Genomic DNA, 43,999 nt, shown 5'->3' with positions numbered 1-43,999 from the left:
CTCTATCCAACTGAGCTACAGCCGCAACCGAGAAATGAGATTATACAGAGATTTTCGATCTTGTGAACCCCCGTCTTCACTTTTTCTTCGGGGCGGGGACCTTTCTATAATGGAGTCCTGACTCCACGTTGCTCGCACCATGAACAAGGCTTTCGTCCGGGAAGACGCCGGCGATGACGAAGACGATCTGCCCAAGGGCGCCGCGCCCTTGCCGGCGGGCTCCAAGAACTACATCACGCCAGTCGGCTACGAGCGCTTGCGCACCGAGCTGATGCACCTGATCGATACCGAGCGGCCCGAAGTGGTCGGCATCGTGTCGTGGGCCGCATCGAACGGCGACCGCTCCGAGAATGGCGACTACCTCTACGGCAAGAAGCGCCTGCGCGAGATCGACCGCCGCATCCGCTTCCTCACGCGCCGCATCGAGAAGGCGGAAGTGGTCGACGCCAGCCTGCAGGGCGACAACGACCAGATCTTCTTCGGTGCCACCGTCACCTATGCCAACGAGAACGGTGACGAGACCACCATCACCATCGTCGGCATGGACGAGGTGGACCTGGACAAGGGCCACGTGAGCTGGATCTCGCCGATTGCGCGTGCGTTGATCAAAGCGCGCGAGGGCGATACGGTGGCGCTGCGCACGCCGACGGGCGTGGAGCAGATCGACATCCTGTCGGTCATCTATCCGCCGCGCGCCATGTAGCTGCGGCACTCAGGCCGGATGCCCGAGGCAGTAGGCGCCGAAGGCGATCACCGAGCAGGCCGACAGGCGCTTCAGCGTCAACGATTCCTTCAGGAACAGCCGGCCGAGCAGCGCGGCAAACACCACCGACGTCTCGCGCAGGGCCGACACCGGCCCCATCGGCGCGAGCGTCACGGCCCAGATGACGATGCCGTAGGCGACCAGCGAGACCACGCCGCCGCCGAAGGTCTTGAGCGTATCGGCATCGCGCACGTCGATGTTGAGCGGGCCTTTCCACGCGCGATAGAGCAGCACCATCGGCAGACCGTCGAGCATGAACAGCCACGCCGAATACGCATTCGCATTGCCGGCCAACCGCGCGCCGATGCCGTCGCACACCGTGTAGCACGCGATGAACACGCCGGTGGCCAGCGCTGAGAGCGTCGAGCCCAGGTCGGCGCGTCGGCCGCGTGCCAGGCTGAGGATGCCGGCGCTCACCAGCACCACGCCCGTGAGCGCGATTGCGCCGGGCGTCTCGCCCGCGAACAGCGCGGCGCCCACCGTCACCAGCAGTGGCGAGGAGCCACGCGCGATCGGGTACACCTGCCCGAACTCTCCGAACCGATAGGCTCGCGTCAGGAACACGTTGTAGCCGACGTGCAAGGCGGCAGACAGTGCCACGTACGGCCAGGCGGCGGGGGCGGGCAGCGGCAGGGCAATCGCCATCGGCACAGCGGCGATGCCCGAGGCCAGCGTCATTAGCGTGATGGCGCGTAATCGGTCGGAGCCGCTTTTCAGCAGCGCATTCCACGAGGCGTGCAGCACGGCGGCAAAGAGGACGAGGGCGATGACGGCGGGGGTCACGATGGGCGGGTCCGGAGATCGGGTCGATTTTTCTCACCCGATGCGTTGTGACGGCGAGCGAGAAGGCGACAGCGTATCGCCACAGATTGTGATCAACAATCGATATATACTGACCTGACCTGTGCAAAAAACTCACGCGATATGCGCAAGCTTCCGCCGCTCAATGCCCTGCGTGCCTTCGAATCGGCGGCACGCCACCTCAGCTTCACGCGCGCCGGTGAGGAGCTGAGCGTTACGCATGGCGCGGTCAGCCGGCAGGTCCAGGCATTGGAGGCGTGGCTGGGCGTGACCCTGTTCCGGCGGCTGAACCGGCGCGTGGAATTGACCGACGCCGGCCAACGCTACCTGTCGGAGATCGGCGTGGCGCTGGACCGCATCAGCACGGCCAGCCAATCGCTGCGCGATCGCGATGCGGCGCGCATCCTGCGCGTGAACAGCATCCCGACCTTCACGATGCGGTGGCTGATCCCGCGCCTGTCGACGTTCCAGATGCGGTTTCCACGCGTAGAGGTTCGGCTGACGACTTCGACGGAAGAGATCGAACGCCTGCCGGACAACTTCGACGTGATCATTCGCGGTGGCCCGGAGATCCATGCGGGCTTTCATTCCGGGCGCTTCCTGGATGAGAGCCGCTTTCCGGTGTGCAGTCCGGCGCTGCTCGAGCGCGTACCGTTGTCGGCACCGTCGGACTTGCATCATCACACGCTGCTGCACACGGACACGCTGCCCTCGGTCTGGCCAAGCTGGCTCGTGTTGGCAGGCGTGCCGAATTTGCGGCCGGCGCATGCGCTCACGTTCGAGCATTTCTACCTGTCGATCCAGGCGGCCATCGATGGGCTGGGCGTGGCGATGGGGCCGTCCGCGCTCATCGCCGAAGATTTGGGCGAGGGACGTCTCGTCGCGCCGTTTCCGGATCTGCCGCTGGTCGCGCGCAGCTACTACTGGTATTGCCCCGCGCGCAATCTCGGCGATGAGGTGGTGCAGGCGTTTTGTGCATGGCTCGAGGAGGCTCGCACGCTGCGTCACGCAAACGTGAACACATCTTCGCAGCCCGGTAACGAAGGTAACGCTGCGTAACACCCTAGAGTCATCGCCAGGGCGTGGTGCTACGATCCAATCAACCTAGTCGAACGGAGAACCTTATGAAGAAGCGTGCATGGGTGCTCGCGGCATGCCTGTTGACGACGGGCGTCGCGTCCGTTGCGTTGCCTGCGCAGGCCCAAGTGTCAATCGGCGTGCAGATCGGACCGACCATGGCGCCGCCGCCGCCGCAGTACGAGGCCGTGCCCGTGATGCCGTCGGGCTATGTGTGGACGCCGGGCTATTGGCAATGGCGCGAGGGAGGCTATGCGTGGCGTCCCGGCTATCGCGTCCACGAACGCCCGGGCTACCACTGGCGCGAACCGCGCTGGGAGCAAGGCCCGCGCGGCTGGGTGATGATTGACGGCGGCTGGGACCGCGGCGACGACCGCCACTGGCGCCATCGCGATCGTGATGACGACGATCGTGATTACGATCGCGGCCGCTACCACTGCCCGCCCGGCCACGCCAAGAAGGGCGAATGCTGATACGGTGACAATAGGCCGGCCATGCGCCGGCCTTTGTTTTTTTCGAGCGCGTTTGCAATGCCGCCACGATCCGTGTGAGGGAAAGCGCCGGCGAAGGAGGCTACATGGGAGTGGAAGCGAACTGGCGCACCGAGCTGTACCAGGACTTCGACGTGTATGTGCTGGCGATCCCGCGCGCGGAACGCGCGGCAGGCAAGGGCAAGGCCAAGCCGGCCCCGGCGCAGTGGGATTTCGTCGTGCGCGTGTGCGAGTCGGGTGCGGACCCGACGGCGGTCGAGACGCTGGTTGCCCACTCGCACGACGAGCATCCCTTGCCCTCGCGTGAGGACGCTGAAGACGCCGGCTTTGCGCGCGGCTATGGCCTCGTCGATGGACTGCTCGGCCGTGGCTCGGGCCAGAAGGCGATCGATCTGTAGTGCGCAGGCTTAGGCGGCGAGCGCGGTAGCACGTGCGTGCCGCCGCGCGAACTGCCACCACAGCCAGGTGGCATCGGGGCCCGGTGCGTGGAATGCATAGCGCGGATCACCGCCGCTCCAGGCGTGGCCCGTGGCGGTGAATTGGCAGGTGGCGAGCAGGCAATCGCCGTCGCGCGAGTCGCTGCGCAGCACATAGCCATCGCCGCGCTGGGTTTCGCGCTGCACGTCGGCAGCGTCGCGCAGATGGTTGAGCGCGCGGAACTGCGTCGCCAGTTGCGCCTGGTTGGCCGGGTTGACGGCGTCATCGCGCAGGCCATGCAGCAGCAACGTCGGCATGCCGGGGTAAGCGTCGATATCCACGACGGTGGCGAGCGCTTCGAGCGGATCGACGCGCGCGCCGCGCCGCATCAGGTTCAGCGCCGAGGCCGGCGTGCGCGCCACGCCCAGCACCGGCCCGGAGTGCAGGGCCAGCGCGGCAAACAACTGCGGGTGGCGCAACGCCATCAACCCTGCCAGTCCGGCGCCGGCGGAAATGCCGGCGAGATAGACCCGCGTCGGGTCAGCGCCGGTGTCGCTCAACGTTTGCTCCACCAGGCGCGCAATGCCGTCGGCCTCGTGCTCGCCAGCGTGTTCGGGGTCGTACCAGTGCCAGCAGCATTGCGGATGCGCGCGGCGCGGCTGCTCCGGATACAGCACGAGAAAGCCTTCCCGATCGGCCAGCGCGTTCGTGCGCGTGCCGTGCGCCAGCACCTCCGCGGACTGCTTGCAGCCGTGCAGCATCACCATCAACGCAGGCGGCTTGCTGCCTCTGGTGGGCGGGGTGTAGAGCCAGTATTCCGGGCGCCGTGCAACGACCGCAGGTGACTCGGGCTCGTAGATGAACTGTTCTCGCACGAAGGTGCCGGCGGTGGGCGTCGGCACGGCGGGCACGCGTGCGCGGTGGGTACTGTCACGGCGCGCGATGGGTTTGGGCGGCTTGACCGGCTTGGGTGGCCAGGACTGGCGGCCGAACCCCGGTGCGGTCAAGGCATCGACCCACCGGGAGATGGACTTCATCCACGTACGGTTCATGGCGGTGGCGGATGGCGCGGGCGGGTGCGGCGGTGTTCGCGCCCCCAGGCACATCGCGGGTTTCAACTGTGGACCATTGTGCCAGCGATCCCGCCGCGCCACAGCATGCCGGGCAATCGCAGCGTCGCATGTGAGACGGGCGGGGCGCAAAGTTTGCATTTGCCCCGTGCCTGTCATGGAGAGACCGTGGTCGAGCGACTACACTGCGGCGACGGGCGCGCCCCGGCTGTCCCGCGCCCGATGCAGTCCCGTTCCCCGTTGTGTACTTATGGAGGTCGTTATGGGTTTTTTTGACTTCATCAAAGAGGCTGGCGAGAAGCTGTTCCACGGCAGCGCCGCCGCCGCTCCGGCCGATACATCCGCTGACGCAGGTGCTGCAGATGCCGAGGCAGCCAACCAGGCCAAGGGCCAGGCCATCGAGCAATACATCGCCCAGCAAGGCCTTTCCGCCACCGCGCTGTCGGTGCAGGTGGATGGCGATGCAGCCAAGGTGTTCGGCGTGGCGCCGGACCAGCCCACGCGCGAGAAGATCATCCTGTGCTGCGGCAACGTCGAGGGCATCCAGTCGGTCGACGACCAGATGTCGGTCAACACCGAGTCGGAAGAGTCGCAGTGGCACACGGTGGAACGCGGCGACACGCTGTCGGCCATCGCCAAGAAGTTCTACGACGATGCCAACAAGTACCCGGTGATCTTCGAGGCCAACAAGCCGATGCTGTCGGACCCGAACAAGATCTATCCGGGGCAGAAGCTACGGATTCCGGCGGCCTGATCGGCTCAGGAAGTTCAAGGCGCCCAAAGCAAAAAGCCCAGTCGATGAAGACTGGGCTTTTTGGTGTTCTGGTGCCGCTGACCGGAATCGAACTGATGACCTTCGCATTACGAATCGGAAGGCCTCTGGCTAAATCAAAAGGATATTTGACGGATAAACACCTTTTTGGGACAATTTTGGGACAGTGCCTCCCAGGCAACAATCTGATGGCAACGTTTACCAAGCGCGGGGACCTTCAGTGGCAGGCCAAGATTCGGAGGAAGGGCTACCCCGATCAGTCCAAGACATTTTCAACTCGAGCCGACGCAGAAAAATGGGCGAGATCAGTTGAACTTGAAATGGACCGGGGGAGGTTCGTCAGTAGCTCGGAAGCGGAGAGAACGACGTTCCGTGACCCTCGGCGTGACTTCTATCCTTTGCTGGATGCTGATCCGCTCGATTACTCGGCCGCTTGAGAAAGCGCTCAAGGTTGCGGAGACAGTGGCTGCTGGGGATCTGACCTCCCTCATTGACGTGACGGGCAGCGATGAAACTAGCCAACTGCTGGCTGCGCTCAAACGTATGAACGATAGCTTGCAGCGCGCTGTGCAGGAAAAGTCGATCATCCGCATGCTGCGCGCCTCTTGGCTTTCAGGTCGATCCCTCGCGGCTGTACGAAGGGCTGAGCAGGGCCGAGGTTTCGCGGTAGTCGCGAGTGAGGTACGCGCGCTTGCGCAGCGGTCTTCAAGCGCCGCCAAGGAGATCAAGGAGTTGATTGGCACTTCGGTTGCCCGCGTCACCACAGGAACCGAACTCGTTGATCAGGCTGGGCACACGATGAAAGAGATTGGTGATGCCGTGGCGCGTGTCACCGACATCATGGGCGAGATCGCAGCGGCGTCCGAGGAGCAGAGCAAAGGGATCGAGCAAGTGGGGCATGCCATCTCGCAGATGGATAGCGTGACTCAACAGAATGCCGCGCTGGTTGAGCAGGCTGCGGCAGCTGCCCAGTCGCTGCGAGATCAAGCGGTCCACCTCGATGTGGCCGTCGCAGTATTCAAGCTGGCGTCGGGCTTCTCGGTGATGGCAGCGATACCGTCGTCCGACAGGCTGTCACTTGAAACGGCTTCTCCACCGATAACGCAGAACGTGTTGACACGCTCTCGCCTGCCATCGGACGGAACAACATTCGAACGTCAGTCAACGGCGAAGTCGGGGGCCGTTGAAGTGGTTCCGATGCCATCGGAAAAGGTCACCTTAGAGCAGGATTGGGCAACCTTCTGAGCCCGCTACTTGGCATGCTGGTTGTGGCGGAGGGGGAATCGGTTGAGGTCGCTACCCCGCTGGCTACAAAGGTGTGCCACGTCGCGCAGGGCCACCTTCTTCGGTCATCCGGCGCCCCCTGAGGGTAGTGCGGAGCGATGGCAGGTCAAATCACGGGCTGCGCGTTGAGCTCCGCTCGCTGCAACATTGCGAGGCAATGCGCGACCGGACGCGTATCGTGCTTCACGCTGCCGGCGCTGAATGCCCTTGCTGCTGACGAAACGTACTTGGCGACAAGCCAGTCCAGCGTCTGAAGGCTCGCGTGAAGTTGCTGCTGTCGGAGAATCCGAGCAGGAACGCGATCTCCGTAATGGACCCAGAGGCTCGCAACACGTAACTGCACGCAAGCTCCCTGCGGGTTTCGTCGAGAACCTCTTGAAAGCTGGTATCCCGCTTCAGCAATTTGATCTGTAGGGTGGTCGGGCTCATGCAGATGGCTTGCGCCACCCGCTCGCGCGTACATGTGCCAGTCGGCAGGAACTCGATAATCTTCTGCCTCACGAGTGCCAACACGTCATTCTTATCCAGCTTGGCCAGGTACTCGTTCGCAATGTTGTCGTGGTACTGAGCCAGCTCTGGGCAAGCGCCCAGAAGCGGTTGGGTGAGGTCGTCCCGCGCAAACACCAGGGCAAGATCTTGATTGCCGAAGCTGACTGACGAACGGAACAGCTTTTCGTATGGCGCTGATCCGTCAGTGGGCATTGCGTGGTGGAACTCCGCCCTGATCGGATTGAAGCTGGCTTTATGCAGCTGGCGCATCGACAGAATGAGAAAGCCAAGAAAGGCGTCCTCCGTTTCACCGGATACGGCCGCATGCAACTTGAGGCGCATGATCACCGTGCGATCGCCCTCCTCCAACACGATCTCTGCCGTCTGAGACACCAGGCGGAAGTACCGCACCACACGCTTGCAGAAGTCCAGCAAGGTGCTGCTGGCGGCCATCGCATAGCCAAGGGCATGCAGGTTCGAAATATGAATGAAGCGCGCAACGGAAAGACCAAAGTAGGGGTCATGGGTCACATCCACGCACACCCTATAGAGCTGGGTCATGGTGTCGACCGGCAGCCGAAACATGGGATCGTTAGTGATCGCCACTGGCACGCCAACCACCTTGAACACGCGCTCAGCATCCACCCCGTAATGATCTAGCGCCTTCGCAATCGCGAGCGCATAGCCGCCGATCGTCGAGGGTTGGCTCAGGCGCTTGTTGGGTTCGAGGGGCGCAGACGTTGTGCTAGTCGCGCCGGGTATCGGGGCCGACATCAGGTTCCAAGATCGAGGGGGCATCAAAAATTCTACGAGGGCGGAGAACGCGGCGTCAACGAACGTCAATGCTGCGCGGCAGCACGCTGTAGGGACCTGTGCTTTGGCGCAAAAGACCAGCGCCTGCCGACACGGCGCCCTAGCATCGCTCCCAAATACATCACCAAGATCGCACGCCGCGCTTGGTCCGCCGCGTTCAGGAGACAGTCATGGCACAAAGCCGTCATACCGCATTTCCCTCCACTTCACTGCGTTGGGTGTCGCTTGGCGCATCCCTGACCACCGCTTTTGTCGGCGCCCACGCCCAAGACAACCTGCCTTTTCCACCCGCGCCCACGGCGAGCAAGGCCGGCGTCACGCTGAATGAGTCGGAACATCATTGGCGACCGGCAGCCGCCCATTTGCCGGCCAACGCGCCAAACGTCCTGATCATCATGCTCGATGACGTAGGCTTCGCGCATGCCGACACTGTGGGAGGCATGGTGCATACGCCGACGTTCAGCCGCATCGCCGACAGCGGTATCCGGTACAACACGTTTCATGCCACGGCAATCAGCTCGGCAACGCGAGCATCCTTGCTGACTGGACGCAATCCGCACCACGTGGGCTTCGGCACCATCACTGAGTTCGCCAGCGATTTCGATGGTTATACAGGGACGATGCCCAAGACGGCGGCTACGGTTGCCGAGGTGCTTAAGCAGTACGGCTACAGTACGGCCGCTTTCGGCAAATGGCACAACACGCCAGCCAACGAAACCTCGCCGGCCGGCCCGTATGACCACTGGCCGACGAGCTACGGATTCGAGCACTTCTATGGCTTCCTGGCCGCAGAGACATCGCAGTACTCACCGCGGCTGTTCAACGACAACACGCCGATTGAGCCGCCACACGATCCGAAGTATCACCTCAGCGAAGATCTCACCAACCAAGCGGTGAACTGGCTGAAGCAGCATCACACCTTTGCCGGCAACAAGCCGTTCCTGATGTACTGGGCCCCTGGTGCGACGCATGCGCCGCACCAGGTCGCCAAGGAATGGGCTGACAAGTACAAGGGCAAATTCGACGCTGGCTGGGATGTATACCGCCAACAGGCATTTGAGCACCAACGTGCCATGGGCTGGATTCCCGCTGACGCAAAGCTGACGCCGCGTCCGGACAGCCTGCCGGCGTGGGACAGTCTCACGCCCGAAGAGAAACGCTTTAACGCGCGCGAAATGGAGGTCTTTGCCGGCTTCCTGGAGCATGTCGATACACAGGCGGGTAAGGTCATCGACGAACTTGAGCGTGAAGGCGTTCGCGACAATACGCTTGTGATCTACCAACTCTCGGACAATGGTGCGTCAGCCGAGGGCGTTCGGGGCACCATCAATGAGATGCTGACAATCAACGGCGTGGACATTCCTGTCAGCCAGCAGATCAAGGTGCTCAACGAGCAGTATGGCGGTTTGGCGGCGTTGGGCGGCCCCAAGTTGGAGGAGCATTACAACGCGGGCTGGGCATGGGCGGCAGAAAGCCCGTTCCAGGGTACCAAGCTGGTGGCCGGCTACTTTGGTGGCACGCGTACGCCGCTTGCCATCTCCTGGCCAAAAGGCATCAAGGCTGATCGCACGATCCGCACCCAGTTCGAAGATGTCACCGACCTCGTGCCGACGATCTATGACGTGATCGGCATCAAACCGCCTACATCCGTCAACGGTGTTGAGCAAATGCCATTCGATGGCGTCAGCATGCGCAACACGTTTGCTGATCCGTCGGCCCCGTCTAACCGCCATGCCCAATATTTCGAGAACTTCGGCAGCCGCGCCATGTACCAGGACGGCTGGATTGCGTCCGTTTTCGGGCCACGCACCCCTTGGGTTGCCAGCCTGGCAGGTTTGATCAACTGGGACCCTCGAAAAGACAAATGGTCACTCTATGATGTCTCGCACGACTATTCGCAGGCGGTCGACGTAGCGGACCAATATCCACAGAAGCTGGCGGAGCTGCAGCGCAAGTTCGATGAGGAAGCACGCGCCAACAATGTCTATCCAATTGGCGCGGGTATGTTGCCGATGCTGAAGCCGTCTGAGCGCGTCAGCAGCCACCAGGTCGAATGGCACTTTGGCGAAGATGCCCGGCGGCTTCCTGATTTTGTTGCGCCGCGGCTTGGCGCGGTCAGCAACCGCGTGACGGTGGAAGTCGATGTGCCTGCAAAGGCCAGCGGCGTACTCTACAAAGTGGGTGGCACGGCCGGCGGCGTGGTGCTCTATTTTGACCAGGGGCACCTGCATTACGAATACAACGCCATGGCGGTGGCGCGCACCAAGCTGCAATCGCCGCAAGTGATCCCGCCGGGCCATCACCGCATCGAGGTGGACACGCAGATCACGGCGGCGAAGCGCGCGGCGCCCGCAGACTTGATCCTCCGCGTCGACAGCGTTGAGGTTGCGAAGGCCACGACGCAGATGACGGCAAGCCTGGCATTCAGTGCAAGCGAAACGTTCGATGTTGGCGCAAATTCCGGCTCGCCGGTTTCGCTCGATTACTTCGATCGGGTGCCATTCCAGTTCAACGGCCACATCGCTGATGTTCATGTGGTCTACCTGCCGGCGCGTCCTTGAGTCGCGTGACCGGGCAACGCTGGAATCATTGGGTAGGCTCATGCGGCCGGAGCGCAGTGCTAGGCAGGCGTAAAGGTCCTGCCATGTGGTCTCCTACGCCCTCGCGCAGACTCTGCCAGAACGGGGGCGATGGAGTGTGAGCTGACCATGCGCCAGATACCAGCCGTCGCAGCGAGCGGCCGGTGCGTACCAGAAGGTTCAGCCATTTGCAGTGAGAAGTAGCGATGATTTCATGTTCCCGCGTGAGCGCAGCCGTCTGGGGGCGCCAGCCTGACTCCGGTGAACTGCTCCACTTGATCCGGGCATCAGTGGCCAGGATTCGAATGGACGCCGCAGACGGCACCGCCATCGAACGCCGCCTTTCCAGCCTTCTGCGGCACGCGCTTGCGGCGGGCTCGCCGTTCGATATCGCGCTGGTTCTGGGTAGCGCGGCGGAGTTCATGCTGTTTCCCGAGGAGGAAGTCCTGGAGCGGTGTACAGCCGTCGTGCAACAGGCCGATCAGCAGGCACTGCGCGGGCTCGTCTGGGCTGTCAGGCACAGAAACCTAAGAAGCGGGAAGAGCGCGCGCAGGTTCACGCTCGAGCCGCAATGAGGCACAAGAAACAGCGAAGCACCGTAGTCAATGGAATCGCCAGATGACGCATCTGCGCATGGGCGACACTGCGCCGGCTGTAGAAGAAGCGCGCCATTGCTCGCCGCAGCGCTGCCCGTACGCGACGGCGCAGGCCAACGTCCGCGTGACCGAGGAAGCGGTGAAGATGACGCACGAAGATTTCGGCTTGCGTTTGTAGCGAACAACCCGTGCCTAGCATGCCGCCTTCAGCGGTGCTGTCCAGGGCAGTCCGGTTATCGAAGTCTTCGCCACTCGTACGCATCCGGAAGTCGTTGTCACGATGGGCGGGCTCTTGAGGAGTGGCATGAGCGGATGAAAACGAATTCGCTCGGTCGGTCATTGAGGAGCTGCTGTTTGAGCGCGGCGTTATGTTGAGAGGCACCACTTCCGAATGGGAGGCATGGTGCTCGATGCTTGCGTAGGGCGCCAATATCGAGTCGCAGCTAACGCCGGCGTGGAATTGAATTGGCAGGGCGGTGAACAACGCCAATGGCTCTCAAATTCTTCGAGAAGGCTCTCGCTCTGCAATGCCAATGCCGGCCGGCCCGCCTGTCGCCTTGATCGTCGAATGTGGCGCAATCGACGCCAAAAAATTCCCGCCACGGCACCACCCACTCCATCTCCTCCGGAAATAACCGCTTGCGCGTGCCTCGCGCTGCTCAGGTCCAGGCCATGAGCTTTGTTTCATGGGCATCCAGCGTTCCACTAGTCAGTGTTTGCAGGAGCTAGTCCCTAAAAATTCGTTCTGCGGCATAGATTTTTGGCTGTAATGAACGGCGCTGCAGCTTCGGCCTATCTACGATGCACTCCATCCAAAGAATCAATTGTCATCAGGAGATGCCATGTCCGAAGACGTATTGCTGTATGAAGCCGCCGGCTCCGTCGCCCGCCTGACCATCAATCGCCCCAAGGCGATGAACGCGTTGAATCTTGCGCTATTGAACGAGCTGGATCGACGTCTGTTGGAAATCGCCACCGACGAATCCATTCGCGTGCTGGTGCTGACCGGGGCTGGCCCCGCATTTTGCGCTGGCGCCGATTTGAAGGAGGTGCTGGAGAGTCAGCAAGGTGCCCCCGGCGAAGCCGATTTCCTCGACCGCGCCGATGTCACCTTCACACGCCTGCGCAATTTCCCCAAGCCTGTGATCGCCGCACTAAACGGCGTCACGATGGCCGGCGGGCTGGAACTGGCCATGTGCGCCGACATCGTCATTGCTGCGGAAAGCGCCAACATTGGTGATGCGCACGCGAACTTCGGCGTCTACCCCGGCGCCGGCGGCGCAGCCGTCTTGCCTCGCTTGATTCCCCAAAACATCGCCGTGTATTTGCTGCTCACGGGCAAGACACTGTCGGCTGCCGAAATGAAGGCTTATGGCTTTGTCGCAGAAGTGCATGCCGACGGCGAACTGGCTGAAGCGGCCATGAAGCTGGCTGGACATATCGTCAAGAAGAGCCCGATTGCGCTGCGCCGCATGAGGGAAGTCGCGCGCACTTCCGCCGACAAGAGTCGCGACGATGCCTTGCTGCACGAACAAGTCATGCTGCGCCGCCATTTGCGCAGCTTCGACATGCAGGAAGGCCTGCAGGCGTTCGCCGAAAAGCGCGCACCGCAATTCCAGGGCCGCTGAGTCCAGACATCCGTCCTTCCAATTCAATCTAAAGCGGGGATCGCATGAGCGATATTTTTGTAGCCGGCATCGGCATGACGAAGTTCGGCCGTTTGCTCGACAAGAGCGTGTATGACATGGTGGACGAGGCCGTCGGCCTCGCCTTGAAGGATGCCGGCGCCGAGACCTCAGACATTGGTTCGGCCTATTACAGCACCGCGACCAATGGTTCGCTCCAGGGGCAGACCTGCATTCCGGGTCCGATCGCCATGCGCCGCATTGGCATCGAGGGCATTCCGGTATTCACCGTCGAAAACGCCTGCGCGTCTGGTTCGTCGGCATTCAACCTGGCCGTGCAAGCACTGCGTGCGGGCGCCAGCGACGTGGCCCTGGCTGTTGGCGCGGAAAAAATGAACATCGCCGACAAGGCCAAGATGTTCTCCGTCTTCGACGCCGGCTGGGATGTTTCGACCGTTGAAGAGAACAAGAAAACACTGCTGGCCATGGGCGAAGGCATCGTGCCGCCGCCGGGAACAACGTCCGAGCGGCCCTACAGCGTGTTTATGGATGTCTATGCAGCAATGTGCCGCAGCCACATGAAACGCTACGGCACCACCCAGCGCCAGATTGCAGCGGTCGCCGCCAAGAATCACCAGCATTCTGTCCACAATCCGTTGGCCCAGTTCCAGCAGCCGTTCACGATCGAACAAGTATTGGCATCGCCGCCGATCACTTACCCGCTGACGACGGCCATGTGCTCAGCGATCAGTGACGGTGCCGCCGCAGTGGTGCTGTGCAATGCCGCCGGCCTGAAGCGTCTTAAGGGAAGTACGTCCCGCGCGGTACGCGTGCTGGCCAGCGTGATCCTGACAGGGTCCACGCGCGGCGTCGACGAGTCCGACAAGATCGTTGCCCATCTGGCTGCGAAAAAAGCCTACGAGCAAGCCGGCGTGTCGCCGAAGGACGTGAGCGTCGCTGAAGTGCATGACGCCGCCGCCATGGGTGAAATCCTCAATGCCGAATCACTGATGCTGGTGCCGTTCGGCGAAGGCGGCCCTGCTGCCGAGCGTGGCGATTTCACGGTTGGCGGACGTATCCCGATCAACCCATCCGGCGGTCTGGAATCGAAAGGCCATCCGATCGGCGCGACTGGCCTCGGCCAGATCCATGAATTGGTAATGCAACTGCGCGGCGAAGCCGGCCAGCGCCAAGTCCAAGGCGCACGCGTCGCAATCCAGGAAAACGGCGGCGGTCTGCATGGCATCGAAGAGGCGGTCGTGGCTATCAACATTCTGGCGAACCAATAAGGGGGCAGCCATGGGATACGTATTCAGAACCGAAGAACAGCAGATGGCCATTGACGGTTTGCGCCGTTACCTCGATACCGAAGTAGAGCCAGCACTCAAGAAGCATGGCGAGAAGTTCATCCCGCGCGAGATGATGGCTGGTTTCATGCGCGAGCTGGTGAAGTACGGGCTTATCACGGCCCCGATCAGCGAAGAAAACGGCGGCATGGGACTGGACTGGCTCACGCACCTGATGCTGTTCGAGGAGCTGGTCTATACCTCGCTCGACGTCTGCTCTCCGATTCTCATTAATACCGTCTTCTCCTCGGTGATGGAGCGTCTTGCGCCCGAACACCTCAAGCAGCGCTACCTACCAGGACTGCTGAAGGGAGAACTGTTCGCAAGTTTCGGCATCTCCGAACCGGACGTAGGCTCGAACGTGATGGAGGTGAAGACGCGCGCCCGCCGCGACGGCGACCACTACGTCATCAATGGCGAAAAGACCTGGATCACCAGCGGCGAATATTCCGACGTCTTCATCTGTACCTGCCGCACCAGCGACGACCCCAAGAACGGCCTCACCCACATCCTGCTGGACCGTAAGGAACATCCGTACGAAGTGCGTGGCATCGACAAGATCGCCTTGAACGGCCAATCGACCACCCAGATCTTCCTCGACAACGTGCGAGTGCCCGTCACCAACGTGATCGGCAAAGAAGGAGAAGCATTGCGCAACACGTTGGCCTTGTTCGAACGCGCCCGGATGCACGTAGGTACACAGTCGCTAGGCATCGCTCGCCGCGCGCTCGACGAGGCGATTCGTTATAGCCAGGAACGTCGCCAGCATGGCAAGGTCATCGCCGGCCACCAATTGATCGCAGCAAAAATCGCCGACATGGCCACGCAAGTCGACGCGGCCCGTCTGCTCATTCACCGCGCAGCGAGCATGGTCGACTCAGGTGTGCGCTCCGACATGGAATGCTCGATGGCCAAGCTCTACGCCACCGAGATGGCCGTGGGTGTTTGCCGACAAGCCGTGCAGATTCACGGCGGCAATGGCGTGACCAAAGAGTTTCCCGTCGAGCGCCTGGCCCGCGAGGCCATCCTCATGCCTATCCCCGACGGCACGAGTGAAATCCAGCAACTCATTATTGCCCGCGCCTTGACCGGTGTGTCGGCCTTCTAAATTGAACCGCTGACGGACACATAAAGGACACCACATCATGCGTATCGAACAGAAAGTCATCGTCATCACTGGTGGCGCCTCGGGCCTCGGTCTGGCCACTACCCGTTACATGGTGCAGGAAAAGGGCGCGCGCGTCGCCATTTTCGACATGAACGCCGAAGCCGGCGTCAAGGCCGTCGAAGAGATCGGCGCCGAGCATGTCATGTTCGTGCAGACCGACGTCAGCAGCGAAGAATCGGTGCAAGCTGCCGTCGCAGCCGTCGTCGCGCGCTTCGGCACGGTGCACGTGTGCATCAACGCCGCCGCGATTCCGGCGCCGTGCAAGGTGCTCGGCAAGGAAGGCAAGGCCACGCCGCTTGGCAAGTTTGCGATGGTGACTAACGTCAACATCAACGGCGTGTTCAACGTCATGTCGAAGTGCGCTGAGCAGATGGTCAAGAACGCGCCAGAGGCCGGAGAAGAGCGCGGTGTGGTCATCAACATCTCGTCTGGCGCGGCTTATGAGGCCCAAATCGGCCAGATGGCCTATGCCGCCTCCAAGGCGGCGCTGCTCGGGATGAACAGCCCGGCCGCGCGCGAACTCGGCGACGTTGGTATCCGCGTCAACGCCATCGCGCCTGGCCTGTTCCTGACGCCGATGGTGAAGTCGCTCGACGAAAAGATTGTCGCGTCGCTCAAGGCACAGATCGAAGCGCCGAAGCGCCTCGGCGACATGCGTGAGTTCGCGCACTGCTGCGCCTTCATTATCGAGAACGCCTACCTGAACTCGCACACGATCCGCCTCGACGCGGCGGCCCGCTTGCGTGCACGTTGACCCCGAGGTAACCACTCGGAATAACAATAATCCCGCTCTCCGACGGAGTGGGTGGGCAAGAAAAGCCTAGGAGACTGCAATGAAAATGAACTTTAGCCGTGTCATGCGCCTCATGGCGCAGCGCTGCCGCGACCGGCAGGCGATCATCAACGTGGAGCGCAAGCGCAGTTACAGCTATCACGACTATCACCTGCTGACCAACCGCATCGCCGATGCGTTGCGTAACCCGCTCGGGGTCGGTAATGGCGACAAGTTCCTACTCATCCTGGACAACGACAACCTGAGCCTGCTGATGCTGCCGACCGTGCTCAAGCAGGAAGGGACGGTTGTCCTGACCAATCTGCGCGATGCGCCGGAAGAACATGCGCGCCAGATTGACATGGTCAAGCCCAAGGTGGTGTTTATCGAGACGCGCCTGCTGGACGTTTACTACGCCATGCTGCGCGCGGCCGGTTGCGAGATCGTCGTCATGGATGAGCCGACGCATGAGCAAGCCGCCCGCCCGGGCGTGCACGTGTTCTGGAAGCTGGTCGAAGCGGCATCCGAGCTTGACGTCGACGTTGAACTCGACGACCAGGAGCACATCTTCATGCTGCGCTTCACCGGTGGCACGACCGGCAAGGGCAAGTGCGCGCAGTACTCGATCGACAATCTGATGGCTTGCCGGGACGGCTGCTTCATCAACCCGGATTTCAATTTCAACGGCAATGCGCGCATGCTGCACGTGGCGCCGCTTTCCCACGGCACGTTGATCGCCTTCATCCCCACGTTCTATGCGGGCGGCGCCAACGTGACCCTCAATCAGCTTGATCTCGAGCAATGGCGACAAACCGTGGAGGAGCAGCGCATCACGCATTCCTTCCTGGTGCCGACGGTGCTGTATCGGCTGCTTGAACTGCAGCGTGCCAACCCGCGCGATTTCTCGTCACTGACCACCCTGATCTACGGCGCAGCACCGATGAGCCCGTCCAAACTGGAAGAGCTGATCGCCTGTTTCGGGTCGATTTTCACGCAAGGTTATGCCGCGACCGAGGTGCCGATGTTCGTATCGGTGCTCGATAAGGCGGAACACTGCACCGGAGACGGAATGGAGCATCTGTCTTCGGCGGGGAGGGCGACACCGGGCGTCGAGGTATTCATCACCGACGAACACGGCAAACCGTTGCCGGCAGGCCAGTGTGGAGAGATTCGCATCCGCAGTCGGGCGGTTATCAAAGGGTATTACAACAACCCTGAATCCACCACGGCCGAATTCGTGGACGGCGCCTGGAAATCCGGCGATCTCGGCTACATCGACTCAGACGGCTTCCTGTACATCGTCGACCGCCTGAAGGACATGATCATCAGCGGTGGCTTCAACGTGTATGCGGTCGAGGTCGAGGCGGCGCTGGCCTCGCATCCGGCCGTCCTGATGTCCGCTGTGGTCGGTGTGCCGCACGCGGATTGGGGCGAGGCCGTGCATGCCGAAGTCATGCTGCGGCTAGGCATGTCCGTCGAAGCGGCGGAACTGATCGCCCATGTCAAGGCCAAGCTCGGCGGACACAAGGCACCGAAGTCGCTGGTGTTCGTCGATCAGTTGCCGACCTCGGTGGTTGGCAAGGTGCTGCGGCGCACGGTCAGGGAAAAGTATTGGCAGAACGCGCAGCGCAAGGTCAGTTAAGAAGCAAAGCAGGCAATGACGACGAGATAGGCGCTGGCATTCGAGATCGTGGCGCCGAATCTACCTTTGCCGTAATCGGCGCCGGTGCTCTCTTCGGCCACAGATGCAGGAAGTGATCGCAATGACTATCAAACCTCTCGACGGCTTTCGTGTCGTCGAATTCGAAGGAATCGGCCCCGGTCCGCTGTGCGGGCGCATCCTGGCCGGCTTTGGCGCTGAAGTCACCTTGATCGCCCGCTCCGGCGGAGGGGGGCTGGTGGAGACGCTCGCAGGAAACACGGCCAACCCCTTGACCGATGGCAAACGCATCGTGCCGCTCGACTTGAAGACTCCCGGAGGCGTACAGCGCGCCCTGGAGCTGGTGGCGCAGGCCGACGCGCTGATCGAAGGCAACCGTCCGGGCGTGATGGAACGTCTGGGGCTGGGGCCCGCCGAGTGCGCCAAAGCCAACCCGCGCCTCGTCTATGGCCGCATGACCGGCTGGGGCCAGGACGGCCCGCTGGCGCAGGCCGCCGGCCATGACCTGAACTACGTGGCCCTGAGCGGCTTGCTGTCGCTGCCCGTCATCGCCGGGCGGGTGCCGGCCATTCCGCCGGGCACGGGCGACGCTGCCGGCGCTCTGGGCCTGGCCATCGGCATCACCCTCGGCGTGCTGCGCGCCGTCAAGACCGGGCAGGGCAGTGTGGTCGATGCGGCCATTGTCGACGTCATGGCCATGCTGGGCGGCTTGCCCTTCTTCCTCGCGGCAACTGGCGCTCTGGGCGGGGACAAGCCGAGCATGGTGCACGAATCGCCCTTTTACGACACCTACCGCTGCCAGGACGGCGGCTATATCACGATCTGCGCGATGGAGCCGCAGTTCTATGCCCTGCTGCTGCAGAAGCTGAAGTTGCACGATGTGGACCGCGGCCGGCAGTACCGCTCCACTGATTGGCCGGCACTGAAAGCCCGCATGGAAGCGCTGTTCCTGTCGCAGCCGCGGCAACACTGGTGCGAACTGCTGGAAGGCACCGATGTCTGTTTCGCCCCCGTTCTGAGTGTCGAGGAAGCGCGCAGCCATCCGCATAACGTCGCCCGCGGGACTTTTGCCGACGCGACGCATCCGGCGCCCGCGCCGCGCTTCTCTCCAATTCCTGCGGCATAGCTTGTCGATACTTCTCAATGGAGCACTGTTAATGAGCGATACATTCGATTATCTGGTCATCGGAGGCGGTTCGGCAGGCTGTGTCGTGGCGGGCCGCTTGAGCGAAGACCCTGAAGTGTCGGTGTGCCTGCTCGAAGCGGGCGCGCCCGACTATAGCGCGCTGATCCATTGCCCGGCCGGGCTGGCGGCAATGATCCCCCTCCCGATCTACAACTGGGCCTTCAAGACCAAGCCCAACCCCGGCCTCAACGGCCGGCTCGGTTACCAGGCACGCGGCAAGACGCTGGGCGGCTCCAGTTCGATCAACGGCATGATGTACGTCCGCGGCGACAGCAGCGACTACGATCGCTGGGCGGCCGAAGGTAACACGGGCTGGAGCTATGCTGAGGTACTGCCTTATTTCAAAAAATCCGAGAACAACGAAACCTACGGCGACAGCGAATTCCACGGAGCGGGCGGCTCGCTCAATGTCGCCGAATTGATCGATCCCAGTCAGTACAGCCGCGCCTTTGTTGAAGCCGCCGTGCAGGCGGGGTATCCGCGCAACCCCGACTGCAACGGCGCTAGTCTGGATGGCTTCGGATTGACGCAAGTCACGCAGAAAAACGGCGAACGCTGTAGTTCGGCCAAGGCCTTCATCACGCCGAACCGCGGCCGCGCGAATTTGCGGGTCATCACCCGGGCGCATACGACGCGCATCCTGATGAAAGGTAAGCGCGCGGTTGGCGTCGAATACCGCGACGGCGACGGAAAGCTGCAGCAAGTGCGAGCGGCGCGCGAAGTGATCCTCTCGGCCGGCGCGCTGCAATCGCCGCAGGTGCTGATGCTGTCCGGCATCGGGCCGAAAGAGGAGCTGCAGAAGCACGGCATTCCGGTGGTCCACGAATTGCCCGGCGTCGGCAAGAATTTGCAGGACCACATCGACATCGTGCACAGCTACGAAGCCAAAGACCCAAAGGGCTTGTTCGGCGTGTCGTGGTCCAGCATCGCACTGATATTGCGCGGCATGGTCGCGTGGCGCAGGCATCGGCGTGGACCGCTGACCACCAATTTTGCCGAGGGCAACGGTTTCATCCGAACCCTTCCTAATGAAGCCGTTCCCGACGTTCAGGTGGTGCAATTGATCGTCAAGCTGATCAATCACGGACGCACGATCTTGCTCGGCAATGGCTATTCGGTGCATTGCTGCGTGTTGCGGCCGAAGTCGCGCGGCAGCGTGTCGCTGTCCAGCAACGACCCGCTGGCGCCGCCGCTCATCGACACCAACTTCCTGTCCGAGCAGGACGACGTGGACCGCCTGGTGCGCGGCTTCAAGCTGATCCGCAACGTCATGAAGCAGCCGGCGCTCGCGAGTCTCGGCGGCCGGGAATCAAAGAATTCCGCGCGTGCGCAGACCGATGCGGAAATCGAGCGATACATCCGCGACCATGCCGATTGCGCCTATCACCCGGTGGGAACCTGTCGCATGGGACAAGGGCCGCTCGACGTGGTGGACGAGCAGTTGCGCGTCAAAGGTGTGGAAGGGCTGCGTGTGGCCGATGCTTCCATCATGCCCAACATCGTATCGGGCAACACCAATGCGCCGTCCATCATGATCGGCGAGAAAGCCGCCGACATGATCAGGGCCGAGCGCAAACAGGGTTGATATGCCGGAGCAATTGCGAGAAGGGTTCATTTGCATGGCCATCGCGAAACTCCCGCGGTTCTTCATGCCGGCACGCTCATTCGCTACGTTGGGCAACTTCCCAGATTCAATCGGCGTGGCGAGTCGCGACGCGCTGGCCGTTGCCAAATCGACGCGAAGAGGGTTCGCAGCGTCGAACGCCAACTTCAGCCGCTCCTTCAAGCGTGTCAACTGGGGTGCCTCCCTCGCAATATCGCAGCAAGGAAGCTTTACTAATACTCGAAAGAAATGAACGACACTATCGACGGCCTGAACACGCTATTAACCAAACAGCGTGCCGCCTGCCTCGCCGCGCCATTCCCCGACATTGACCAGCGCCGCCGCGATCTGAAGGCCTTGCGCGCCGCTCTGCAGCGCTACCAGGAGCCGTTGGCGGTGGCGATGAGCGACGATTTTGGTCGCCGGTCTATGTTTGAATGCAAGATGTGCGACGTGCTCGAACCGGTGCTGCAAATCGACCATGCGCTTGCCAACGTCAAGCGCTGGATGAAGCCGCAGCGCCGCAAAACCGATCTGCTATTTCTCACCAATAGCGCCAAGGTCGTGTACCAGCCCAAGGGCATCGTCGGCGTGATCGCCGCATGGAATTTCCCGATCATCGAGGCGGTTGGTCCGCTGATCATGGCGCTGGCTGCCGGCAACCGCGCGATGATCAAGATGTCGGAATTTTCGCCGCGCAGCACAGAAGTCTTACGCCGCATGCTGGCAGAAATCTTCCCCGAGGATCAGGTGGCTGTGTTTGGCGGCGGCGTGGAAATCGGCCGCGCCTTTGCGGAATTGCCGCTCGACCATATCGTGTTCACGGGCTCGCCGGCCATCGGACGGGAAATCATGCGTGCGGCGTCCGCGAACCTGACGCCGGTCACGCTGGAACTGGGCGGCAAGTCGCCGGCCATCGTTTCGCGCTCCGCGTCGATCGCTGCCGCAGCCAAGTCGATCGCACATGGCAAGGCATTCAATAGCGGCCAGGCCTGCGTGGCGCCCGACTACGTGCTGATGCCGAGCGACCAAATCGACGAATTCGTCAACGCGCTCAATCAGGCCTTTCGCGCAATGTATCCGGACTGTGTGCCGGACCGCGAATACACCAGCATGGCCTCCGACCGGCATGCGCACAGGGTCCGCGACTTGCTGGCCGATGCCGAACAGAAGGGCGCCAAGGTGATTTCCTGCGGAGAGGGTGACGGCAAACGCATTATTCCGCTGCAGATCGTGCTGGGCGCAACGCCCGACATGCGCGTTCTGCAGGAAGAGCTGTTCAACCCCATCCTGCCGGTGCTGGCTTGCGATTCGCTCGAGCAGGCTGTTCATCACGTCACCGCTCGTCCGCGCCCGCTGGCGTTGTACTACTACGGCAACGATGCCCGCGAATTGCAGATCCTGACACGCGAAGTGCATGCCGGTGGCATGACCGTCAACGATTGGGCCTGGCACGTATTTCAAAACGACCTGCCGTTCGGCGGCACCGGCAATTCCGGTATCGGTAGCTGGCGTGGACCGGAAGGCTTTCGCGCCTTGTCGCACGCCAAATCGGTATTCACGGTTCGTCGCTGGTTCCCGATTGGGTTGTTCAGGCCGCCGTACGGAAATCTTGTCCAGCGTCTTTCACTCCGGATATTCCTGGGACGGGCCAAATCCATCGAAACGAGTAATTTGCAAAACAATCGTAAGTCAGATCAAGGAGCATCAGTGTGAGTCATAAAGTATGCGTAGCAGGCGTGGGCATGATCCCGTTCACCAAGCCGGGCGCCAACGAACCCTATCCCGTGATGGCGGCCAAGGCCGTCAAGCTGGCCCTGGCTGATGCCCGTGTCGACTACGACAAAGTCCAACAAGCCTACGTCGGCTATGTCTATGGCGACTCGACCTGCGGCCAGCGCGCCCTGTATGAAGTCGGCATGACAGGCATCCCGGTCGTCAACGTCAACAACAACTGTTCGACTGGCTCGACGGCGCTGTACCTGGCGCGCCAGGCCGTGCAGTCTGGCGCCGCCGACTGCGTGCTGGCCCTCGGCTTCGAGCAGATGAAGCGGGGCGCGCTTGGCTCAGTGTTCGACGACCGCCCCGACCCATTCGAACGTTTCAATAGGGTGACGAACGAACTGGTCGGCAACGGCGAGATTCCCTTTGCCTTGCGCTACTTCGGCGGCGCCGGCAAAGCACACATGGAAGAATTCGGCACGCCACTCAACACCTTCGCGAAAATCCGCGCCAAGGCCAGCCGCCACGCCGCCAACAATCCGCTGGCGCTGTTTAAGACCGTGGTGACCGATGAAGAAGTCATGAATGCCCCCATGATGTGGCCGGGCGTGATGACGCGCGTGATGGCTTGCCCACCTACTTGCGGTGCCGCTGCCGCCATCATCTGCTCGGAAGCGTTTGCCAAGAAGCATGGTCTCAGGAGTGACGTCGTGATCCTGGCGCAAGCCATGACCACCGACACCGCTGTCACATTCGACGCGCGCGACATGCGCGAAGTGGTCGGCTTCAGCATGGCCCAGGACGCAGCCAAGCAAGTCTACGAAGCGGCCGGCATCGGCCCGCAAGACGTCGACGTGATCGAGCTGCACGACTGCTTCGCCCACAACGAATTGCTTACCTACGAATCGCTCGGCCTGTGCCCGCGCGGCGGCGCGCAGAAGTTCGTCGAAGATGGCGACAACACCTATGGCGGCAAGTTCGTCACCAACCCATCGGGCGGCTTGCTGTCCAAGGGCCACCCGCTGGGCGCGACCGGCTTGGCGCAATGCACGGAACTGGTTCAACAGCTGCGCGGCCAGGCAGACAAGCGCCAGGTGGAAGGCGCGCGCCTCGCGCTGCAACACAACCTCGGCCTGGGGGGCGCCTGCGTGGTTACGCTGTACGGAAAAGTCTGAGCGCAGAATCCCATGATCGACAAGAAATGGATCGGGTACAAGCTACCCGATTCGACGCTGGAACTGGACCGCTCCCGCCTGCGCTTCTTCGCCAAGGTCATCGGCGAAACTGACCCGGTCTACACCGACAGCGCCGCTGCGCGCGAAGCCGGCCATCCGGACATGCTGGTCCCACCGACCTTCCTGTTTGCCGCCGAACTCGACAGCGGGGCGATGTTGATGATGCTCAAGGACTTGGGCATTCCCATGATGCGCATCTTGCACGGGGAGCAATCGTTCCGTTACCACAAGCCCGTCTATGCCGGCGACAAGGTCACCGTGGAGGCGACTGTAACCGACATCTACAACAAGAAGGGTGGGGCACTGGAATTCGTCGTCAAGGATTCGCGCGTCACCAACCAACATGGTGAGCTGGTGGCTGAACTGCGTGCCGTGCTCGTCGTGCGGAACTGAGGAGAACGACATGTCTGCGCCTATCCAGGTCGGCCAATCGCTGCCCGCATTGCGCCTGCCCCCCGTTGATCGCACCGTGCTCGCTTTGTTCGCCGGTGCCTCGGGCGATCACATTCCGTTGCACATCGACACTGACTTTGCGCGCAAGGCCGGCATGCCAGACGTGTTCGCTCACGGCATGCTCGGCATGGCGTGGCTGGGCCGGCTGCTTACGCAATGGGTGCCGCAGGCACGCCTGCGTCGCTTTGATGCGCGCTTTGGCGGCATTACTCATCTGGGCAACGCGCTCACGTGCAGGGGCCAAGTGATTGAGCTGCTCGATGTCGACGGCGAGACCTGTGCAAGAGTGAACATCGTCGCCGCAAACCAATTCGGCGACCAAAAAATCGTTGGCGAAGCCGTTGTGGCGCTTGCCGCTTAATTTTCAGGAGATAGCAGTGAGCAAATTGGACGGCAAAGTAGCACTGGTTACCGGTTCCGGCCGGGGTATCGGCCGCAGCGTGGCGCTGCAACTGGCGGCGCAAGGCGCGCGCATCGTCGTGAACGATCTCGACGCCGATCCGGCCAATGAAGTCGTGGCCGAGATCAAGGCGGCCGGCGGCGAAGCCGTGGCCTGCGCCGGTAGCGTGACGGCGACTGATTTCGCAGAGCGTTTCATCAAGACCGCGGTGGACAACTACAAGGGCATCGACATCATCGTCAACAATGCCGGCTACACCTGGGACAACGTGATCCAGAAGATGAGTGACGAGCAATGGTACGCAATCATCGATTGCCACCTGACTGCGCCGTTCCGCATCCTGCGCGCCGCATACCCTGTGTTCTCCGCTGCGGCCAAGGCCGAAGCGGCCGAAGGCAAGGAAGTGTTCCGCAAGGTGGTCAACGTGTCGTCGGTCGCGGCCGGCGGCAATGCAGGCCAGTCGAACTACTCGGCCGCCAAGGCCGGCATCGTCGGCTTGACCAAGACGCTGTCGAAGGAATGGGGCCGCTTGAAGGTGAACGTCAACTGCGTCGCCTTCGGCCATATCCAAACGCGTCTGACCGTGCCGTTGGCCGGCGACGAGAGCAAGACCGTGCAGATCGAAGGCCGCGAGATCAAGGTCGGCATCGGCGAACAACTGGCTGAAATGTCGAAGCGGATGATCCCGGTCGGCCGCCCCGGCACGCCGGACGAAGCCGCCGGTTCCATCGTCATGCTGTGCAGCCCTGAGTCTGACTACGTCTCCGGTCAGGTCGTCGTCTGCGGCGGCGGCTTCGGTGCACTGTGACAGGAGCCTGACTATGCTGCCTCAACTTCACCAGCACCCCTGGATGGACGCCGACATCGCGGCCTTCCGCGAACAGGTTCGCCGCTTTATCCACGCCGAACTCGTGCCCCACCTTGAAAGCTGGCGCAATCAAGGCTATGTCCCACGCGAAGCATGGCGTCCGTTCAGCGAAATGGGTTTCATGTTGCCCGAGTTGCCCGAAGAGTATGGCGGGCCGGGAGCGAGCCTGGCTTACCAACTGGTGGTGCAAGACGAATTGGCCAAGGCTGAAGTGCCGCTCAACACTGCGGTGCACACGATCGCTGCGCACTACATCCTCGACTATGGCACCGAAGAGCAGAAACAGAAGTGGTTGCCCAAGCTCGCCAGTGGCGAGATGCTGGCCGGCATCGCCATGACCGAACCGGGCTGCGGCTCCGATCTCAAAGCCATTCGCGCGCGCGCCAAGCTTGTGGACGATCACTATGTCGTCGATGGCTCCAAGACCTTCATCACCAATGGCTTTTCCGCCAACCTGCTGGTGGTGGTGGTGCGTACCAGTGACGCCGGCTCCAAGGGCATTTCGCTGCTGGTGGTCGAAACTGAAAACCTGCCCGGCTTCTCGGTCGGCCGTCGCCTGAAAAAGCTGGGTCAGCATTCATCGGATACGGCCGAGCTGACGTTCGACAACATGCACGTGCCGGTCGCCAACCTGCTCGGCGGCGTCGAAGGCAAGGGCTTCGGGCAATTGATGAGCCAGCTCGCTTACGAGCGCATGCTGTTGGCCGTTCCCGCCGCAGCCGTGATCGAGCGCGCCGTCGAATTGACGGTGGAATATACCAAGACGCGCAAAGCCTTTGGCCAGACGATTGCCGATTTTCAGAACACTCGCTTCAAGGTGGCAGAGTGCGCCACCATGGCCCACGTGGTGCGCAGCTTCGTCAACGACTGCACGCAGCGCCTGCTCGACGGCAAACTCGACGCCGAAGCCGCTTACATGGCCAAGTGGTGGTGCACCGAACAGCAATGCCGCGTGACAGACGAATGCCTGCAACTGTTCGGCGGCTACGGTTACATGGAGGAATACCCGATTGCTCGCCTGTACGCGGACTCCCGCATCCAGAAGATCTATGGCGGCACCAACGAGATCATGAAAGATCTGATTGCGCGCCAGGTGTTCAGCTGAGGAGGCAAGGATGATCCCGCGCAACCGCGAAGAAGACATTCTGCGGCGGCATGAGGTGCCAATCGGTAGAGCGCACGCTTGCGATCTCAAGCCGGCCGGCATGTCCCGTTTGCGGAGTACCTTGATGCCGCATTGCAATCGTTCGACTCGTCCGGGCCTTGAGCCGGACGAGTGTGAAGGCATGGTTGTTCTCGGCTATGACTGAAAGCCGCCGCATAAACAGGATCGTTCATGACCAACACCATCAAGCCGCTGAAGGGCATCCGCATCGTCGAATTCGAGGGCATCGGTCCTGGACCGCTGTGCGGCAGCATCTTGGCCGGCTTCGGCGCTGAGATCACGATGATCACCCGTCCGGGCGGCGTCGGGCTGGCCGACATGCTCGGCAACGGCGGGCCCAATCCGCTGCGCGCTGGCAAGCGCGAAGTGCAGCTCAATCTGAAAGACCCGGTCGACGTGCAGCACGCGCTCCATTTGATCGCCAAGGCTGACGCGCTGATCGAAGGCAACCGCCCCGGCGTAATGGAGCGGCTCGGGCTTGGCCCTGCCGAATGCGCCAAGGCGAACCCGCGCCTGGTCTACGGCCGCATGACCGGCTGGGGCCAGGACGGCCCGCTGGCACAGGTAGCCGGTCACGACCTCAACTACGTCGCCTTGAGCGGCATGCTGTCGCTGGCTGCAGTCGACGGACAGAAGCCTATCGTGCCCCCGACCGTGTTGGGCGATGCCGGCGGTGCCCTCGGCCTGGCATTCGGCATCGTCTCCGGCGTGCTGAATGCGCGCGCGAGCGGGCAGGGCAGCGTGGTCGATGCTGCCATCACGGATGTGGTGGCGATGCTGGGCGGAATTGCGCAATTCATCTCCGCCGGCGCTGGCCTCGGCGGAGTCAATGACAAGCGCCCGAGTGCCTTCCACGATTCGCCGTTCTACGATACTTATCGTTGCTCAGATGGCGGCTATATCACCGTCGGCGCACTCGAGCCGCAGTTCTATACGCTGCTGCTGCAAACACTGGAAATCGACGATGTCGATCCGAAACGGCAATACGATGCCGCGGCCTGGCCGGCGCTGAAGGCGCGGCTGGAGGCGCTGTTCCTGTCGCAGCCGCGCCGGCACTGGTGCGATCTGCTCGAAGGCACAGATGTCTGCTTCGCGCCAGTGTTGACGTTAGAAGAAGCGCGCTGTCACCCGCACAATGCCGCGCGCAAGATATTCGACGCGGCCGGCGCGCAGTCGGCTCCGCGTCTCTCTGCATTGCCCAATTAGATGTGCACGTGGTCTGCCGACCCAGGATGCCGTAAAAACGATAGGTCAAGAGACAGATAGGTCATGAGCGAAAAAAGCAGCGCAGACACCAGCGATACGCGCCGCCGTATCCACACACGCGCCGTCGAATGCGTCAGCTACCTGCGCCCGGACGGCTTGTGGGATATCGAGGGGCGGCTGAGCGATTCCAAAACCCATGCGGTGCCGCTTGCGGAGGGTAGCGTGGTGGCAGCCGGAGAACCTTATCACGGCATGTGGGTCAGGTTGACGATTGACGACGACTTCGTCATCCGCGACGTCGCCGTGCAGATGCCGAACGTGCCGACCAGCGAATGCCGTGGCGCAGCTCCGGCCTACGCTAAGCTGATTGGGGAGCGAGTTGCGCCCGGCTTTTCGCACAAGATCAAAACGCTGTTTGGGGGCGCCGGCGGCTGCACCCACCTCTCTGAACTGTTGCTGCCGATCGCGACCACGGCCTTCCAAACGATTCCGATAGGGCGGGCAATGATTGCCCCGCGCGATGCGCACGACGTGGAGCGCTTCGCGCGCTCGAGGCGTGGCCTGATCGGCACCTGCCACGCGCTACGCGTAGAAGGGCCGATTGCGCAGCGCTATCTCAAGGAAGAAAAGCTCAGCGGGTAGGTTGACAGAAGGGCAGACAGAGGGCCGACTGAGGCAGAGGGTGCCGGTTGGTCCGATCGGCGTTGTCAAGTTGGCCGCCTTGACCCGAGGGGCGAAGTCCGCGCCGAATTCGTCGCACCAGCAGCGGATTGTCTCGTCGCTGACAGTCACGCCGCGTTCGAACGGCAATTCCTCGATGTCGCGCAGGCTCAGATTGAATCGGCGATGCCAGCGGATGGCGCCGCTGATGACGGCTGCGGGGAAGCGGTGGCCGTGATCGAGCGATTTCGCCTTCTTCATCGCGCCATGCTACCCATGGCTGCATCGCCACAGCCACGAAGTCGCACGGGTGTACGCGTCGTCCTACTTGGCGATCGGCCACACTCAACCTGACACTGCCCAAGCAGTGATCCAGCAAGCGCGTCTGAACTGGGCTTGGAGCACAGTGCGGTCGCCTGATGCGCAGCTCAAGCTGCAAGCACTCCACCACGGTCGGGCGATAGCGCGGTTGGCGCAACGGGCGGCCTTGCATTTCGTGTCGACATGCACCGGGTGAGACAAGAGATTTCGCTCGGATGACAAGTTCGATGCGGGTCGACCTCCTAATCTGAAGGCATCGAAATCAATACGTAAGAAGGTATAACCCCTCACGCGTTGAAGGCCGTCTTGCGCTGCGTTGCCACGCGCTTTGCAACAACCGTGGATGGAGCGTCGCTGCGCGTGAGGACGCTGCACTTCGCCGTAGTGGTTGAATCAGTTTGGGTTTTACACCGGCTCACAGTAAGCCACTCCCGGGCATGCGATCGCCTCCCGGGATCACAACGCAAGAAGAGGAGACACTGCAGCATGAAGTTGAAACATATCGCGTTTGCGTCACTGCTCGCCTGCGCGAGCACAGCTTGGGGACAGTCAGGCGTGACCCTGTATGGCGTCACCGACGTGAATCTGGAATTTGCCAACAATGTCGGCGCGGTACCGCAGGCTGCGAACAAGTACAGCCCAGGTCCGGCGAACCATGTGGTTCGCATGGACTCCGGCGGTCTGGCCGGTTCGCGCTGGGGGCTACGCGGGGTGGAGGATCTTGGCGGCGGGCTCAGCGCGCTGTTTGTGCTGGAAAGCGGCTTTGGTCTGAACAACGGCTCCTTGCAACAGAGCGGTCGACTTTTTGGCCGCCAGGCGTTCGTGGGTCTGAAAAGCGCGCAGTTTGGCCAGATTACGTTTGGGCGCCAGTACGCGTCGATGTTTGAGGGGCTTGCCAACTTCTCACCGACGGCTTACGCGACGCAATATGAACCCGCCGTCTTGCAGGTTGGGCCGAATTACCGCCTCGACAACACAGCCAAGTACACGGGCACGTTCGGTCCGGTCACGGCGGTTGCGCACTGGTCGTTTGGCGCTGGCTTGGCGCTGCCACCGGCCAGCCCGGCTGCCCCGCAAACGGTGGTTGGCGGCAATGGTGAGGTGCCGGGGCAACTTCACCGCGATTCCGCATATGGCACGGGCTTGACCTACGACAGCGGTTCGTTTGCAGCGACTGTCGGCTACGACCAATACAACCCGACGATCGGCACGGGAACAGGGTCCTTCCGCAAAGCGGCAATTGCGGCGAGCTACACCTTGGACAAAGTGAAGGTGATGGGCGGTTATCGGTGGGGTAAGAATATCGACCAGACCGGTGCCACGTTGCTGCGCGATGACATGTACTGGGTCGGTGCAAGCTATCAGGTCGCGCCGGCATTGACCCTGACAGGCGAGTTTTACTACGACAAGCTCCGGAATCTGTTCGGGAGCACACAGAATGCGAATCCTTGGCAGGTGGCGCTCGTTGCTGACTATGCGCTGTCTAAGCGTACCGATGTCTACCTAACCACCGCGTACGCAAAGAATGCCGGTCTGACGCTGGATTCTGCAGCGACTGCCTACGCCACCAGCCTCTCGCTTGGCAACAGCTATGCCCTTGGCGCTGGTCAGACCTCGATGATGGGTATTGCGCTGGGGATTCGTCACAAGTTCTGAACGGCCGGCCCACTCAAATCCATTGGGCGTGCTGTGCAGTGCGTTTCATTCTGGTCGGTATTGGGGGGAGCTTGCTCCCTCTCTTTTTTCTTATAAGACGTGAGGCCCGCCGGCTGCCTGAATGCAAGGGGGCTTGCCCATCACGGTGAGGTTTTGCCATGTCCAACTGCCATACAAATGATGCGACGAACTCGGTGCCTGGCTCTGGCTTCCATCTGATGGCCAAGCCGGTTGGGCCGCTGTGCAATCTGGATTGCAGCTATTGCTTCTATCTGGAGAAGGAGTCGCTCTATGAAGAGCGGCACCGCTTCCGCATGTCGGACACTGCGCTCGATGTCTACGTTCGGCGCTATATCGAGTCGCAACCAACACCGGAGGTCGAATTTACTTGGCAGGGTGGAGAGCCGACGCTGATGGGCTTGGACTTCTTTGAGAAGGCCGTCGCGTTGCAACGCCGGTATAGGAATGGCAAAACCATCCGAAACACGCTGCAAACAAACGGAACCCTGCTGGACGAACGCTGGGGCGCGTTTCTGGCAGCCGAGGGCTTTCTGGTGGGCATCAGCCTGGACGGCCCGCGCGAGCTGCACGACCTGACGCGTCGCGACAAGCAGGGCCGCTCCAGCTTCGACGATACGGTGCGCGGGCTGGGCATTCTGCAACGCTTCAACGTGCCGTTCAACGTGTTGGTGACTGTGTCGGATGCGGTCTCGTGCCAACCCCTGACCATCTATCGCTTCCTGAAGGGCTTGGGCGTGCGGCACATGCAGTTCAACCCGGTTGTTGAGCGTGTACCGCGCGCACAGGAACAGGCTATCGGGCTGCACTTCGCGGCACCACCAGAATTCTCCCGTTCACCAATCGTGCGCAAAGCGATCGATCAACCTGTTGAGATGAGCACGCAGAGCGTTGTTCCCGAAGCCTGGGGTGATTTCCTGATCGCCATCTACGACGAATGGGTGCGCAACGATATTGGCGATATCCACGTGATGAACTTCGAGTGGGCATTGGCGGCGTGGTGCGAGCTACCCGCCACGGTCTGCCTGTTCTCCGAGCGCTGCGGCCGTGCCGCTATCGTTGAGCACGACGGTAGCGTCTACAGTTGCGACCACTTCATGTATCCGGAATATCGTTTGGGCAATCTGCAGGAACGAGGTGCGGCGGAATTGCTCAACTCAGCGCAGCAACAAGCCTTCGGTAACGCCAAGGCTGATGCCTTGCCAGGCGTCTGCCGTCGTTGCGAATATCGTTTCGCATGCCACGGTGAATGTCCAAAGAACCGCTTTGCGGTCTCTGTTGACGGCGAGCCCGGACTGAATTTCCTCTGCGCCGGCTACCTCAAATACTTCCGGCACATCACGCAGACCATGAATGCGATGGGCAAACTGCTTGCGCACGGGCAACCAGCCGCACTGATCAAGGAAGCGTTCAAGGGGCCACTGCTTGTGAAGCTGTGATCGGCGTGCGCGCGACCTAGCAAGTGTCGAGATTCACTGTCAAGAGAGCCCACTTAGCGGAATCGTGGGATCTAATGCCAATCAACAGAATTCGCCAGCGCAAAGCCGGTACCTATTGATTTGCACGGAATCCTGACCTACCTCGGGTGGGTCAGGACTCTCTGCAAATCAACAGGCAGGCAAGCCAGTGCTCTCCTTGGCACGGAAACGAATCGACCTAGGGGCGGCGCGCTTCAATAGAAAAGACGCAGCGAGGGCTGCGTCTGAAGGACGATGGTGAGAAGAGAGAAGCGGCGCATCGTCGCAGCCAAGAGTAAGCGGCTGCGAAGCGCCGTGCCAAGGGTGAATGCAAAAACACTAAATTCTATTGTTGATGTCGTGAAATTCACGTACTGACATCGGATTGTCGTGATTTTCCGCCTGGCCCAACTTAACTCGAAGCGAATGGAATCCGTAGCGTACAAGCCTGCTTGTCGCATCCAAGCTTCGACGCTCTCGCGAGTCTGTTCGGTTAGACGCTGCTGCATCAGCATTGTCTGCCACTCAGCTCCGGCAATGCGTCGAAATCGACGCAACTGAACGAGGGGCTATTGAGGCGAGGGCGCAAAACGACGCAACTTTGACGTACCCGGGGCGGCCAAGCTCTTGTCTTTGCGCTATACGCGCCGAAATCAACGCAGAATCGACGCAGCCTTGACGCATCTTTGGCTCCCATGGGCAGGGCACTCCTAGCCTTGCTTCAGTTTGTTCCGCCGGTTTGCGCTGGCGATCTTGAAGCGAGCAAGTTTGTCCACCTTGGGTGAATGCTTGACTGAGCGCGACGTTTTGACCATGACTGGCTTGGCGCGCTCGCTTCCTCTCTTGCCATGGACGGCGCGACCGTATCGCCCGATGCTGTAATCCGATAGGTGTCCCATGAACTGTGCGGCCTCTTCCAGCGACAAGGTTGGATCGGCCTTGAGATCCGATGCGGCTTGGTGGCGGAAGCAATACGGGCTGATCCGAGTCCGAATCTTTGGGAACGTGGCTTTGCCCAAGGCGACGATTGAGTTGTAAAGGTAGTCTGCATCGTGGCTGACCGCAGCATGGCCGATTCCGTTGGACGCTACATCTGTGGCCGCCATCGACAGTAGGACCGCGAGAGCTGGGTGCGGTTTCCCCGTGACTGGCGTCTTGAATACATAACGCCTCTTCGGTTGGCCGCGTTCTGGTTGCTTGGCGTTGCTGCACTTCGCACCCGTAATCTCGATCACGAGTCCATCTCTTAGGCATGCCACAGGCTTCTCCACAGCCGGCCTTTGGCCGCGCGTGCTCATGAAATCCCGTTCTTGAGCCGGCTTTTTCATGAGGCGCGCTTCGGTGGAACAGGGGGAGATGCGTGCCTGAGACGAAGTCCGCCTCTGACGGGCTCAATCGCTTGGCGAGCCTCGGGGTAGACGGCAAGGGCGACCTTCAGAGCCCTGTTCATCTCTCTACGAAAATTGCTGCTGTCCTTGTATTCGTCGCCAAACTGATCTTGGAGCGCCCTCCACGAAATGGTCTGTGGCTGATCGATTTGGGTCAGTCTGTGCGCAAGCCACGTGTAAACGTCGATATCCAATGCGGCACCGCCAATCGCTCGCAAAGCTCGGCGATCAATCGGTACGCCCGCGCCTTTGAGTGACTCGTAGTAGCTCTTCGAGAGGAGGAGTACCCCCGGCCAGCGGCGGTTTCGAGTACTGCCATCACTCGACCATGCATCGAACTGTTCGATGGGTTGATCATTGAAGGTGCGGCCCCGGTAGCCGAGTTGCACCCTGCTCGCTGCGAGCGCGTGTAAATGGAGCCTGGCGGTTTTATACCGGTTCCCACCTTGGTTTTCTTGCCCAATGAGCCGCAGAAGGTCGGTGATGTCCTCGCCGATCGGTATTTCCCGAGTTCTATGCCTGATAGCGTAGGTATTCATGTACGCCATCAAGTGTCGCGGTGCAGGCCCATATGGCACGGGCTGCAGGACTGGGCCCTGTCCTTCATCAAGATAGCCGGCGCTTACGCAAATCCACGCGTTACCAAACTGGCGCTTGAAGGAGGCTCCCTCGGTTTGGCGGCGAGGTAGGCCGACCTGGCAGAAAATTGAGTGGGTGAAAGCGATGTCATCGCCCTTTGGTGGGGCCCTGTCGATTGCAGCACCGGCATCGATGAGAGCTTCCGAGCGGCTCTGGCGAGGGGAGCGCTCTGCGCGGGGCAAAGCGACCGCAGTTTCTTTGGGATGGTTCACTTGCCAGCCCCCTCTGCACCTGCCAAGCGACGCTCAAGCTGCTGTCGCTTTGTTGGCCGGCCAACTTGCCTGGCTTGCGAAGTTGCTACCGCTAGGCCCTGAGGGCGCTTCGTGCTGCCCGTTTGAGCGTCGGCGATAGCCCTAGCTGGCTGGACATGTCGTTCGATCCAATCAAGAACATCCTGCTTCCGCCACAACAGCTTGCGTTGACCCGGCAAACGGAGGATTGGAGGCAGACGATCGAATCGGCCTGATGCGATGTCTGAGTAGACGGTGGCAGGTTTGCGGTGGAGTAGCGGACATAGCTGACTAAGCGTCAGCAGTTCGACTTGATGCTGGGAAGACATGGGCGAACTCCGGCGGCCCACACGTCAATACGTGCAAGCTACCGAACGTGCGCACCAGCCGAAGACCTAGACGCTGGAGTAGCGTTGTGTCCGTGGCGGGCCGGGTGGCCCTCAGTGGGTTCCTCGCCATGCATGCGGGCTCTGTTTCGCTTCGCTCCGACTCCGTTCGTACTAGTCGGCTTGCATGTCGTTAATCCGAGCGGACGGTGCTTGTCCGAACGAACCCCAAATCTCCCGATCTGGGTAAAGGCTCATGGGTACTGGATGTTTGGATTCTGTATGGTCTAGCCATGCCAGTCAAGCTGGCGCGACTTTCGTCGTCCCAGTGCACGGGACAAATTTGGGACAGTCCGGAACCAAAAACGTCCCAAATTGACCCCAATAGACCAAAGAAAAAACCGGCCTAAGTGGCCGGTTTTTAAGGAATTCCTGGTGCCGCTGACCGGAATCGAACTGGTGACCTTCGCATTACGAATGCGCTGCTCTACCGACTGAGCTACAGCGGCGTCGGAAACAGCGATTCTAACAGAACTTTTTGGCGCACTGCAAGAACCGCCGAAACAACAACGTTACGCGCCCCAGTTACGCCGTTTTTTCTGCCTCGTGGTGGTACTGCGTGACACGGTCCACCTCGTTCTTCGAGCCCAGGACCACCGCCACGCGCTGGTGCAGCTTCTCGGGCTGGATGTCGAGGATGCGCTGCTGGCCGTTGGTGGCCGCGCCGCCGGCCTGTTCCACCAGGAAGGCCATCGGGTTGGCTTCATACATCAGGCGCAGCTTGCCGGCCTTGCCCGGCTCGCGCTTGTCCCACGGATACATGAAGACGCCGCCGCGCGTGAGGATGCGATGCACGTCGGCCACCATCGAGGCGATCCAGCGCATGTTGAAATCCTTGCCGCGCGGGCCTTCAGTGCCGGCCAAGCACTCGTCGATGTAGCGGCGCACGGGCGGGGCCCAGTGGCGCATGTTCGACATGTTGATGGCGAATTCCTTGGTATCGGCCGGGATCTTCACGTTGGGGCTGGTCAGGATGAAGCTGCCCACCTCGCGGTCGAGCGTGAACATGTGCACGCCATTGCCGACGGTGAGCACCAGCGTGGTCTGCGGGCCGTACACGGCGTAGCCGGCGGCAACCTGCTTGGCGCCGGGCTGCATGAAGTCGGCCTCGGTCACGGTCTGGCCGGCCTTGGGCATGTGCAGCACCGAGAAGATCGTGCCGATCGACACGTTCACGTCGATGTTGGACGAGCCGTCGAGCGGATCGAACAGCAGCAGGTATTCGCCCTTCGGATAGCGATGGGGGATCTCGTAGAACGATTCCATCTCTTCCGAGGCCATGGCAGCCAGGTTGCCGCCGTATTCGTTGGCTTCGAGCAGGACTTCGTTGGCGATCACGTCCAGCTTCTGCTGGGTTTCGCCTTGCACGTTGCCGGTGCCGGCCGAGCCGAGCACGCCGGCCAGCGCGCCCTTGTTGACGCTGTGCGAGATCGCCTTGCAGGCGCGCGCCACGACTTCGAGCAGCAGGCGCAGCTCGGCCGGGATGGTGTTGTGCTCGCGCTGCTCTTCGATCAGGTAGCGGGTGAGGTTGATGCGCTTCATGGGTTCTCCTGAGACGGGCGCGATTTTACCTGACGCAATGTTCACGCCAGCGCCTTCCCGACGATCTCGCGCACATCGCGCGACAGGCTCGGGTGTGCCGCCACGCGCTTGAGTGCGTCCTGCATGGCGTCGCGCAGGGTGGGCACGTACTTGCGCCAGCGGTCGAGCGAACGCGCCAGGCGTGCCGATACTTGCGGGTTGATCGCATCGAGCGCCAGCACCTGCTCGGCCCAGTAGGCGTAGCCGGAACCATCGGCGGCGTGGAACTGCGCGGGGTTGCCCGAGCAGAAGCTGAAGATCAGCGAGCGCGCGCGGTTCGGGTTGCGCAGCGTGAAGGCCGGGTGCGCCATCAGCGCGCGCACGGTCGCCAGCGTCGGCTTGCCGGCGCCGCCCGGCTGCATGGCCTGCAGCGAGAACCACTTGTCGATGACGAGCGGGTCGTCGGCAAAGCGCGTGTAGAAATCGGCCAGCGCGGCCTCGCGGCCCGGGGCGTAGCTGGTGACCATGGCCGACAGCGCGCCCATGCGATCGGTCATGTTGGTGGCGCGGGCGTATTGCTGCTCGGCCAGGGCCAGCGCTTCGGGGGTTTCCGTTTCCACCAGATAGCCGAGCGCGATGTTCTTGAGTGCGCGCTTGCCGGCGGACACCGCGTCCGGCGTGTAGGCGCCTTCGGTCTGGTTGTCCTGGTAGGCGTGCAGCAGTTCGGTGTTGAGCGCTTCGGCCAGCGTGCGGCGCAGCGTGCGGCGTGCGGTGTGGATGGCGGCCGGGTCGGCCACGGCCATGCGCTCGGCCAGGTAGCTCTCGGCCGGCAGGATCAGCATCTGCTTGCGGAAGGCCGGGTCGAGTGCTGCATCGGCCAGCACGGCACGCAGCGCTTCCACCAGGGCCGGGTCGACCACCGGCGCGCGACCTTGTTGGATGTCGGCCACCATGCGCAGCAGCGTGTCGGTGGCCAGGCGCTGGCCGGCTTCCCAGCGGTTGAACGGGTCGGAATCGTGCGCGAGCTGGAAGGTGAGCTGCTCAGTGGTGTAGCCGTATTCGACGATGACCGGCGCAGAGAAATTGCGCAGCAGCGAGGGCAGCGGCGCATCGGCCACGTCCTCGAACACGAAGGTCTGTTCTGCCTCGGTGAAGTCCAGCACGCGCGTGGTGACCGGCGAGGGCGATGCGGTTTCGCCGCGCAAACACAGCGGTAGGTCGCGACCTTGCTTGTCGATCAGGCCAACGGCAAACGGAATATGGAACGGCTGCTTCTGGATGCCGCTGGTGGTCTCGATGCCGACCGGCTCGCAGCGCTGGCGCAGCGTAAGCGTGTAGGTGCGCGCGGCAGTGTCGTGGCGGCCCTCGACGGTAACGACCGGCGTGCCTGCCTGGCTGTACCAGCGGCCGAACTGCGTGAGGTCGCGGCCGTTGGCATCGGCCATGGCGGCGCGGAAGTCGTCGCAGGTGACGGCGTGGCCGTCGTGGCGCTGGAAGTACAGGTCCATCCCTTTGCGGAAACCGTCGCGGCCGAGCAGGGTCTGGTACATGCGCACGACTTCAGCGCCTTTCTCATACACCGTGACGGTGTAGAAGTTGTTGATCTCTTCGTAGCTGTCGGGGCGCACCGGGTGGGCCATGGGGCCCGCGTCTTCCGGGAACTGCACCTGGCGCAGCATGCGCACGTCCTCGATGCGCTTGACGGCGCGGGCGCTCGCGGCCGCCGCTTCGTTGCCGCTCTGCGCTGCCATGTCCGCCGAGAACTCCTGGTCGCGGAACACCGTCAGGCCTTCCTTCAGGCTCAGCTGGAACCAGTCGCGGCAGGTGACGCGGTTGCCCGTCCAGTTGTGGAAATACTCGTGGCCGACCACCGATTCGATGTTGGCGAAGTCCACGTCCGTGGCGGTCTCGGCATTGGCCAGCACGTACTTCGTGTTGAAGATGTTCAGGCCCTTGTTCTCCATCGCGCCCATGTTGAAGTCGCCCACGGCGACGATCATGAAACGATCGAGATCGAGTTCCAGGCCGAAGCGGCGCTCGTCCCAGCGGACCGAGTGGATGAGGGAATCCATCGCGTGGCGGGTCTTGCCCAGGTCCTGCGGCTCGACCCACACCTGCAGCAGCTTCTCCTTGCCCGAGGCGGACTGGATGCGCTCTTCGATGCATTCGAGCTTGCCCGCCACCAGCGCAAACAGGTACGACGGCTTCTTGAACGGGTCGTGCCACACGGCTTCGTGGCGGCCATCCGGCAGATCGCGCTCAGAGACGAGGTTGCCGTTGGACAGCAGCACCGGGTAGTCCGCCTTCGACGCGCGCAGGGTGACGGTGTAGACCGTCATCACGTCCGGGCGATCGAGGAAGTAGGTGATCTTGCGGAAGCCCTCGGCCTCGCACTGCGTGAAGAAGTTGCCGTTGGAGACGTACAGCCCCATCAGCGACGAGTTGGCTGCCGGGTTGCAGAAGGTGGTGAGTTCCAGCGTGAAGCTGGCGCCGACCTCAGCCGGCACGGCATCGATAGTGAGCGTGTCGCCGTTGGCTTGCAGGCCTTGCAGCGCCTGGCCGTCGAGCGTCGCGCCCGCCAGCTCCAGCCCTTCGCCCACCAGCACCAGCGGCTTGGCCGCGGCGGTGCGCGTCATGCGCAGGCGGTTGACCACGCGGGTGCGCTCGGGCACCAGATCGATCTCGAGCGCCACTTCATCGATGCGGAACGCGGGGGCGGCGTAGTCCTTGCGGTAAATCGTCACGGCGGTATCGGTGCGCAACATCGGTAACATCCTCGCATTCGTTCGCAAAAGACCATTGTACTCAGCCACCTCGCGGGAATCTTCCGCGCGCCGCGTGACTCTGAGTAAACAGACGCGGCGCATGGCTTTGCGGCATGCGCGCGAATTATCTGACTGAGCCTTTGGGGGATCATCTATGTGGAACTGGATCAAAGCGCACGGCCGCTGGACCTTGGCTGGCGCCTTGGCGGCTGCCAGCCTGCTGGCCGGCTGCGCCAGCACCGTCACCAGCCAGGTGACGGCGTTCAAGCAGCCCGGCTGGGATGACACGCCGCCGCGCACCTACGCGTTCGAGAACACTGCAGCGCAGCAAAACGACCTGGAACGGCAGACCTACGAGGCCTGGACCAGCGACCAACTGGCCGCCCATGGCTTCACCACGGCACCGCAAGCCAGTGCCCGCTACCGCGTCCGCCTGACCTATTCGACCGCCACGCGCCTCGTGCAGGTCCGCCAGCCGGTCTACCCTGACCCGTACTGGGGGCCGGGCCCGTGGGGCCCCTGGCGCGGTCCGTGGGGGCCCTGGGGCCCGTGGGGTCCGCAGTACGTCGACACCAACGTCCAAGTGCCGTTCTATGCCTATCACGTCGAGATTGACGAGGCGGCCTCTGGCAAGCGCGTCTACCAGGTGAGCGCCCAGACCCAAGGCGGCGATGGCTCGCTGACCACCGTGATGCCCTACCTGATCCGCAGCGCGTTCGCCAATTTCCCGGCGCCGAATGCGCAGCCGATCCTGGTCGAGCTGCCGGTTGATCCAAAGGTGAAACCGGCTAAGTAGTTAGGTAGTTCATCCCGTAGGCTGGGCGGCCCGTCTAGGCTAGAATGCCTCACCTAATTTGCGGGCCGCCCAGCCGTACTCTCGCTTGAGCGTTGTTATCCCTCCCCATCTCGCGCCGGCCGCCACCCCTGGCCAGCGTCGACTGCGCACCGTCGCTACCGCGATGACGGTGTTCCGCGACTCCTGCGGCCTCGCTCCCGGTTTCCCATCGATTTTCGCTTTCCCGTACCAGGACGCTTCTGCCGGAATGTGAACGCGCGCACGTGCGTTCCATCTGCGGAACGTCCCTCCAGGATGTCATTGATATGAACGACAAGCTCCACGACGCCTCGCCCGATACGCAAGACCAAGGGGCCGAGGCCGAACTGCGCCGCGCCGCGCTCGAATACCACCGCTCGCCGACGCGCGGCAAGATCGAGGTGCGCTCGACCAAGACGCTGATCAACCAGCGCGACCTGTCGCTGGCGTACTCGCCGGGCGTGGCCTACGCGTGTACCGAAATCGAGCGTGACCCGTCGCTGGCCGCCGAGTACACCTCGCGTGCCAACCTGGTCGGCGTGATCACCAACGGCACCGCCGTGCTGGGCCTGGGCGACATCGGCCCGCTGGCCGGCAAGCCGGTGATGGAAGGCAAGGGCTGCCTGTTCAAGAAGTTCGCCGGTGTGGACGTGTTCGACATCGAACTGGCCGAGCGCGACCCGGACAAGATCGTCGACATCGTCGCGGCGCTGGAGCCGACGCTGGGCGGCATCAACCTCGAAGACATCAAGGCGCCCGAGTGCTTCTACATCGAGCAGAAGCTACGCGAGCGCATGAACATCCCCGTCTTCCACGACGACCAGCACGGCACGGCCATCATCTCGTCCGCCGCGTTGCTCAACGGCCTGAAGGTGGTCGGCAAGCAGATCGGCGAAGTGAAGGTGGCGGTGTCGGGCGCGGGTGCCGCGGCCATCGCCTGCCTGGACCTGATGGTGAGCCTGGGCGTCAAGCGCGAGAACGTCTATGTGGTCGACTCGAAGGGCGTGATCTTCGTCGGCCGCGACGCCAAGATGGAGCCGACCAAGGCCCGCTACGCGCAGGACACGCAGGCCCGTACGCTGGCCGACATCGTGCGCGATGCGGACGTGTTCCTTGGCTGCTCGGCCGCTGGCGTGCTGACCGCCGACATGGTCAAGACCATGGGCCCGAAGCCGATCATCCTGGCGCTGGCCAACCCCGAGCCGGAAATCCGCCCGGAAATCGCCAAGGCCGCGCGTCCGGACTGCATCGTCGCCACGGGACGTTCGGACTACCCGAACCAGGTCAACAACGTGCTGTGCTTCCCGTACATCTTCCGCGGCGCGCTCGACTGCGGCGCGACCAAGATCACGGAAGAGATGAAGCTGGCCTGCGTGAAGGCCATCGCCGAGCTGGCCGAAGCCGAGACCAACGATGCCGTGGCGCAGGCCTACGCTGGCCAGGAACTGAGCTTCGGCCCGGACTACATCATCCCGAAGCCGTTCGATTCGCGCCTGATCGAGAAGATCGCGCCGGCGGTGGCCAAGGCCGCGATGGAATCCGGCGTGGCGACCCGCCCGATCGCTGATCTGGACGCCTATCGCCAGAAGCTGAGCGACTTCATCTATCACACCGGCATGACCATGCGTCCGGTGTTCTCCGCCGCCAAGGCCGCGCCCAAGCGCGTGGTCTATGCGGAAGGCGAAGAAGAGCGCGTGCTGCGCGCGGTGCAGACTGTCGTTGATGAAGGCTTGGCCAAGCCGATCCTGATCGGCCGCCCGCACGTGATCGAGATGCGCATCCAGAAGGCCGGCCTGCGCCTGAAGCCGGGCGTGCACTTCGAGCTGGTGAACCCGGAAGACGATCCGCGCTATCACCAGTACCACACCGAGTATCACGAGCTGATGGGCCGCAACGGCGTGACGCCGGACATGGCGAAGTCGCAACTGCGCCGCTCCAACACGCTGATCGGCGCGCTGCTGGTGCGCCTGGGCGATGCCGACGCGATGCTGTGCGGCACCGTTGGCCGCTTCGATGCGCACCTGGAACACGTGCGCGACGTGATCGGCCTGGCGCCCAACGCCAAGGTCTTCGCCGCCATGAACGGGCTGATGCTGGAGAAGCACACGCTGTTCATTACCGATACGTTCGTCAACGAGACCCCGAGCGCCGAAGAGCTGGCCGACATCACCAAGCTGGCGGCGGAAGAAGTGCGCCGCTTTGGCCAGGAGCCGAAAGTGGCGATGCTGTCGCACTCAATGTTCGGCTCGTCGAAGAGCGCGTCGGCCCGCAAGATGCGCGAGGCGTACGACCTGCTCAAGGCCGAAGCGCCCGAGTTGCAGGTGGAAGGCGAGATCCAGGGCGATGCGGCGCTGTCGGAAGACATCCGCCACCACTTCCTGCCCAAGAGCGCCTTTGCCGGCAGCGCCAACCTGCTGGTGATGCCGACGCTGGACGCGGCCAACATTGCGTTCAACCTGCTCAAGGTCACGGGCGGGCAGGGCGTGACGGTGGGCCCGATCCTGCTGGGCGCGGCCAAGCCGGTGCACATCCTGAACCCGGCGGCCACCTCGCGCCGCATCGTCAACATGACGGCGCTGGCGGTGGCAGACGTGTCGGCTACGCGTTGATTGGTTGATCCAACTGTTGGGCCGCTGAAGGTTGGCGGCCCAAAAGAAAACGGCGCCTGGGGAAAGTCCAGGCGCCGTTTTTCTTTGCTGCCGACTGCTTAGAACTTCGCGCGGATGCCCACGCCGAAGGTGTCTGCCGAGCTGAGGCTCGTCACCTTGTCGCGCATGTACGCGGCGTACACGTCAGTGCGCTTGGACAGCGAATAGTCGTAACCGACCGCCCACGTGTTGCGCTTCACGTCAGCCGCACCCGAAGTTTTGGTGTACGCGTACGACGCCAGGATGCTGCCCGGGCCCACCGGCACCGACATGCCCAGTTGGCCGCCGTTGCTCTTCGCGTCCCCCGAGTTGATGGCGTTCTTGATGTACTGGTACTGGCCGTAGACCTTGGCCACGCCAAAGTCGTACGTGGCACCGAGCTGCGCGGCCGTCTGACGCGAGAAGCCTGCCACCAGTGCGTTCAGGTCACCCGGGGCGGAGTCGAAGCGCACCTGCTGGAAAGCCGCCGTGGCTGCGAAGTTGCCATGGAAGTACAGGAAGTTGCCGCCCCACTTGTTCTGGCCGTTGTGGCCGGCTTGCTCGCCCGCGCCGTAGATGAAGTTGGCGGTCAGACCGTTGAAGTCCGGCGTCGAATACATGATCGCGTTGTTCCAGCCCGAATCGCCCACCAGACCCGAGATACCGCCGGGGCCGCGCAGGCCGTTGCCGAGGTACGTGTGGAACACCATCGGCGAGAACGTGTACGAATCGATGAACGGGTTGAACAGGATCGTCGATACGAAATACGGCGGCGTCAGGCGGCCGAGCTTGATCGAACCCCACGTGCTCGATTGCAGGCCGACGAACGAGTTGCGGGCGAAGAACGTATCGCCGTCAAAGCGCCCGTACTTGCCGGTGTCCGGGCGGAAGAACGCTTCCAGCGTGAAGATCGCCTTCAAGCCATTGCCCAGATCTTCGCTGCCCTTCATGCCCCAGTACGAGGTCGACATACCGCCCGAGTTGACGCCCCAGGCGCGATCCGATGCGCCCAGGGTCTTGGTGGCGCCCGCCCAGGCATCCACCTGGCCGTACAGCGTGACGGACGACTGCGCCTGCGCACCGGCACTTGCTGCCCCCAGTGCCGATGCCACTGCCAGCGCGGCCATGCCACGCTTGAATTTCGACTGCATTGCTACCTCCTTTGTTGTTGAAAGTCACTGCAGGTTGCGCTGCATTCTTTGATGCAGTCACAGGCCGGCTGGTCAGGCTCCATGCCGGACGGTGTCCCATGCCCCATGACACCGCGCCCACAGCGTTGTTTTTTGCTGCTGAACCTGAGAAATCAGTTGGCGGCGATCAAATCGGCCAGACGGAAACCCGCGATGCGATGAATCTGTTCGAGCGATGCACGCAGCTCGGTATCGCGGTCGTTTTCCACGCGCTCGCTGAAGTTGTCGATGATGCCGTGGCGGTCATAGCTGCGCACCGCCAGGATGAACGGAAAGCCGAACTTCTCGTTGTACTGCGCGTTGAGGGCCTGCAGGCGTGCAAACTCTTCCGGCGAGCACTGGTTCAGGCCCGCACCACTTTGCTCGCGCGTCGACTCGGCGGTCAGTTCACCGCGCACGGCCGCCTTGCCCGCCAGCTCGGGGTGAGCGCGCACGAGCTTGAGCTGCGGCTCAATGCCGGCGGTGTCCACGGCATTGCGCATGGCAGCCGCGAGCGCCTCGGCCGAGGCGAACGGGCGCTGCGTGGCGGCCTGTTCGGCAACCCACGGGGAGTGCTCGTAGACGCCGCCGAGGACTTGCACGAACTGCGACGCGTCCATGCCGTTGAGTTGCGAGAGGGTGTAGGTGGTCTGGCTCATGCTGTGGTGCTCAAAACGGGTTGCTTGGCATACGGATGGTTCTGGATCCAGTGCTGCGCGATGTCGATACGGCGGCAGATCCAGACCTTGTCGTGCGATTGCACGTAGTCGAGGAAGCGCTGCAGCGC

General features: G+C 62.3%; 36 protein-coding genes, 1 tRNA gene and 4 pseudogenes. 29 read left to right on the top strand and 12 right to left on the bottom strand.

Features of this window, described 5'->3' with window-relative positions:
- Positions 1-139 precede the first annotated feature (139 nt).
- A complete protein-coding gene (greB, locus tag QZ609_RS06090) occupies positions 140-703 on the top strand; it encodes a transcription elongation factor GreB (protein ID WP_295492265.1) in 564 nt (187 codons plus the stop codon).
- A gap of 9 nt (positions 704-712) precedes the next feature.
- On the opposite strand, the gene QZ609_RS06085 is transcribed toward greB, so the two are convergent.
- Positions 713-1,546 (bottom strand): DMT family transporter, encoded by an 834-nt coding sequence (locus QZ609_RS06085; protein WP_295492263.1) that lies wholly within the window; start codon positions 1,544-1,546, stop codon positions 713-715.
- Between the two features lie 141 nt (positions 1,547-1,687).
- Between QZ609_RS06085 and gcvA the strand changes: the two genes are divergently transcribed.
- The 3 genes from gcvA to QZ609_RS06070 all read left to right on the top strand — a co-directional run bounded on the left by gcvA (position 1,688) and on the right by QZ609_RS06070 (position 3,530).
- Positions 1,688-2,623, top strand: a complete 936-nt coding sequence (gene gcvA, locus QZ609_RS06080; protein WP_295492261.1) for a transcriptional regulator GcvA — start codon at positions 1,688-1,690, stop codon at positions 2,621-2,623.
- Between the two features lie 65 nt (positions 2,624-2,688).
- Entirely contained in the window at positions 2,689-3,114 is a 426-nt protein-coding gene (locus QZ609_RS06075; protein WP_295492259.1) for a YXWGXW repeat-containing protein, read from the top strand.
- Positions 3,115-3,218: 104 nt separating this feature from the next.
- Positions 3,219-3,530, top strand: a complete 312-nt coding sequence (locus QZ609_RS06070) for a hypothetical protein (protein WP_295492257.1) — start codon at positions 3,219-3,221, stop codon at positions 3,528-3,530.
- 9 nt (positions 3,531-3,539) lie between these two features.
- Here the strand turns inward: QZ609_RS06070 and QZ609_RS06065 are convergent, their stop codons facing one another.
- Complete coding sequence (locus QZ609_RS06065) at positions 3,540-4,586, bottom strand: PHB depolymerase family esterase (protein WP_295492256.1); 1,047 nt, start codon at positions 4,584-4,586, stop codon at positions 3,540-3,542.
- Between the two features lie 295 nt (positions 4,587-4,881).
- Between QZ609_RS06065 and lysM the strand changes: the two genes are divergently transcribed.
- The 3 genes and pseudogenes from lysM to QZ609_RS06050 all read left to right on the top strand — a co-directional run.
- Entirely contained in the window at positions 4,882-5,373 is a 492-nt protein-coding gene (lysM, locus tag QZ609_RS06060) for a peptidoglycan-binding protein LysM (RefSeq protein WP_295492254.1), read from the top strand.
- A gap of 206 nt (positions 5,374-5,579) precedes the next feature.
- A pseudogene (locus tag QZ609_RS06055) lies at positions 5,580-5,759 on the top strand (site-specific integrase); the annotation flags it as partial.
- 34 nt (positions 5,760-5,793) lie between these two features.
- A pseudogene (locus tag QZ609_RS06050) lies at positions 5,794-6,381 on the top strand (methyl-accepting chemotaxis protein); the annotation flags it as partial.
- A 477-nt stretch (positions 6,382-6,858) separates the two neighbouring features.
- Here the strand turns inward: QZ609_RS06050 and QZ609_RS06045 are convergent.
- Complete coding sequence (locus tag QZ609_RS06045) at positions 6,859-8,007, bottom strand: AraC family transcriptional regulator (protein WP_295492252.1); 1,149 nt, start codon at positions 8,005-8,007, stop codon at positions 6,859-6,861.
- 140 nt (positions 8,008-8,147) lie between these two features.
- Here QZ609_RS06045 and QZ609_RS06040 point away from each other — a divergent pair, with 140 nt between their 5' ends.
- The 18 genes from QZ609_RS06040 to QZ609_RS05955 all read left to right on the top strand — a co-directional run bounded on the left by QZ609_RS06040 (position 8,148) and on the right by QZ609_RS05955 (position 28,203).
- Entirely contained in the window at positions 8,148-10,538 is a 2,391-nt protein-coding gene (locus tag QZ609_RS06040; RefSeq protein ID WP_295492250.1) for an arylsulfatase, read from the top strand.
- A 323-nt stretch (positions 10,539-10,861) separates the two neighbouring features.
- The gene (locus QZ609_RS06035; protein WP_295492248.1) at positions 10,862-11,131 is read left to right on the top strand and encodes a hypothetical protein; all 270 of its coding nucleotides are present in this window, start codon (positions 10,862-10,864) and stop codon (positions 11,129-11,131) included.
- Between the two features lie 43 nt (positions 11,132-11,174).
- Complete coding sequence (locus tag QZ609_RS06030; RefSeq protein WP_295492246.1) at positions 11,175-11,330, top strand: hypothetical protein; 156 nt, start codon at positions 11,175-11,177, stop codon at positions 11,328-11,330.
- A gap of 664 nt (positions 11,331-11,994) precedes the next feature.
- Entirely contained in the window at positions 11,995-12,780 is a 786-nt protein-coding gene (locus tag QZ609_RS06025) for an enoyl-CoA hydratase/isomerase family protein (protein ID WP_295492244.1), read from the top strand.
- A 44-nt stretch (positions 12,781-12,824) separates the two neighbouring features.
- On the top strand, positions 12,825-14,066 hold the full coding sequence (locus QZ609_RS06020; RefSeq protein ID WP_295492242.1) for a thiolase family protein: 1,242 nt from the start codon (positions 12,825-12,827) through the stop codon (positions 14,064-14,066).
- A gap of 10 nt (positions 14,067-14,076) precedes the next feature.
- Entirely contained in the window at positions 14,077-15,231 is a 1,155-nt protein-coding gene (locus tag QZ609_RS06015; RefSeq protein WP_295492240.1) for an acyl-CoA dehydrogenase family protein, read from the top strand.
- 37 nt (positions 15,232-15,268) lie between these two features.
- On the top strand, positions 15,269-16,045 hold the full coding sequence (locus QZ609_RS06010) for an SDR family NAD(P)-dependent oxidoreductase (protein ID WP_295492238.1): 777 nt from the start codon (positions 15,269-15,271) through the stop codon (positions 16,043-16,045).
- 79 nt (positions 16,046-16,124) lie between these two features.
- Positions 16,125-17,705 carry an AMP-binding protein gene (locus QZ609_RS06005; protein ID WP_295492236.1) on the top strand — a complete coding sequence of 527 codons (1,581 nt, stop codon included), beginning with the start codon at positions 16,125-16,127 and terminating at the stop codon, positions 17,703-17,705.
- A gap of 103 nt (positions 17,706-17,808) precedes the next feature.
- Positions 17,809-18,849 carry a CaiB/BaiF CoA-transferase family protein gene (locus QZ609_RS06000; protein ID WP_365901027.1) on the top strand — a complete coding sequence of 347 codons (1,041 nt, stop codon included), beginning with the start codon at positions 17,809-17,811 and terminating at the stop codon, positions 18,847-18,849.
- Positions 18,850-18,880: 31 nt separating this feature from the next.
- A complete protein-coding gene (locus QZ609_RS05995) occupies positions 18,881-20,494 on the top strand; it encodes a choline dehydrogenase (protein ID WP_295492234.1) in 1,614 nt (537 codons plus the stop codon).
- A gap of 267 nt (positions 20,495-20,761) precedes the next feature.
- Positions 20,762-22,228 carry a coniferyl aldehyde dehydrogenase gene (locus QZ609_RS05990; protein ID WP_295492232.1) on the top strand — a complete coding sequence of 489 codons (1,467 nt, stop codon included), beginning with the start codon at positions 20,762-20,764 and terminating at the stop codon, positions 22,226-22,228.
- Positions 22,225-23,409 carry a lipid-transfer protein gene (locus tag QZ609_RS05985; RefSeq protein WP_295492231.1) on the top strand — a complete coding sequence of 395 codons (1,185 nt, stop codon included), beginning with the start codon at positions 22,225-22,227 and terminating at the stop codon, positions 23,407-23,409. Before QZ609_RS05990 ends, QZ609_RS05985 begins: the two co-directional genes overlap by 4 nt.
- A gap of 12 nt (positions 23,410-23,421) precedes the next feature.
- Positions 23,422-23,862 (top strand): MaoC family dehydratase N-terminal domain-containing protein, encoded by a 441-nt coding sequence (locus QZ609_RS05980; RefSeq protein ID WP_295492229.1) that lies wholly within the window; start codon positions 23,422-23,424, stop codon positions 23,860-23,862.
- A 10-nt stretch (positions 23,863-23,872) separates the two neighbouring features.
- Positions 23,873-24,283, top strand: a complete 411-nt coding sequence (locus QZ609_RS05975) for a MaoC/PaaZ C-terminal domain-containing protein (protein ID WP_295492269.1) — start codon at positions 23,873-23,875, stop codon at positions 24,281-24,283.
- A 16-nt stretch (positions 24,284-24,299) separates the two neighbouring features.
- Positions 24,300-25,130 (top strand): SDR family NAD(P)-dependent oxidoreductase, encoded by an 831-nt coding sequence (locus QZ609_RS05970; protein ID WP_295492227.1) that lies wholly within the window; start codon positions 24,300-24,302, stop codon positions 25,128-25,130.
- Between the two features lie 13 nt (positions 25,131-25,143).
- Positions 25,144-26,295: an acyl-CoA dehydrogenase family protein gene (locus QZ609_RS05965; RefSeq protein WP_295492225.1), complete on the top strand. Its 1,152-nt coding sequence runs from the start codon at positions 25,144-25,146 to the stop codon at positions 26,293-26,295.
- A gap of 231 nt (positions 26,296-26,526) precedes the next feature.
- Positions 26,527-27,561, top strand: coding sequence for a CaiB/BaiF CoA-transferase family protein (locus tag QZ609_RS05960; RefSeq protein ID WP_295492223.1), 1,035 nt, complete (start codon positions 26,527-26,529; stop codon positions 27,559-27,561).
- A gap of 63 nt (positions 27,562-27,624) precedes the next feature.
- Positions 27,625-28,203, top strand: a complete 579-nt coding sequence (locus QZ609_RS05955) for a DUF2889 domain-containing protein (RefSeq protein WP_295492221.1) — start codon at positions 27,625-27,627, stop codon at positions 28,201-28,203.
- 72 nt (positions 28,204-28,275) lie between these two features.
- Here QZ609_RS05955 and QZ609_RS05950 read toward each other — a convergent pair.
- Positions 28,276-28,482 (bottom strand): annotated as a pseudogene (locus tag QZ609_RS05950) (IS6 family transposase); the annotation flags it as partial.
- A 546-nt stretch (positions 28,483-29,028) separates the two neighbouring features.
- On the opposite strand from QZ609_RS05950, the gene QZ609_RS05945 reads away from it, so the two are divergent.
- Together QZ609_RS05945 and QZ609_RS05940 are read left to right on the top strand one after the other, a co-directional pair.
- The gene (locus QZ609_RS05945; RefSeq protein WP_295492219.1) at positions 29,029-30,198 is read left to right on the top strand and encodes a porin; all 1,170 of its coding nucleotides are present in this window, start codon (positions 29,029-29,031) and stop codon (positions 30,196-30,198) included.
- A gap of 158 nt (positions 30,199-30,356) precedes the next feature.
- Positions 30,357-31,655, top strand: coding sequence for an anaerobic sulfatase maturase (locus tag QZ609_RS05940; protein WP_295492217.1), 1,299 nt, complete (start codon positions 30,357-30,359; stop codon positions 31,653-31,655).
- A 728-nt stretch (positions 31,656-32,383) separates the two neighbouring features.
- On the opposite strand, the gene QZ609_RS05935 is transcribed toward QZ609_RS05940, so the two are convergent.
- The 5 genes from QZ609_RS05935 to pepN form a co-directional block, all read right to left on the bottom strand.
- Positions 32,384-32,908, bottom strand: a complete 525-nt coding sequence (locus QZ609_RS05935; RefSeq protein WP_295492215.1) for a site-specific integrase — start codon at positions 32,906-32,908, stop codon at positions 32,384-32,386.
- Positions 32,909-32,997: 89 nt separating this feature from the next.
- A complete protein-coding gene (locus QZ609_RS05930; RefSeq protein WP_295492267.1) occupies positions 32,998-33,639 on the bottom strand; it encodes a replication protein RepA in 642 nt (213 codons plus the stop codon).
- Between the two features lie 1,050 nt (positions 33,640-34,689).
- Positions 34,690-34,765, bottom strand: a tRNA-Thr gene (locus tag QZ609_RS05925).
- Positions 34,766-34,841: 76 nt separating this feature from the next.
- Entirely contained in the window at positions 34,842-35,858 is a 1,017-nt protein-coding gene (locus tag QZ609_RS05920; RefSeq protein WP_295492213.1) for a class 1 fructose-bisphosphatase, read from the bottom strand.
- Positions 35,859-35,899: 41 nt separating this feature from the next.
- Positions 35,900-38,602: an aminopeptidase N gene (gene pepN / locus QZ609_RS05915; RefSeq protein ID WP_295492211.1), complete on the bottom strand. Its 2,703-nt coding sequence runs from the start codon at positions 38,600-38,602 to the stop codon at positions 35,900-35,902.
- 154 nt (positions 38,603-38,756) lie between these two features.
- On the opposite strand from pepN, the gene QZ609_RS05910 reads away from it, so the two are divergent.
- Positions 38,757-39,398: a DUF4136 domain-containing protein gene (locus QZ609_RS05910; protein WP_295492209.1), complete on the top strand. Its 642-nt coding sequence runs from the start codon at positions 38,757-38,759 to the stop codon at positions 39,396-39,398.
- A 305-nt stretch (positions 39,399-39,703) separates the two neighbouring features.
- Positions 39,704-42,025 carry an NADP-dependent malic enzyme gene (locus QZ609_RS05905; RefSeq protein WP_295492206.1) on the top strand — a complete coding sequence of 774 codons (2,322 nt, stop codon included), beginning with the start codon at positions 39,704-39,706 and terminating at the stop codon, positions 42,023-42,025.
- Positions 42,026-42,123: 98 nt separating this feature from the next.
- On the opposite strand, the gene QZ609_RS05900 is transcribed toward QZ609_RS05905, so the two are convergent.
- The 3 genes and pseudogenes from QZ609_RS05900 to QZ609_RS05890 all read right to left on the bottom strand — a co-directional run.
- Complete coding sequence (locus QZ609_RS05900; RefSeq protein WP_009241107.1) at positions 42,124-43,194, bottom strand: porin; 1,071 nt, start codon at positions 43,192-43,194, stop codon at positions 42,124-42,126.
- A gap of 152 nt (positions 43,195-43,346) precedes the next feature.
- Positions 43,347-43,871 (bottom strand): 2-oxo-4-hydroxy-4-carboxy-5-ureidoimidazoline decarboxylase, encoded by a 525-nt coding sequence (gene uraD / locus QZ609_RS05895; protein WP_009241106.1) that lies wholly within the window; start codon positions 43,869-43,871, stop codon positions 43,347-43,349.
- Positions 43,868-43,999, bottom strand: a pseudogene (locus QZ609_RS05890) (allantoinase); the annotation flags it as partial. The gene uraD and the pseudogene QZ609_RS05890, both read right to left, overlap by 4 nt.

Source organism: uncultured Ralstonia sp. (assembly GCA_913056305.1).
GTDB lineage: Bacteria > Pseudomonadota > Gammaproteobacteria > Burkholderiales > Burkholderiaceae > Ralstonia.
This window is presented reverse-complemented; position numbering and strand designations above follow the sequence as displayed.

What these genes read in the sequence shown, in the direction of transcription:
- QZ609_RS05980 (WP_295492229.1), top strand. Translation starts at nt 23,422, where the DNA reads ATGATCGACAAGAAATGGATCGGGTACAAGCTACCCGATTCGACGCTG.
- QZ609_RS06065 (WP_295492256.1), bottom strand. Translation starts at nt 4,586, where the DNA reads ATGAAGTCCATCTCCCGGTGGGTCGATGCCTTGACCGCACCGGGGTTC.
- QZ609_RS05910 (WP_295492209.1), top strand. Translation starts at nt 38,757, where the DNA reads ATGTGGAACTGGATCAAAGCGCACGGCCGCTGGACCTTGGCTGGCGCC.
- QZ609_RS06025 (WP_295492244.1), top strand. Translation starts at nt 11,995, where the DNA reads ATGTCCGAAGACGTATTGCTGTATGAAGCCGCCGGCTCCGTCGCCCGC.
- QZ609_RS06040 (WP_295492250.1), top strand. Translation starts at nt 8,148, where the DNA reads ATGGCACAAAGCCGTCATACCGCATTTCCCTCCACTTCACTGCGTTGG.
- QZ609_RS05965 (WP_295492225.1), top strand. Translation starts at nt 25,144, where the DNA reads ATGCTGCCTCAACTTCACCAGCACCCCTGGATGGACGCCGACATCGCG.
- QZ609_RS06020 (WP_295492242.1), top strand. Translation starts at nt 12,825, where the DNA reads ATGAGCGATATTTTTGTAGCCGGCATCGGCATGACGAAGTTCGGCCGT.
- QZ609_RS06000 (WP_365901027.1), top strand. Translation starts at nt 17,809, where the DNA reads ATGCAGGAAGTGATCGCAATGACTATCAAACCTCTCGACGGCTTTCGT.
- QZ609_RS06075 (WP_295492259.1), top strand. Translation starts at nt 2,689, where the DNA reads ATGAAGAAGCGTGCATGGGTGCTCGCGGCATGCCTGTTGACGACGGGC.
- QZ609_RS05955 (WP_295492221.1), top strand. Translation starts at nt 27,625, where the DNA reads ATGAGCGAAAAAAGCAGCGCAGACACCAGCGATACGCGCCGCCGTATC.
- QZ609_RS05940 (WP_295492217.1), top strand. Translation starts at nt 30,357, where the DNA reads ATGTCCAACTGCCATACAAATGATGCGACGAACTCGGTGCCTGGCTCT.
- uraD (WP_009241106.1), bottom strand. Translation starts at nt 43,871, where the DNA reads ATGAGCCAGACCACCTACACCCTCTCGCAACTCAACGGCATGGACGCG.
- pepN (WP_295492211.1), bottom strand. Translation starts at nt 38,602, where the DNA reads ATGTTGCGCACCGATACCGCCGTGACGATTTACCGCAAGGACTACGCC.
- QZ609_RS05920 (WP_295492213.1), bottom strand. Translation starts at nt 35,858, where the DNA reads ATGAAGCGCATCAACCTCACCCGCTACCTGATCGAAGAGCAGCGCGAG.
- gcvA (WP_295492261.1), top strand. Translation starts at nt 1,688, where the DNA reads ATGCGCAAGCTTCCGCCGCTCAATGCCCTGCGTGCCTTCGAATCGGCG.
- QZ609_RS05995 (WP_295492234.1), top strand. Translation starts at nt 18,881, where the DNA reads ATGAGCGATACATTCGATTATCTGGTCATCGGAGGCGGTTCGGCAGGC.
- QZ609_RS05905 (WP_295492206.1), top strand. Translation starts at nt 39,704, where the DNA reads ATGAACGACAAGCTCCACGACGCCTCGCCCGATACGCAAGACCAAGGG.
- QZ609_RS06015 (WP_295492240.1), top strand. Translation starts at nt 14,077, where the DNA reads ATGGGATACGTATTCAGAACCGAAGAACAGCAGATGGCCATTGACGGT.
- QZ609_RS06005 (WP_295492236.1), top strand. Translation starts at nt 16,125, where the DNA reads ATGAAAATGAACTTTAGCCGTGTCATGCGCCTCATGGCGCAGCGCTGC.
- QZ609_RS06030 (WP_295492246.1), top strand. Translation starts at nt 11,175, where the DNA reads ATGACGCATCTGCGCATGGGCGACACTGCGCCGGCTGTAGAAGAAGCG.
- QZ609_RS05960 (WP_295492223.1), top strand. Translation starts at nt 26,527, where the DNA reads ATGACCAACACCATCAAGCCGCTGAAGGGCATCCGCATCGTCGAATTC.
- greB (WP_295492265.1), top strand. Translation starts at nt 140, where the DNA reads ATGAACAAGGCTTTCGTCCGGGAAGACGCCGGCGATGACGAAGACGAT.
- lysM (WP_295492254.1), top strand. Translation starts at nt 4,882, where the DNA reads ATGGGTTTTTTTGACTTCATCAAAGAGGCTGGCGAGAAGCTGTTCCAC.
- QZ609_RS06010 (WP_295492238.1), top strand. Translation starts at nt 15,269, where the DNA reads ATGCGTATCGAACAGAAAGTCATCGTCATCACTGGTGGCGCCTCGGGC.
- QZ609_RS05900 (WP_009241107.1), bottom strand. Translation starts at nt 43,194, where the DNA reads ATGCAGTCGAAATTCAAGCGTGGCATGGCCGCGCTGGCAGTGGCATCG.
- QZ609_RS05945 (WP_295492219.1), top strand. Translation starts at nt 29,029, where the DNA reads ATGAAGTTGAAACATATCGCGTTTGCGTCACTGCTCGCCTGCGCGAGC.
- QZ609_RS06070 (WP_295492257.1), top strand. Translation starts at nt 3,219, where the DNA reads ATGGGAGTGGAAGCGAACTGGCGCACCGAGCTGTACCAGGACTTCGAC.
- QZ609_RS06035 (WP_295492248.1), top strand. Translation starts at nt 10,862, where the DNA reads ATGGACGCCGCAGACGGCACCGCCATCGAACGCCGCCTTTCCAGCCTT.
- QZ609_RS05975 (WP_295492269.1), top strand. Translation starts at nt 23,873, where the DNA reads ATGTCTGCGCCTATCCAGGTCGGCCAATCGCTGCCCGCATTGCGCCTG.
- QZ609_RS05990 (WP_295492232.1), top strand. Translation starts at nt 20,762, where the DNA reads ATGAACGACACTATCGACGGCCTGAACACGCTATTAACCAAACAGCGT.